The sequence below is a fragment of the Halopseudomonas pachastrellae genome, assembly GCF_900114765.1.
Taxonomy (GTDB): Bacteria; Pseudomonadota; Gammaproteobacteria; order Pseudomonadales; family Pseudomonadaceae; genus Halopseudomonas; species Halopseudomonas pachastrellae.
The window spans coordinates 1-57,671 of sequence record NZ_FOUD01000014.1 but is presented as its reverse complement, the minus strand read 5'-3'; the positions used below and the strand labels follow the sequence as shown (position 1 = coordinate 57,671).

Here is a 57,671-nt window from a genome sequence, read left to right as displayed (position 1 = left end):
CCTGCAAAAAGCCGGCGTAGTTGAGCGCTTCCACCACAAGAGCGGCGTCTTTACCCTCAGCCGCCTGGCCAACAACGACTGCCTCTATCTGGATACCCGCAGCCGCCGCTGTACGGTCTATCAGAAACGGCCTGCCACCTGCCGCAACCACCCCCAAATTGGCCCGCGTCCAGGTTACTGCGCCTATCAGGGGCAGCCGGCCTGAAATGCAAAACGCCGCCCCAAGGGCGGCGCTTGCGATGCAGCTTTTACCTCAGCTGATTAGTACGGGCAGTTACCGCGATAGTCGGAAATCTGCGAGTCGGACGTGTGGTTCGGACCGCACAGGAACTGCTTGTAACGCGCATCTTCATCCAGGTGCAGCTTCATCCACGACACCCCGAAGCGGCTCAGCACGTCGTTGTAGATGCTGCCGCCGTTACCGCAATAGTGGCTGCCGTTGTTGATCTCGACAAAGGCCTTGTCGATGCTGGACGGCAGCGCGTTATAGAAGGGGGATGCGTGCTGATAGACCGGCGCGATCACATCCGACTCACAAGCAAAGATCAGTGTCGGCGCCTGCGAGCGGCCTGCGTAGTAGCTGGTGGTATCCCACGGCGCCAGCGGAATGGCTGCCTTGATGCGACCCTCGCGGGCGACGCGCAGCGTACCGCCACCACCCATGGACCAGCCGATTACACCCAGACGATCGGTGTCGATCATGCCGCGTACCGGGCTAGAGCTGCTGGTGTTCTGGCCAACCAGATAATCCAGAGCATTGTTGATCTGGCGTCCACGGCTGGCCGGCTGGTCAAAACCGGTGTTGGTGTCGATGGTCATCACCACAAAACCGTAGGACGCCAGTTTGGGACCCCACCAGTCGATCGACGACTCGGCAGAAACAAAGCCCGGGATCACGACAATCGCCGCCATGGTGCCGGTGGTGCCTGCCGGATAGTGAATGGTGCCGCCGCCAAAGCCGCTGACCAGGCTGGATACGCGACTGGTACGCACGCTGTACTGGCCGCGGTCGGCTTCTAGGAAGCTGACGGACGGATCCGGACCGCGCTGATAGGCGGAACCACCGCCAGAATCACCCGGATCGGTCGGTGCCGGGTTGTTGGCCAGGGCAGACATCGAGAACAGCAGCGCGCCAGCGCCCCAGAGGGCAAGAACGCTTTTCTTGTTAAATGGCATGAGGTGTTGCCTCCATGAATCGTGCGTGGTTTTTGTTGTTGGTACATCACGATCCGGCCTGCGCCGTCTCGGACCTCGGGTTGCCTGAGCGCTACTCTAGCGCCACTCCCGCCCAACACCAGCACCCATTCAGGTGACTCTCGGGCAAATCCACCCTTTCGGGCGATGGCCACTCCGGCGGCGGCCAACTAGCATTCTGTCTGCAGAAAACGAATCCCGTTGCCCGCCGCCGGACCTCAGGTTGCCACCCCCGTCCCGCTGCCGACCTCAAGCCCCGTCAGGGGTCGCGCAACGAATCCCTGATGCGCTCAATTTCATCAAACAGCCCGGCCATGATCTCCACCCCCTTGGGGTCAAAGTGCTTGCCGGACTGTTCAAGAATGAATGCCTGCGTTTTTTCTGCGCTCCAGCCCTGCTTGTAGGGGCGAGAACTGCGCAGGGCGTCATAGACGTCACACAGGGCGACAATACGCGCAGAGATGGGAATTTCCTCCCCCTTGAGTCCGGCAGGATATCCGCTGCCATCCCACTTTTCGTGGTGATTGAGAGCGATCTCTGCCGCCAGCTTCAGCAGCGAGGAATGTCCACGGTCAGCCAAAATGGCGTGTCCGATACGCGCATGCTGCGTCATGATGTCGAATTCTTCTGGCGTCAACTTGCCCGGTTTGAGCAGAATGTGGTCCGGGATCCCGATCTTGCCGACATCGTGCATGGGTGCCGCCAGCCGTAGCAGCTCGACCCAGGTTTCCGGCGCACCAATTTGCCGGGCCATCAGCGCTGCGGTCTCGCCGATGCGCATGATGTGATTGCCGGTCTCGTTATCCTTATAGACAGCTGCCCGCGCCAGCGCCCGGATCACCGCCTGATAGCTGTCGCGTAGCCGAGCGGTACGCTCCTGCACTCGCTCCTCCAGCGCCGCCCGCTCCTGCTCAAGCTGGCGGTGGGCATAACTCAGTTGCAGGCAATTGCGCACCCGCAACAGCACCTCCGGCAGATCAACCGGCTTGGTCAGATGGTCGTTCCCGCCCAGTTCAAGACCGCGGCGGCGACTGGCGGCGTCGCCAAGCGCGGTGACCAGAATCACTTGCTGAGCCGTACGATCGCGCGCACTCAGCGCCTGCAGAATCGCGAAACCGTCCGGCGCTGGCATGTCCAGATCCAGCAACAACAGATCCCAGGGGTTTTGCTGCAGCCACTCGAGGCCGAGCGCCGACTCACTGAAGCTATGCACCTGCCCCAGCCCCATAGTCCGCAGACTTGATTCAAGCAGTCTCAGATTGGCCTGCACATCATCGATCACCACCACCCTGGCCTGCCGAAAAACCTCATTGGGCATCGCCCGTCTCCCCCTTCGTCAACAGCGCACTCACCAGCGCGTCGAGCTCATCGCTGTCCACCGGCTTGCGCACCAGGCCCTGACACTCGCTCATCAACTGGGTTACCAGTTCCGAGCCGAGCGCATCGGCCAACAGCAGCACCGGTGGTACAGGGGCCGGCAGCTGCTGCCGCAGGCGCCTGAGCATCGGCAATGTCGAGGCATCCAGTGCCGCGCTGTCAATCAGCAGCAGCGCGGGAACAGGCTGCCCACCAGCATGATCAAGCAGGGTCACCGCATTGCCGACCTGCAGCTGCGCTCGCTCCGACAGCGCCTGACGTATCTGCTCAATCAACTGCGAATCCGAACTGAGGCAATAAATGAGCGGCCTGTGGCTTGAGGGCAGCGGTTGCACCGAACTGAGCGGCAGCTCCACCCAGAATCGACTGCCCCTGCCCGGCTCACTGTCCACGCCAATCTCTCCGCCCATGGCACGGGTATATTCCCGACAGATAGACAACCCGATTCCGGTACCCTGAATGGCCGTATTCTCTCGACCCAGGCGCTGGAACGGCTCAAACAGCAGCGCCTGATCCTCGGGCTTGATGCCCATGCCGGTGTCTTCGACTACCAGCCGGAGGCGGCTACCGAGCACCTCACAGTAGAGCCGCACCGCCCCGCCGGTACTGTTGTACTTCTTGGCATTCGATAGCAGATTGATCATCACCTGCCGCAGCCGCCGCGGATCAGCCATCACGGTCAACCCTTCAGGTGCAGGCGTTACCTCGAAGGACAGCCCCTGCTCACTGATCGCAAGCCGGACCATCTCGGCGCTTTCACTCATGATCTGCCCCACATCGGTGGGCACCAGCTCGACTCTTCGCGCGTCCACCTGGATCGTCGACCAATCGAGAATGTCGCTGAGCAAGGTGTTGAGGTGCCGGCTGGCGAGCAGGATTTCTTCGACATGCTCCGAGGGCTGGCCCTTCTCCTGACTATCCAGTTCCATCAGCTGGGCAAAACCGAGAATCGCATTCAATGGCGTGCGCAGCTCGTGGCTCATGCTGGAGATAAAGCGGGCCTTTGCCAGGTTGGCTGCTTCTGCTTCGTGGGTAGCCGAGCGCAAGTCACTTTCGATGTGCTTGAGGTCGTCAATATCAACGTGGGTGCCGGCAACCAGCACGATCTGGCCGGTATCCGGATCACGCTCCAGTATCCGTCCGCGGCTCAGCAGCCAGTGATACAGCCCCTGCTCGTCGGCAAAGCGTAACTCGGCGGCGTAGTGGCCACCGCTGCGCAAGGCTAGCTGCTCGGCGTCCCGCACGCGGGCACGATCATCCGGATGGATACGCAGCTGGAACTGCTCGAATGGGATCAACCCCCGGGGCAAGCCGAAACGCTCGCAGAAGCGTCCGCGCAACTCGATCAGGTTTTCATTAACATGCCACTCCCAGATGCTCTCGGTGGTGCTGTCGAGTACCAGCTCAATACGCTGCTGGGCGTTACGATAGTGCTGTTGGCCCTGCTCCAGTTGCAGGCCTATCTCATGGGTATGCTGCGCCATGCCGTCCAGCTCGGCGATCTCCGAACGCACTGGAGCAGGCCGCCAGCGTTCGGCGCCAATATCGGTCATCATCCGCGAGATACCGTCGATCGGCGCCAGCAGCCGGGCTGTCAAGCCCCGAGCCCGCACCCACAGAAAGGCAAAGAAGACAATGTAGAAGGCCACCAGCCCCGCGATCAGCCACATACCGACTCGGCGATACTCTTCGGCCAACGAGTTGGTCTGGGCGAACAGAGTCTCCTCGTCAACCACCGTCAGCAGCCGCCAGCCAGTCTGCTCAACCCGTTCCCAGCCGACCAGCAGTGCCCGGTCGTTCAGCTTTAACTGCTCAACACCCTGATCACGGGCTTGCAGCACCTCGGCCAGCCCGGCAGTTTCCGCGCGTTGCGCCAGGTTGAAGTCAGCCGGCTTGAAAATCTCGCGGCGAATTGCCTCCTGGTAGGTGTGACTGGTCAGCTCCTGGAGGCCAAAATCCTGCTCTGCCTTCGGTGGCATGGCCATGATATTCATGTCCGAACTGATCAGCATGGCATAGCCATCCCAAGGCACCGGCAGACTATTGATCTCACTCAGGATACCGTCGACGGTTACGTCAATACCCACCACACCCTCGAGAAAATCCTCACGATAGACCGGTGCAATGGCCGACATCATCCAGCCCTGCCCGGCCGGATCGAGATAAACGTCGGTCCATACCACGCCGCGACTGGGATTATGTTCGGCATCGGCCAGATAGTAGAAATTGTAATCCGGGATGACCATATCATGCGGATACTGCTCCGCCGTATGGAACCAGGGGTAGATATGATTGAGGCTGTCCCAGCTGTTGAAGTAGACGCTGGCAATCAGCGGGTTGCTGCGCTGCAGTTCGCGCATGACCGGGTCCAGCGCCGTTAGCCGGCGAACCTTGTCCAGGTCCTGCCGCTCTGGCGCTGTTGCGCCCGAGTAGAAAACCGCAGCGCCGCCGGCATCCCGCGGACTGAACATCACGCCGCTGTCGGTGCGGTCGATCTCGACATCAGGTAACGTCATGGGATTTGCCAGCGCCTCGGCTACCAGATTGCGATAACCATCGGTCAGCGCAGCCAACTGCTCAAGACGACCGTGGATGACACGCGTCTCAAGCTGCGCGGCGCTGCGCAACTCGGTCAGCGCCGCCTGGCGCAGGTAGGAAGTCTGCTCGTCACGAATGGCCGCGTTGCTGAACAGATAGATGGCAATCAGGGCCGCTTCAACCAGCACCAGCGGAATCAGCGCACTGCGAACAAACGCGCGCCAGATCCAGCGCTGCAGCCCAACCCGATTAGTTTCAGCCATCATCCGCCCCCACGGCAGTACGTTACGCACAACTTGACATCAATATGATATCACTCTGATTTTTTTATTTTGCCTTTATAAGCTGGCCATTGGTCGGGCATTGCGCCAACCCCGACCTTTGGACGCAAAAAAACCCGCGCCGGAATCCGGAGCGGGTTTCTTGACCAGCGGCTGCCTTAGTTCTTGCTGGCGCGCTTGCGGTCGGTCTCGCTCAGCAGCTTTTTGCGCAGACGAATTGACTTGGGCGTTACTTCAACCAGCTCATCGTCATCGATGAACTCCAGCGCCTGCTCCAGGGTGAACTTGACCGGCGGTACCAGCTGGATGGTTTCATCCTTGCCGGAAGCACGCATGTTGTCGAGCTTCTTGCCCTTGGTCGGGTTGATGACCAGATCGTTGTCACGGCTGTGGATACCGGCCAGCTGGCCTTCGTAGATATCCTGACCCGGCTCCAGGAACAGCTTGCCGCGATCCTGCAGGGTTTCCAGCGAGTAGGTCAGTGCCTTACCCGTCGCCATGGAGACCAGTACGCCATTCTGACGATGCGCAACATCACCCTGCTTGACCGGGCCGTAGTGGCTGAAAGTACTGGTGATGATGCCGGTACCAGAGGTCATGGTCAGGAAGCTGTTACGGAAGCCGATCAGGCCACGGGCCGGTACAACGTACTCCAGACGCAGACGACCCTTGCCATCCGGAACCATGTTGCCCAGGTCACCCTTACGCAGCCCCATTTGCTCCATGATCGGACCCTGGTGCTGCTCTTCGATGTCGATGGTGACGTTCTCGTACGGCTCCTGCTTCTCGCCGTCGATTTCCTTGATCACTACCTCAGGACGGGAAATACCCAGCTCGAAGCCTTCGCGACGCATGGTTTCGATCAGTACCGACAGGTGCAGCTCACCACGACCGGAGACCTTGAACTTGTCAGCGCTGTCGCCTTCTTCAACGCGCAGGGCTACGTTGTGCAGCAGTTCCTTCTCCAGACGCTCTTTGATGTTGCGACTGGTGACGAACTTGCCTTCTTTACCGGCGAACGGCGAATCGTTGACCTGGAAGGTCATGCTTACGGTCGGCTCGTCGACGGTCAGCGCCGGCATGGCTTCAACGTTCTGCTGGTCGCACAGGGTGTCGGAGATGAACAGCGGATCAAAACCGCTGATGCAGACGATGTCGCCGGCTTGTGCTTCTTCCACTTCAACGCGCTGCAGACCGTGGTGACCCATGATCTTCAGAATACGGCCATTGCGCTTCTTGCCGCTGGCATCGATGGAGGTGACCGGGGTATTGGTCTTGACCTTGCCGCGACGGATGCGGCCGATGCCGATGACACCCAGGAAGCTGTTGTAGTCCAGCGCAGAGATTTGCATCTGGAACGGGCCGTCGAGGTCAACGTCCGGGGACGGAACGCGGTCAACGATAGTCTGGAACAGCGGGGTCAGATCGTCCTGCATGTCTTCCGGGTCCATACCGGCGATGCCGTTGATCGCGGAGGCGTAAACGAACGGGAAGTCCAGCTGCTCGTCAGTCGCACCCAGGCTGTCGAACAGGTCGAATACCTGATCGATAACCCAATCAGGGCGCGCGCCCGGACGGTCAATCTTGTTCACCACAACGATCGGACGCAGACCGGCCTGGAAGGCCTTCTGGGTTACGAAGCGGGTTTGCGGCATCGGGCCGTCTACCGCGTCGACCAGCAGCAGTACCGAGTCAACCATGGACATAACGCGCTCAACCTCGCCACCGAAGTCGGCGTGGCCGGGGGTGTCTACGATGTTGATGTTGTAGCCGTTCCATTTGATGGCGGTGTTCTTCGCCAGAATGGTAATGCCGCGCTCCTTCTCCTGGTCGTTGGAATCCATGATCCGCTCGGAATCCAGCTCCTTGCGATCCAGGGTACCGGACTGACGCAGCAGGGCATCAACCAGCGTGGTCTTACCGTGGTCAACGTGGGCGATGATGGCGATATTGCGGAGATTCTCGATCACTGTGAGTGTCCTGAGTGGCGCGGCGCAAGCCGGCATACTGAAAAAAAGAGGGGGGCATTATACAGAGACGGGGGTTACAGTGTGTGTTTTTTGTTCAAGCGCGCAAGCGAGCTTCAAGCCGCAAGCCTCCAGCTGCAAGTAAAACCCGCTCTTTCCCGACCGTGCGGGCTTCTTGCAGCGGCGCCGCCAGCACGAACCTGAAAGTCCTTTACAGCCCCGCCGCGCAGCACACCCTGTTTTGCTTGTAGCGTGAGGCTTGTAGTTCAAGCGCCCGCGCGGGGCGCTAGCGCTTCACCCTCAACACCCGCACATTCCCATACCCCTCATCGAGCAGATACTGCGCGTGCAGCTGGCTCATCACGCCTTTCTCGCAGTACAGCAGGTAGGCGCGGGAGGGGTCCAGGTCGGGGAAGCGGCTGTTGAGGGTGTAGAAGGGCACCGGTTGCACCTCGATGCCGTCAAGCTGCAGCGGGCGCGCCTCCTGTTCGTCGGGGTGGCGGATGTCCAGCACGATCTGGCCGGTCAGCGCCTGCTCGACGATCTCTACCGGCGAGCCTTCCTCCATCATTTCGCCCAGCTCGCTGCATTCGGAGTAAGCAGCGTTCTCCACCGCCTGCGACAAGACCTCAAAGTTGAAACTGCCCTCGGCAGCTTCAACCCGCGGCACCGTGGTACGGATGGCCGGCCCGACAGAGATTACTCCGCAGTATTCCGGCATGCTGCTGGAAAACTCCAACGTGCCGATACGGCGCGCAATGTCGATGATATCCAGCTTGCTGGTGGTGATCAGCGGGCGCACCACAAAGCGCTCGGCGACCTGATCAATCACACTGAGGTTGGGCAGGGTCTGGCTGGCCACCTGGGCAATCGCCTCACCGGTGACCAGCGCATCGATGCCTAGACGGTAGGCCACCCGGTCCGCCGCGCGCAGCATCATGCGCTTGAGCACCACCCCCATCTGGCTGTTCTCGACGTTCTGCAGGATCTCGGCCACCACCCCCTCAAAGGGCACGCTGACGAAGCGCAGACGGTGGCTGGTGGCATAACGCTCCCACAGATAATGCGCAACCTGACGCACACCCAGCTCATGTGCACGGCCACCGAGGTTGAAGAACACAAAGTGCGGCAGCAAGCCGCGCTGCAGCATCTGATAGCTGGCCACGGTGGAGTCAAAGCCGCCCGAGAGCAGGCTGAGTACCGGCTCCATGGTCCCCAACGGGAAACCACCCATGCCCTCGTGACGGGCCTGAATCAGATAGATTTTCTGGTCACGAATTTCAACGTGAACCTCAACCTCCGGCTGCTTCAGCGAAACGCCAGCGGCGCCGCAGCGGCGGTTCAGCGCACTGCCTACCTTGATCGCCACGTCCTGCGAGGAGAACGGGTGCGTGCCCACACGCTTGCAGCGCACGGCGAAGGTCTTGCCCTGCACCTGATCCCCCAGGTTGGCTACGCACAGCTCGACCAACTCGTCTACCGTACCCAGCGGGTACTCCTGCACGGCGAAAAAGTGCGCGATGCCGGGCGTGTTGCGCAGGCGCTCGATACACTGCTGTTGCAGCGCCGGATCGCTCCCGAGATTGACTTCCAGGCTGTCCCAGTTGCCATTGACCCGCGCCTGCGGGTCAATGGCGGCAAGCACCTTCTTCAGGTTGCCCTTGAGTTGGGCAACAAAGCGCTTACGAACCTGACGGCTCTTGATGGTGATTTCGGGGAAGAATTTGATGATCAGTTTCATGGGGGGTGGCATATCGTGCGCAAAGCGCTGCATTATACCCGCAGCCGGCGCACGGCGCTTGGGTAACTAAATCGGGCACAACGGCACCAATTTAGTGCAGTAGCGGCACGCGCCGCACCAACACAGTGCTCTTAATTGGTGCGCAGCCGCAGAATCCGAAGCAAAAGGCCCTGATTGCGGGGGCTACAGGCCATGCTCCGAAATGGCACACCTTTTGCTCACTTGTAATGCAACCGAGCAGCGGCCCGCCCGCTGGACGTTATATAAGGCGCCAGACCGGCTGTCTGGCAAACGATTCCTTTTGGAGGAAACCATGTCGAAAGCGATGCAACTGATCAACGAGCATGACGTGAAGTGGGTAGACCTGCGCTTCACCGACACCAAGGGCAAACAACAGCACGTCACCATGCCGGCCCGCGACGTTAACGAAGACTTCTTCGAAGACGGCAAGATGTTCGACGGCTCCTCGATTGCCGGCTGGAAAGGCATCGAAGCGTCCGACATGATCCTCATGCCCGATGACAGCACTGCCGTTCTGGACCCCTTCACTGAAGAGCCGACCCTGATCATCGTGTGCGACATCATCGAGCCTTCCACCATGCAGGGCTACGAGCGCGACCCGCGCGGCATCGCCAAGCGCGCTGAAGAGTACCTGAAGTCCACCGGTATCGGTGACACCGTATTCGTTGGCCCGGAGCCGGAATTCTTCGTATTCGACGAAGTGAAATTCAAGTCCGACATCTCCGGCTCCATGTTCAAGATCTTCTCCGAGCAGGCTTCCTGGAACACTGACGGCGACTTCGAGACTGGCAACAAAGGCCACCGTCCGGGCGTCAAAGGCGGTTACTTCCCGGTTCCGCCGGTCGATCACGACCACGAAATCCGTACTGCCATGTGTAACGCCATGGAAGAAATGGGCCTGACCATCGAAGTTCACCACCACGAAGTGGCAACTGCTGGCCAGAACGAAATCGGCGTGCTGTTCAACACCCTGGTGAAGAAAGCCGACGAAGTGCAAACCCTGAAGTACTGCGTACACAACGTTGCTGACGCGTTCGGCAAGACCGCTACCTTCATGCCGAAGCCGCTGTACGGCGACAACGGTTCCGGTATGCACGTTCACATGTCCATCGCCAAAGACGGCAACAACACCTTTGCTGGCGAAGGCTACTCCGGCCTGTCCGACACCGCTCTGTACTTCATCGGCGGTATCATCAAGCACGGTAAGGCACTGAACGCGTTCACCAACCCGTCTACCAACTCTTACAAGCGTCTGGTTCCGGGCTTCGAAGCACCGGTCATGCTGGCCTACTCCGCCCGCAACCGCTCTGCCTCGATCCGTATCCCGTACGTTTCCAGCCCGAAAGCACGCCGCATCGAAGCTCGCTTCCCTGACCCGGCTGCCAACCCCTACCTGTGCTTCGCAGCACTGCTGATGGCGGGCCTGGACGGTATCCAGAACAAGATCCACCCTGGCGATGCAGCCGACAAGAACCTGTACGATCTGCCGCCGGAAGAGTCCGCACAGATCCCGCAGGTGTGCGGCAGCCTGAAGGAAGCACTGGAGTCTCTGGACGCCGGTCGTGAGTTCCTGACCAAGGGCGACGTGTTCACCAACGAATTCATCGACGCTTACATCGAGCTCAAGAGCGCCGAAGAAATCAAGGTTCGCACCTTCGTTCACCCGCTGGAATACGACCTGTACTACAGCGTCTGATCCTGCTGCGGTTGCAACACGCAAAAAGGGCGCCCACTCGGGCGCCCTTTTTTTACGCCTGTCGCCAGCCATTCACCGACAGTTGCCAGTATCGGCATACGGTGCCAGCATGAGAGTTCGTCTCAAGGAGAGCACCATCATGTCGCGCACCCTACTCACCGCCCTGTGCAGCGCTCTGCTCTGCGCCAGCCCCGCCTGGGCCGATGTGTACACCTGGACCGATGCCAACGGCAACACCGTCTACTCGGACAAGCCCAACCCCAACGCCAAACGCATCGAGGTCAGCGCGCCCAACAGCATGGAAGCGCCCAAGCCGATTCCCGCCTACGAAAACAGCAGCTCCAGCTCCAGCAGCAACAGCAGCTCCGCAGTCAGCGGCAGCTATCGGCGCCTTGAGATCACCAGCCCGGCCAACGACACCCCCGTGCGCGCAAACGATGGCAACGTGACCCTGACCGTGGCGCTGGACCCACCGCTCCGCGCCGGCCACCTGCTGCGTGCACGCGTCGATGGAGAGCTGACTGAGCAGGCCCTGCCCGGCGCGGGTCAGGGCCAAGCGGAACTGACCGTCACCAATCTGGACCGCGGCTCCCACCTGGTTGAGGCCGTGGTCACCAACAGCCAAGGTAATGAGATCAGCGCCAGCACCGGCATCACCCTGCATGTGCAACGCACCTCGCTGAACCAGCCGGGGCGCATCGGCGGCGCCAACCAGGCTCCGACTGCACCCGCCGCACCGGCCGCGCCAAACGTACCTCGCCCACCCGCCACCGGCGGCTGACCAGCACAGCCCAGATACCAGGCTGACGCAGCGCACCAATACAGTGCATACTCCCACCTGAACGCACCGCCTTGCGCACCATACTCAGGCGCGCGAGGCGACACAGCGGGCGCCCCGCTACCTTATCAGACGTTGTTGTGCTGCATTGCAGCGCAGCCTCCGCGCCAGACAATACGGGCGCTGCACCCGTTGCGTCAGCCATAAACGGCAGGCCGTCACAGAAACGGGCAGAACCAGGCGCAGTTACGCCACGGCGCGCCCCGAATTGGATCGCTTCTTGCATTTCTCTGTGCAAACCACGGATACCGCCATGCTGCCTGATCGATTTTTACGCCAGATTCTCGATAACCTGACCACCGCCGTACTGCTGCTCGATGGCGAGCTGCGCCTGAGCTTTATGAACCCGGCCGCGGAAATGCTGCTGGCGGTCAGTGGCCAGCGGGTGCATCAGCAACCGGTCGCCGACCTCTTTAGCGATACGGCTGCAGCACTGGAATCGCTGCATAACGCCGTCGAACACGGCCACCCCTTTACCAAACGTGAGGCTCAGCTGACGCTGAACAACGGCCAGAGCCTGATGGTGGATTACTCGGTCACGCCGATCATTGCCGCCAAACGCAACTGGCTGCTGATTGAGCTTTACCCGCGTGATCGCCTGCTGCGCATCACCAAGGAAGAAGCCCAGCTGTCCAAGCAGGAAGTCACCAAGGTACTGGTGCGCGGCCTGGCCCATGAGATCAAGAACCCGCTGGGCGGGATTCGCGGTGCGGCTCAGTTGCTGGCCCGCGAGCTGCCGGATGAGGCGCTGAAAGACTACACCGACGTCATCATCGAAGAAGCCGACCGCCTGCGTAATCTGGTCGACAGCATGCTCGGCCCCTACCGCCCGCCAGCCCTGCGTCCGATCAACGTGCACGAAATTACCGAACGCGTATGCAGCCTGATCGAGGCCGAAACCCAGGGCGCGCTGCGCATCAAGCGTGACTACGACCCCAGCATCCCCGATGTGCAGGCAGACCGCGAACAACTGATTCAGGCGCTGCTCAATATTGTGCGTAACGCCATGCAGGCGCTGGCCTCGGCCGGCCCGCTGGAGAAGGGCGAAATTACGCTGCGCACCCGCACCCTGCGCCAGTTCACCATCGGCCAGACCCGCTACCGCCTGGTCTGCCGCGTTGAAGTTATCGACAACGGGCCCGGCATTCCGTCGGACATAGTGGAAAGCATCTTTTACCCCATGGTCAGTGGCCGCGCCGACGGCACCGGCCTCGGCCTGTCCATCACCCAGAACATCATCAGCCAGCACCACGGCCTGATCGAGTGCGACAGCGAACCCGGACAGACCGTCTTCACCCTGTTTCTGCCATTGGAACTGGACGGGGCCGACTGACCATGCTGTGCAACCAGACACACTATCTGGACCCTATCGCGCCCGTGCAACGGCGCCTTCATGACAATCTGCCTACAACTTCAGGCGCGCGCGCCTGCCGGTAGCACCGGAACTGGAGACCCGATTTATGACCCGCTCACAGAATCGTGCCGAAAACGTCTGGATCGTCGACGACGACCGCTCCATCCGCTGGGTACTGGAGAAAGCCCTGCAACAGGAAGGCATGGAGCCCGTCGCCTTTGACAGCGCAGACGCTGCCCTGGCGCGTCTGCAGCGCCAGCATCCGGACGTTCTCATCAGCGACATCCGCATGCCCGGCACCAGCGGCCTGGATCTGCTGGCCACCGTGCGCGAGCGTTATCCGCAGCTGCCGGTGATCATCATGACCGCCCACTCGGATCTCGACAGCGCCGTTGCCTCCTACCAGGGCGGCGCCTTCGAGTACCTGCCCAAACCGTTCGACGTGGACGAGGCCGTTGCCCTGGTCCGCCGTGCGCTGGCGCATACCCACGAGCAGGAAGCGCAGAACGAAGAAACCCTGCAGACCCGCACCCCCGAGATCATCGGTGAAGCGCCGGCCATGCAGGAGGTCTTTCGTGCCATCGGCCGCCTGTCGCACTCCAACATCACTGTGCTGATCAACGGCGAGTCCGGTACCGGTAAAGAGCTGGTCGCCCACGCCCTGCACCGCCACAGCCCGCGCGCGCGCAACCCCTTCATCGCCCTGAACATGGCGGCGATTCCGAAAGACCTGATGGAATCCGAGCTGTTCGGTCACGAGAAAGGCGCCTTCACCGGCGCCGCCGTGCAACGCCGCGGTCGCTTTGAGCAAGCCGATGGCGGCACCCTGTTTCTGGATGAGATCGGCGACATGCCGGCAGAGACGCAAACCCGCCTGCTGCGCGTACTGGCTGACGGCGAGTTCTACCGGGTTGGCGGCCACACACCAATCAAGGTCGACGTGCGCATCATCGCCGCGACCCACCAGAACCTCGAAGGCCTGGTGCAGGCCGGCAAGTTTCGGGAAGACCTGTTCCACCGCCTGAATGTAATCCGCATTCATATCCCCAAGCTGTCGGAGCGTCGCGAAGACATCCCCGCACTGGCTCAGCACTTCCTCGCCCGCGCCGCCCAGGAGCTGGCCGTCGAACCCAAGGTGCTCAAGGCACAAACCCAGGATTACCTGCGCAACCTGCCCTGGCCGGGTAACGTGCGTCAGCTGGAAAACACCTGCCGCTGGATCACCGTCATGGCCTCCAGCCGTGAAGTGCTGATTGAAGACCTGCCCCCGGAAATGCTCAGTCAGCACCAGGACAGTGCGCCGGACGGGCACTGGGAGCACGGATTGCGCACGTGGGCCGATCAGGAGCTGGCCCGCGGGGTGACCAACCTGCTCGATATCGCAGTACCTGCATTCGAGCGCATCATGATCGAAACAGCCCTCAAGCACACCGCCGGCAGACGCCGCGATGCCGCGCAGTTACTGGGCTGGGGCCGTAACACGCTAACCCGCAAGATCAAGGAACTGGACATGAATGTGGACGGTTCTGACGATGACGAAAGCGAATAAAGTACACCCGGCGCAAAGCTGGCACGCTTGATGCTAAATGACTAATGGGTGTATTTGGGGTGACCTCGGTTCAGGCAGGCTGGGGTCGCCTTTTTTTATGCCTGCGATAAAAGCAGCGGCAAGCTTTAAGCCGCAAGCTACCAGCCAAGCCAAGCCAAGCCAAGCCGGCTGGAAGCTGGAAGCTGGAAGCTGGAAGCTGGAAGCAAACCCAGGCTCGGGCTTAACTCCTGAAACTGAAAGCCGTTATCTTTGGCCAACCGCCCAACACCAACACCCTCCCCTACTCGGACCGCTTCTAGCTTGCGGCTTGCGGCTTGCGGCGAGTAGCCTACCGCCTACTCCCGCCACGTAGCCGCCCACCATGTTCCATATCGCCCTGCTAGAACCCGAAATTCCGCCCAACACCGGCAATATCATTCGCCTGTGCGCCAATACCGGCTGCCAGTTGCATCTGATTGAGCCGCTTGGCTTTGAGCTGGACGACAAGCGCCTGCGCCGGGCGGGGCTGGATTATCACGAGTTTGCCGCAGTCAAAACGTATCCCAACCTCGATGCCTGTCTGCAAGCGGTAAACCCGGGTCGGGTGTTTGCGCTAAGCACCAAAGGAAAACAGGGATTCAGTGAAGTGCAGTTCGCCCCTGGCGACCTGTTTTTGTTCGGTCCGGAAAGCCGCGGCATCCCAGCTGACATCCGCGAGTCGTTGCCGACGGATCAAGTGCTGCGCATCCCCATGTTGCCGAACAGCCGCAGCCTTAATCTCTCCAACAGTGCCGCCATCTTGATCTATGAAGCCTGGCGCCAGCTGGGGTACGACGGGGCGCTGTAAGCGCCCCGGCTGGAAGCTGGAAGCTGGAAGCTGGAAGCTGGAAGCTGGAAGCTTAATCAGAGTGACTTTGAGATCAAAGGTGTCAAACCAATATCGACTCCGGTACCGCTCCGCGCAACGGCTCGAGCTGCTTCAAGCTTCAGGCCTTCAGCTTCCAGCCAAAGACCCGCATCAGCGGGTCTTTACGACCACCTTACCGACCGCTTTGCGCGAGCTGAGGATGTCCAGCGCGGCTTCGTACTCGTTCAGCTCGAAGGTCTGGGAGACCAGCGGCTTGAGTTTGCCTTCGCTGTGCCAGGCAAACAGCTGCTGGAAGTTCTCCAGGTTGGCCTGCGGCTCGCGGGCGGCAAAGGCACCCCAGAACACGCCGACGATAGAGGAGCCTTTGAGCAGCGCTAGGTTGATCGGGAACTCCGGAATACGGCCGCTGGCAAAGCCAACCACCAGCAGACGGCCTTTCCAGTTGATGCTGCGCACCGCCTGGTCAAACAGGTCGCCACCGACCGGATCGTAGATCACGTCAGCGCCCTGGCCGTTGGTCAGCTCCTTGACCGCATCCTTCAGGCTGACTTCGCTGTAATTGATCAGCTCGTCGGCGCCGGCGGCCTTGGCTACTTCCAGTTTCTCTGCGCTGGAGGCGGCGGCGATGACGCGCGCGCCCATGGCCTTGCCAATTTCAACCGCAGCCAGACCAACGCCACCAGAGGCGCCCAGCACCAGCAGGGTTTCGCCCGGCTTGAGTTCGCCACGCTGCTTGAGGGCGTGCATGGAGGTACCGTAGGTCATGCTGAAGCCGGCGGCGGTGACATAGTCCATGTCATCGGGCATCGGCAGCACGCGCATGGCGTCGGTGGCGACCTTTTCAGCAAAGCTGCCGAAACCGGTCAGGCCCATGACGCGATCGCCCACTTTCAGATGCTTGACGCTTTCGCCCACGCTGGCGACCACACCAGCGGCTTCACCACCCGGCGAGAACGGGAACGGCGGTTTGACCTGGTACTTGCCCTCGATGATCAGGGTATCGGGGAAGTTGACGCCAGCGGCGTGAATATCGATGACGACTTCGTTTTTCTTGGCGACCGGATCGGTCGTTTCTTCCAGCACCAGACTGCTGGCCGGACCGTAGGCCTTGCACAGAACCGCTTTCATTTTTATCTCCCAGGTTTGCGTGCATGAGTGACGCCAGTCTAGTCGCTTCACCGGGCTGCGGGTCAACGAATATGGTTTGAGCTGATAGCTACGCATAACATGGGCGTCGCCCCCGATGCCCCTCACGGTCGGTTATCGGGCTGCGCGGGCATTTGGCGCAGGGCGGCGGCTCGGCTATGCTGTGCCCGTATCCAAGGAGCCCTTCTGCCATGCACCTCAAAGCCCTTTTAGCCGCTCTGCTGCTGAGCGCACTGTTGCCCGCTGCCCATGCCGAAGAAGAGGAAGCCCCGCCGCCACAGGCTCAGTACGTCGAGCTCAAGCCGTCCTTTGTCGGCACCCTTGGCAGCGGACCGCGCATTCAGTATCTCAAGGCCGATGTGGCCCTGCGCACCAACGACCCGGCAGCGGTCGACAAACTGCACTACCACGACGCCCTGATTCGCAACGCCCTGGTGTTTCTGTTCAGTGCACAGCTGCCGGAAAACCTGAGCACACTGGAAGGCAAGGAGACCCTGCGTGCCGACGCGCTGGCCGCCGTGCAGCAGGTATTGGAAGAGGAAGCGGGTGATCCGCTGGTTGACGACCTGCTGTTTACCAACCTGATCGTGCAATAGGAGACGGCAGGCGCCGAGAGCGCCTGCCGTGCAGCCTAGGCAGACTGCGTCATATAGTCGGCCACAAAACGGTCAAAGCTGATCGTATCCGCCCCCTCCAGCGCAGCCTGCTCTGCCAGCGAGCTGGCCGCCTCATCGGCCATGGCCGCCTGCACAGCAGGGTCGAGCGGGCGCTCACGGAAGTAGCGGTTATGCGCCTCGGACTGGGCCAGGGCAAAGCGGAAGAAGCTGTTATCGTGCTCGGCAATCGCCGCCAGCACCCGCGCCGACGGCGTCAGGCTGGCGTCGCGCAGCTTGGCACGCTGCTGCTCCAGGCTGCTGACACAGGCGCTGCCGCCCTTGACCTGGTCCAGCAGTGCGGCGCAGCCGGCAATCTCGTCCAGCAGCGCCTCGCCCCAGCTCACCAACGTGCGTTCGTTACCACCATCGTTAAGCAGCAGGCCCGGCTCGCGGCCGCGCTTGACCGTCAGGTTGAAGTTGCTGGCCGCGTGCTCGCACTCGCTGTCGCTCAAGTCCGGGCTGTCGTTCAGTGCACAGAACAGCAGGAAGGCATCCAGGAAGTAGGCGGTCGCCGGCTCAATACCCATCGGTACGAAGGGGTCGATGTCCAGGCAGCGGACCTCGATGTATTCCACTCCGCGCTCACGCAGTGCATGCACCGGCTTCTCGCCGCTGTTGGCCACGCGCTTGGGTCGGATCGGGCTGTAGAACTCGTTCTCGATCTGCAGCAGATTGGTGTTGAGCTGCTGCCACTCGCCATTCGCGTCGTGCGTGCCCAGCTGCGCGTAGGGCTCGTAGGGCAGGCTGATTGCGTTGAGCATGCTGGCAATGTAGTTATCCAGGCTGTTGTAGCAGATGTTCAGCCCCGACTGGGCGTTGTTGTTGTAGCCCAGGTCGCTCATGCGCAGGCTGGTTGCCCAGGGCAGGTAGAGGCTGCGCTCACCCAGTGGCTCCAGGCGATGATCACGCCCCTGCAGAAAGCTCGCGCAGACCGCCGGCGAGGCGCCAAACAGGTACATCAGCAACCAGGCATAGCGGCGGAAGTTGCGAATCAGCGCAAAGTAGCGCGCCGACTGGTTGTCCTGCGCGCTCTCCTGCCCGCCCTCTTGTTCTTGCAGCAACTGCCACAGCCCCGGCGGCAGGGAAAAGTTGTAATGAATACCGGCAATGCACTGCATGGCCTTGCCGTAGCGCACCGCCAGACCGCGCCGGTAGACGTTCTTCAGGGTGCCGATATTGGAGGTGCCATACCAGGCAATCGGAATGTCCTGATCGCTGGCCGGCAGGCGGCTGGGCATGGACTCGGTCCACAACAGCTCATCGCCCAGCTGGCTGTAGGTAAAGCGGTGAATTTCGTCGAGCTGCGCGAACAGACCGTCGACACGCTGGCTCACCGGGGTAATCAGCTCCAGCAGCGCCTCGGAGTAATCCGTGGTAATACGCGGGTGGGTCAGCGCCGAGCCAAGGCCGGCAGGATGAGGCGTATGAGCCAGGCTGCCGTCAGCGGTAATGCGCAGGCTTTCCTTTTCAATACCGTGCAGACAGTCGGTCAGCAGGGGGTGCGAGGCCGGCTGCGCCAGCAGATCAAGGCGATTTCGCAGCAGTGGTGACAAGGTGTCACTCCTTAGGCAGAGTCGCTGCCGGCAAGGCAGCGATGCAGTTCAGTATAGAAAGGCCGTTAAACCCTGCCCGTCAGATGCGGGCAAAGGTACCCAGACACTTGGCAACCAGCGCGCCATCCTGCCACACCTCACCGTCTACCACTATGGTGCGGGTGCCCGCGTGCATGACCTTGCCGGTGCACTCCAGCTCACCGCCGGTGACCGCGCGGGTGTAGTTGATCTTGCACTCAATAGTGGCCGTCACTTCATGCGGCTCCAGCACGCTGAACGCGGCTGCGCCCATGGCCGAGTCCAGCAGGGTAAAGACCACCCCGCCGTGCGCCCGCCCGGTGGAGTTGAAGTGCTTGTCCTCAATCGCCAGGCGCAGGGTGCACTGACCACGCTCAATCGCCGTGAACTCGATGCCGACCAGGGCGGTGAAGGCACTGCTGCGCTGCGCGGAAAAGGCCGCCAGCGCTGGATGCAAGTCGCTCATGCTGTCACTTCTTCTTCAGGTTCTTGGCGTTGGCAAACAGGTTGGCAAAGGTGCCAGTGCTGCTGGCCTGACCGGGTTTGCCGTTACCGCTACCGTTGCCACGGGGGGCGTTGTTGCGACCGCGCGACCGCTCACCGGCAGTGCGCTCACTGGCGGGTTGAGGCTTGTCATCCATGCGCATGGTCAGGCTGATACGCTGACGGGGAATATCCACCTCCAGCACCTTCACCTTGACGATATCACCGGCCTTGACCACGTCGCGCGGGTCCTTGACGAACTGCTGCGAGAGCATGGAGATGTGCACCAGACCATCCTGATGCACGCCGATGTCAACAAAGGCGCCAAAGTTGGCGACGTTGGTGACCACGCCCTCCAGCGTCATGCCAGGCTTGAGATCCTTGAGGCTTTCCACGCCCTCCTGAAACTCCGCCGCCTTGAACTCGGGGCGCGGGTCGCGGCCCGGCTTGTCCAGTTCACGCAGCACGTCGGTGATGGTCGGGATACCAAAACGCTCGTCGGTATAGCGCGCCGGCTCCAGCTTACGCAGAAAGGTCGAATCACCAATCAGGCCGCGCACATCGCGCCCGGTGTCACCGGCGATGCGCTCAACCAGCGGATAGGCTTCCGGGTGCACGGCCGAGGCATCCAGCGGGTTGTCGCCGTTCATTACCCGCAGGAAGCCGGCGGCCTGCTCAAAGGTTTTTTCGCCCAGACGGCTGACCTTGAGCAACTCCCGGCGATTGCGGAACGCGCCATTGCTGTCGCGATAATCGACGATGTTCTGGGCAATGCTCGGGTTGAGGCCGGAGACGCGGGTCAGCAGGGCGGCAGAAGCGGTGTTCAGATCCACGCCAACAGCGTTTACGCAATCTTCCACCACGGCGTCCAGACCACGGGCCAGCTTCACCTGGGAGACGTCGTGCTGGTACTGCCCCACGCCGATGGCCTTGGGTTCAATTTTTACCAGCTCGGCCAGCGGGTCCTGCAGGCGGCGGGCAATGGAGACCGCGCCACGATAGGTAACATCCAGGTCCGGGAATTCGCGGGCCGCCAGTTCGGAGGCGGAGTACACCGAGGCGCCCGCCTCGGAGACCATGACCTTCTGCATGGTTTGGCCGCTACACAGCTTGATCAGGTCTGCCGCCAGCTTGTCGGTCTCACGCGAGGCCGTGCCGTTGCCCACGGCAATCAGGCTGACCTGGTGCTTGCTGCACAGGGCGGCCAGAGTTGCGAGGGATCGATCCCAGTCATTGCGCGGCGCATGCGGGAAGATGGTCGCGGTATCCAGCAGCTTGCCGGTGGCATTCACCACGACCACCTTGACGCCGGTACGCAGCCCCGGGTCCAGCCCCAGGGTGACGCGCTGGCCGGCCGGGGCCGACAGCAGCAGATCTTTCAGGTTGCTGGCAAACACGCGAATGGCTTCGTCTTCGGCGGCCTCGCGCAGCTCGCCCAGCAGTTCGGTTTCCAGATGGCCCAGCAGCTTCACCCGCCAGGTCCAACGCACCACTTCATTCAGCCAGCGGTCGGCGGCACGGCCCTGATTGCTGATGCCCACGGTCTCGGCAACCAGGCCTTCGCAGGGATGCAGGCTGCCCGGCGCCGGCTCGGCGTCACCCAGCTCCAGGGCAATGCTCAACACGCCCTCGTTGCGGCCACGCAAAATCGCCAGCGCGCGGTGCGAGGGCACCTTCTTCAGCGGCTCATCGTATTCGAAATAGTCGGCAAACTTGGCGCCTTCCTGCTCCTTGCCGGCAACCAAACGCGAAGCCACGCGGCCATCTTCACGCAGTGCGCTACGCAGACGCTCCAGCAGGCTGGCGTTCTCGGCAAAGCGTTCCATAAGGATGTACTTGGCGCCGTCCAGCGCCGCCTTGACGTCAGCCACACCCTTGTCGGCGTCGACAAAGGCCGCGGCCTGCTGCTCGGGATCAAGGGTCGGATCATCAAACAGAGCGTCGGCGAGCGGCTCCAGACCGGCCTCAATGGCAATCTGGCCCTTGGTGCGGCGCTTGGGCTTGTAGGGCAGGTACAGGTCTTCAAGGCGGGTTTTGGTGTCGGCCTCGCGGATATCGCGCTCCAGCTCTGGGCTGAGCTTGCCCTGCTCGGCGATGCTCGACAGCACCGCACTGCGGCGGTCTTCCAGCTCACGCAGATAACGCAGGCGCTCTTCCAGATAACGCAACTGGGTGTCGTCCAGACTGCCGGTTACCTCCTTGCGATAACGGGCAATAAACGGAACGCTGGCCCCCTCGTCCAGCAGGGCGACCGTTGCGGCGACCTGCTCGGGACGGACCGTCAGCTCGCTGGCGATGCGCGCGGCAATACTCTGCATGGTGAGACACTTCCACTGATAGCTAAAACTGGCCGGGCAGTATAACCGAGACAAGGCATTCTGGTCGGCCCCCATCAAGCGGCTGGATGATGCCTGCATAACAGGGTAAAAAGAAACCTCTTGTAACAATGGCCAGCCCGCAAGTCACGGGGCCTGGTTCACAATGCCAGCTCATCAATCCAGGTAGGTATCCATGACAGGCGAAGGCGAAAAAATCCTGATTGTCGATGACGACGTACGACTGCGGCGGCTGCTTGAGCGCTTTCTCGGCGAGCAGGGGTACCGCGTCAGGGCGGTTGAAGATGTTGCCCAGATGGACCGTCTGCTGGCCCGCGAGATCTATTCGCTGATCGTGCTCGACCTGATGCTGCCCGGCGAAGACGGCATGAGCGCATGCGCTCGCCTACGCGCCGAGGGCAACACCACACCCATCATCATGCTGACCGCCAAGGGCGACGAGACCAGCCGCATTCAGGGGCTGGAAATCGGCGCCGACGACTATCTGCCCAAACCCTTCAACCCGCGTGAACTGGTCGCGCGCATGAAGGCCGTGTTGCGCCGCCAGGCGCCGCAGGTACCGGGTGCGCCCAGCGCCGACGATGACCAGGTCAGCTTTGGTGAATTCAGGCTCAATCTGGCCACCCGCGAGCTGACCCGCGGCGACGAGGTCAACATGCTGACCACCGGCGAGTTTGCCGTGCTCAAGGCGCTGGTGCGCCACCCGCGTGAACCGCTGACCCGGGACAAGCTGATGCAACTGGCCCGTGGCCGCGAGTGGGATGCCCTGGAGCGCTCGATTGACGTGCAGATTTCTCGCCTGCGCCGCATGCTGGAGCCCGACCCGTCCAAGCCACGCTATATCCAGACCGTATGGGGCGTGGGTTACGTCTTTGTTCCGGACGGCCAGGGTACGTGAAGGGCGGTCCCGGCTGGCACCCACTGCTGCCACGCAGTTTCTTCGGTCGAACCATCTTGCTGGTACTCATGGTCACCCTGTTCTCACAGGTGCTGACCCTGTTATACCTGCTGAGCAACGAAGACCTGCTGGTGGACCGTCAGTACAGTCACGGCACTGCGATGCTGGTCCGTGCCTATTGGGCCAGCGGCCCGGCCGCGCGCCATGACATCGAGGAAATGACCGGTATCCGCGTGATGGTGCCCGAGCAGGTCCCCCAGGGTGAGGTGCACTGGCCCTACTCCGGCATCTTCACCCACCAACTGCGCGACGAACTGGGCGACCAGACCGAGGTGCGGGTGCAAACTCAAAATCAGCCGGCGGTCTGGATTCATCAGCCGATCTACGGCAACTACTGGCTAAAAGTGCCGCTCTACGCCCACCCGCTGCGCGGCCAGCGCGTCTGGCTGGTGGTGACCTGGCTGGTGCTGATCGGCATGCTGTCCACCGCCGCCGCCTGGCTGCTGGTGCGCCAGCTCAACCACCCACTGAAAATGCTTGAACGCGCCGCCCAGCGTATCGGTCGCGGCCAGACCGTGCGCCTGCTGGACACCAGCGGGCCGTCGGAGATCTCCGAGGTGTATCGGGCCTTCAACCAGATGTCGCAGGATGTCGAACAGGCCAACCGCGATCGCACCATGCTGTTGGCCGGGGTCTCCCACGACCTGCGCACCCCGCTGACTCGCATGCGCCTGTCGAGTGAACTGCTGTCCGATGCCGAGCCGGAACTGACCGACGGCATGATCCGCGATATCGAGGACATGGACGCGATTCTTGAGCAGTTCATGAGTTATATCCGCGACGGCAGCGCCGAACCCACAGAAGACGCCGACATCAACGAGCTGATTCGTGAGGTGGTTGCGCCACTGAACAGCAACGGCGAGGTGGTACGCCTGTGCCTGGCCGAGGTGCCGCACCTGACCCTGCGCCGGCTATCGATGAAACGGGTGCTGATCAATCTGATCGACAATGCCCTGGTGCACGGCGGCAGCGGTGTGGAGGTGTGTACCTATCTGCACAATCAGGACGGCCAACGACTGCTGACGGTCAGCGTGCTGGATCGCGGGCCTGGGGTTGAAGCGCTGGAAAACGATGCCCTGTTCAGCCCCTTCATCCGTGGCGATCAGGCCCGCTCGACCAAGGGAACCGGCCTGGGCCTGGCCATCGTCAAGCGCATTGCCGACAGCCATGGCGCCCGCGTGCAGTTGCTGAACCGGGTAGACGGCGGCACCGAGGCGCGCCTGAGCTTTGTGCTGCCGGCCTGATCAGGACGCGCGGCGCAGCAGGCCCGCCTGCTCCAGCGCGCGCTCAACCGCGAGCAAGTCAGGAATCAGCAGCGGCTGCGGCTCGTCACTGACGGTGACCCGCTGCAGCTGGTAGCTGGCAGGGCCATCAAGCGTCTGCAGCTCATCGCGCAGCAATTTGCGCGAGCGTGGAATACCCCAAACCCGCAGTCCGATGAAGTGTATTCCGCTGTCGCCCAAGGCATTGAGGATCAGGGTACGCGGCTGGGCCCCTTCTGCCGGCTCGCCACCGAAGGCGCGCAGGGCATCCAGATCGACCATGGGCACCGGCTGATCACGCCATTGGGTCCAGCCCAAAAACCACTCCGGCCCCTGATTGGCTGCCTGGCTCAAGCGATAGCCTACCAGCTCGGCCACCGCCACGTTCGGCAGCAGCAGCGGATCGTTCAGCAATGGCACGATCAGACCGTTGATACTCTCCAGCGCCTCAGACATTGCGCCCTTCTCCCTTACTGCCTTGATTGGTTGCTCTAGCCGGCCAGTGCCGACCACTCCTGCCGCAGCCAGTGCTGCAGCGCCTGCGCCAGTTGTTGCGGAGTACCCTGACGCTGACTGAACCCGGCAGCCTGCACGGCGCCCGGCATGGTCGCACAGGCGGCACTGGCGGTGTCCTGGGTCCAGACTTCGATGCCCTGGCGACGCATGCGACCGCAGGCTTCAACACCATCTTCACCCATACCACTGAAGATGATTGCACCGCAGGCCGGACCGAAACCATCACACACGGCATCCAGTACGGTGGCAATAGAGGGCCGGTAAGGCCCGGGCCAAGGGGCATCGCTCAGCAACACCTCGCCGTCAGAGCCAAAGCCCAGGCTGCGCGCAATAGGCGCAACCAGCACTTCACCGGCCTGCAGCTGCGCACCCGGCTGACAGTTAAGGATGCGCCAGTCATTTTGGCGCCCCAGTATCTGCGGCAGCTGCTGCTCAAATCCGGCGTCGATATGCTGTGCGTAGATAAAGGCCACCGGCAGGTCGGCCGGCAGGCAATCCAGGAACTGCTTGACCGCAGCAGGCCCACCCAGCGACGCCCCCAGCACCCAGACGCACGGGCGCTGCGGTGCGTTTACCGAGGGCAGCAGCGGCGCGGGCAGCACCGGTGCCTGGCCACCGGCCGGCTCGCCCAGCAGCGGCAGCAGCTTGCCGTACAGGCGGCGCTGCCAGCGGGGATACTCTTCGCTGCCCAGCTCGGGGATTTCTCCCGCCCCCAGCAGCACCGGCGCACTGCTGTGCTCCAGCAACCAGTCGGCCAGCGGCGATTCCTCGGCCAACTCCAGCAACCAGGCGTCGGTACTCACCTGTGCCAGCTCGCCCGCCGTCAGCCCGGCCGGGTCATCGGCGAACACCACCGCGTAGCCGAACTCGCCCAACACGCGGGCCAACTGCTGACGCTTGCCGGGGTTACCGGCCAGCAGCGCTATTGCCGCGGCGCGGTCAGTCACCCGTTGCTACCAGCCCGGCAATGACCTCCAGCAACTGCGCTTCCTGATACGGCTTGCCAAGGTACTCGTTGACCCCGATCGACAGCGCTCGCTCACGGTGCTTCTCGCCGGTACGCGAGGTAATCATGATGATCGGCAACTGCGACAGACGCTCGTCATGGCGTACCAGCGTGGCGACCTCAAAGCCGTCCATGCGCGGCATTTCGATGTCCAGCAGCATTATGTCCGGGGTGATGTCCTGCAGCTTGGCAATGGCATCCACCCCGTCCTTGGCTGTTACCACCTCCATGCCGTTACGCTCCAGCAGGCGCGTGGTGACCTTGCGCACGGTAATGGAATCGTCCACCACCATGACCAGGGTCGGCCGCTCCTCGGCGTAGTCGGCTTCGCTGGCACGGTCTACGGCCAGCTGCTGCTGCGCGTGCAGCGCCTGCTGGGCACGAATCACCGCCAGCAGATCAAGAATCACCACTACGCGGCCATCCCCGAGGATGGTCGCACCGGAAATACCCGGCACCACGGCAAACTGCTTGCCGAGGTTTTTCACTACAATCTCCCGCGAACCAGCCAGGGCATCGACCTGCACCGCAACGCTGTGCTCTGCGCCGCGCACCAGAATGACAGGCAACGGCAGGCTGTGGCCGGTGAGCTTGGGCTGCTGGCCGGTGACCAGCAGGTCGCCCAGATAACGCAGGTCATAGGTCTTGCCGGCGTACTCAAAGGGCGGCGCATCCGGCGCGTAATAGGCTTCCAGCTCATAGCCGGAGACCCGCACGATACCCTCGATGGTATTCAGCGGAATGGCATACAGATCTTCGCCGGAGTAGACCATCAACGCACGGTTGACAGACACGGTAAACGGCAGACGAATCACAAAGGTGGTGCCCACGCCCTGCTCGGTGCTCAGGGTCATGTTGCCGCCCAGCTGCTTGACCTCGGCGTTGACCACATCCATGCCCACGCCACGCCCGGAGATCTGAGTGACCGTCTCGGCGGTGGAGAAGCCAGCCTCCAGGATGTATTGCAGAACCTGCTGATCGGTCAGCTCGGCATCGGCGTCCAGCAGCCCGCGCTCAATCGCCTTGTTGCGCACGGCATCCATACGGATACCCGCACCGTCATCCTGCAGCGTCAGCACAATCTCGCCGCCTTCGCGCGCCAGATCCAGCCAGATACGACCCTCGGCCTGCTTACCGGCCTGTGCACGATTGGCCGGCATCTCGATACCGTGGTCCACCGAGTTACGCAGCATGTGCTCCAGCGGCCCGATCATACGCTCGAGTACGCTACGGTCCATTTCGCCTTCGGCGTTGCCGACGACCAGTTCGACCTGCTTGCCGAGCTCACCGGCCACCTGCCGAACAACGCGACGCAGGCGCGGCAGCAAACGCTCGAAGGGCACCATGCGCGTGCGCATCAGACCTTCCTGCAGCTCGGTGTTGACGCGCGCCTGCTGCAACAGCAGGGTTTCGGCGTCGCGGCTCTTGGTGGCCAGGGTCTCTTTCAGGTCCAGCAAGTCAGAGGCGGACTCGAACAGCGAGCGCGACAGCTGCTGCAGCTGCGAGTACTGGTCCATTTCCAGCGGGTCGAAATCCTCATAGCCCGCGCCCACTTCATCTTGGTGGCGCGACAGAATCTGCGCCTGGGTTTCCATGTCGAGCCGGCGCAACTGGTCACGCACACGCTCAATGGTGCTTTCAACGTCTTCGAGCAGATGACCAACATCGCTCACCTGCTGCTCGATACGGCCACGGAAAATGGAGGTTTCGCCAGCCAGGTTGACCAGCTCCTCCAGCAGGTTGGCCGATACCTTGACGCTTTCCTGGCTGCTGCTGCGTTTGCCGCTGCTATCGCCAGCGCCCTGACTGCTGGCCTCCATGGCCTCGCGCAGCATGCCATTGACCTCGGCCAGCGATGGCCCCTCGGCGACCACAGCCGTTGCTGCCGGCGCGGGCATGGGCTGCGGGGCCGCCACCGGCGCAGTCACCGGCGACCAGTCGGCACCCGCCGCCAGCGCATCGACCGCCTGCTCCAGTGCGGACAACTGAGCACTGTCTGCGCGTTCCTCGTGCAGCGCGGCTTCCAGCTGCCTGGCCTGATCGGCCAGCGCCTGCTGACCGGCGAGACGGGCACTGCCCTTGAGGGTTTCGATACGGTGCAGCAGATTCGCTGCCGCAGCAGGGTCATCGCCAAGCTCGAGCAACAATGTTTGACACGGCGCCAGCAGCTCGCGGGCCTCTTCGACAAACATGGCCAGCATGCCCGGCAGCGCAGGGCTGGCCGGCGCTGCGGCCTCAGCTGACACAGGCTCGGGCGCCGCTGGCGCTGGCTCGGTACCCGCGCCCGGCAGCACGGGTTCCTGATCGGGGTGTTTACGGAAGCCATTGATCACGGCGATAAGGGCCGCGCCGTCACTGATGGGACGACCAGCCACCACACCCTCAACCATATCGGCGAGGGCATCGTGACAGGCGTGCAACAGAGCAATCAGCGCCTGACTGGGCTGATAGCGCTGGTCGCACAGGCCTTCGTAGACAAATTCCATTTCATGGGCCAAGTCGCCCACCGGGCGGATTTCGGCCATGCGCGCGCCACCCTTGAGGGTGTGCAGATCACGCTGCAATGCCTCGACCGCGATGGTATTGCCGGTGTCGGCAATCCACTGCTGCAGGCTGGCCGCAGCGCTGTCGATAATCTCCTGGGCTTCTTCCAGGAAGATGTCGACCAGCTCGGCATCGGTGCCGGCCTGGGCCGGATTCCAGGTGCCGCTGGCAGGCAGGCTTGCAGCAGCGCTGGCCGGCGCCGATTCCGGGGCAGCATCAACCGCGCCGGGAATCAGCGCCTGCAGCGCCTGCAGCTCACGGGTGGCAGGCAGCAGGTGCTGATGCGCTGCAACCTGATCCATCATGCCGATCAGGCGTTCGTGTCCATCCGCCAGTGCCTGCAATACCGGCTCGTCAAGCAACAATAGCTCGCTGTGCAGGCGTTCATGTACCTGCTGCAGGGTATCGGCCAATTGCTCCAACGGGCCGAGTTCAACCTCGCCGGCAACCTCCGCCAATGCGCCCAGGCTGTGGGCCAGGGCGTCGCTGTCGAGTTCGATCGGCGTCTCCGGCTGGCGCATCGTCAGGTCATCACTGACGTCCAACAGCAAATCGATACCTTCGGTCAGGAAGATAGACATCAGGTCGGCGCTGTCCGGAGCGTCCAGCTCGCCACGCGCAGTCTCGCGTGCCATCAGGCCTTGCTGATGCAGTTGCTGCAGGCGCTGCAGCAAGTCGTCGGTGCCAGCAATCGGTGCATGCGGGTCGTACGCCAGTTGCTGCAGGCCCTGTTCGAACAGGGTCACCGCATCGGTCAGCAACTCGACCAGTGCGGCGTCGGCTGACACCAGATTGGCCTTGAACTCCTTGCACAGTTTTTCCAGCGGGCTGGCCAGCACGGCGATCGGCTGGACGCCGGCCATGTGCGCGCTGCCCTTGAGCGTGTGCAGGGCACGCTGCAACGCGTCGCTAAGCGCGCGCGGCAGGCCATAGTCGCGGCACTCGCCCAGATACGCGTTGATCTGGTCGATATGCGTACGGGTTTCGTTGCGGAAGATTTCCAGCAGCACCGGGTCCATGCCACCGGCAGCAGCGGGCTCTGGCTCTGGCTCTGGCTCTGGCTCTGGCTCTGGCTCTGGCTCTGGCTCTGGCTCTGGCTCTGGCGACAGGGTGTCCTCGGCGGGAGCAAAGTCAAGCGGGGCGCCTTCCTCGGCAGCGGGCAGATCCTCGCTCCAGTCCTGCGCCTGCGGCGTCTGCTCGAGGGGCTCGTCGGCGTCGGTGCTGTCGGCCTCGGCCGGCAGCACATCCTCCAGCGCCTTAACGTCCAGCGGCTGAAGCTCCATCCAGTCTTCGCCGGCTTCGGCTTCGGCTTCGGCTTCGGCTTCGGTAATCAGTGTGTCCTCAGCAGGCGCCGCGTCAAGCATTTCCGGCTCACCGGCCTCGACCGGCAGGGCATCCAGCGTCGGCGTTTCACCACGTGCCAACGCATCGGCGGCGGCGGCCAGGCGCTCGACGTCCGGCAGCGGACGCTGCTGGCCAGCGGCGAAATGTTCGACCAGCTGCGGCATCAAGGCGCGCACTTCGTTGACTGCCCTGAACAGCTCTGAGCTGGTGGAAATGCTGCGGTCTATTACCCGGTTGAGCATATTCTCGACCGACCACGCCAGCTCGGCCAGCACACCAGCCTGCACCATGCGGCCACTGCCCTTGAGGGTGTGGAAGGCACGGCGTACTTCACCCAGCGCCTTGGCATCGTCTACATCGGCTTGCCATTGCGGAGTGAACTCGCTGAGGGTCTCCAGCACTTCGCCAGCTTCTTCAACAAAGATCTCTACCAGTTCGGGGTCAAGTTCGTCTTCGTCGTCGCTGCCTTCGGTCAGCGCATCAGCGCGGCTGATCTCGGCGGGCGCCTGGACTGGCTCAACCTGGGGCTGCGGTGCGGCCTCCGGCTGCACGTCCTGCTCTGGCTCTGGCTCTGGCTCTGGCTCTGGCTCTGGCTCTGGCTCTGGCTCTGGCTCTGGCTCTGGCTCTGGCTCTGGCTCTGGCGCGACAGTGTCATCCTGCAGAGGCTCCAAGGCCAGCGGCTCGTCAGCCTCAGGCTCGTCCTGCTCAACCTGTTCGGGCTCAGCGGCCACTTCGTCGGGCAGTTGTTCGGGGTGGTAACCGAGCAAGCGCAAACGCCCTTCGGCGACATCCAGAATGCTGTCGCCGCGATCGGCGTCGTCTTCCGCCAGGCGCTCAAGGTAATAATCGATACTGGTAATGACGTCGGCCAACGCATCCAGCGCCGTCCAGTCCGGCACCTGCTTGCGGGCAATCAGTTGTTCGCGGATATAGCGGCGGCAAGCGGCGACATCCTCGGCGGCGCGGGCCAGCGGTACCATAGACAGGCCGCCGCGCACGCTGGTGAGCAGCTCATCAATGGGCTCAAGCTGACGATGGTCCCACTGGTTGGCAATAAAGGCGTTGATGGCTTCGCGGGTTTCTTCCAGCGCGTTACGCGCCTCCTGCACCACCAGTTGGTGCACCTGTGCGATGTCCTGCGCAGCGGCCAGGCGCTGCATGTCGCCATCCAGGCCATCACCCTGCTCGTTACGCTCCAGACCGAGAATGCCCTGCAGGCTGGCTTCGACGTACAACATGCCGCCAGCCACATCCATCAGCGCGGCATCAGTCATGGCCGACTCGCCGCTGACCAGACGCCCGACCTGCTCGATCTGCTCCAGCAGCACCCGGCGCGGTTGCCCCAGGCCAAGCATGGCCAGTGTATCGGCAATACGCTTCATGACCGGCTGCAGCGTCTCCAGGCCGTCAAGCTGTGAGCGATCGCCACGTACAAACAGGTCAAGCTGATCCTTGACCTGCAACAGCTCTTCACCCAGCGCCAGGGCCACCGACTGCATGGCCTCGCGATCCGGTCCGACCAGGCGGTCGCCGGCGGCGCGCTGCTCGTCGGTCCAGGCTCCCTTGAGCTGATAACGTTCTTTCAGTGCATCCAGACGCGGGCTGCCGTCGGCACTTTTGGCCACGTAAAACAGCAGGTTACGCAGCAACTCACGCGGCGGGTTGCTTTGCAGTGCACGGGCACCGCCGGCCTTGAGTTGACGCAGCTCCTGGTCAGCCTGGCGAAGCAACTGGCGCACTGCCGCACCGTTTTCAATGCTGCCCAGCTCAAGCCCCTCGGCCACACCGGCAAAAATCGACCAAAGCCGTGCGTAGGGGGCGCCCTTGCACAGGGTTTCAAGACGGGCAAAGACATTGCGCAGGTGGCGGCTGTTGAGCGCCACGTCCTGGCCGCGAATCACACCCGCCTGTGCCATCTGCAGGGCCTGACGCAGCTTGCGCAGCTGCAGCACGTTCTGCTCGCTGCTCAGATCCGCCAGCTCGGCTTCGGCGGCCGGCGCGTCGGTGTTTTCCAGTTCCGGACTGAACAGCGCATTTTCCGACAGTAGCTTGTCACCGCGGGCGGTGCGCATGTCGTTGAGCAGGGGCAGCAGGACCATGGGCAGGTCACGCCGGCCCGTCTGCACCCGGTCCAGATAGGCTGGCATCTGCAGGATGGCCTGCATGAGGATTTCCAGCGCTTCGCCCTCACGGCTGACGCTGCCATTCATCAGGGCCTGGGCCAGTTGTTCCATTTCCTCGGCGAGCAGCGCTGCGCCGTAAAACTCGACCATCTGCAGCGTGCCGTGCACCTGATGGATATAGGTCAGGCAAAAGCGCAGACGGGTCGAGTCCTCAGGGTTATCGACAAAGGCTTCCAGCGCCTGTCGCGCCTGATTTAGCGTTTCGGATATCTCGCCCTTGACCCAGTCAAGCGCGACATAATCATGCCGATCACCCATAGTCACTCCAGACGTTCAATGCTATCCCGGCGCACATAGGCCTGTACCTGATCATCAGGCAAACGCTCGAGCAGGGGATTGTTCCAGTCCATGATTTCACCCAATCCGATTACCAGCATGCCACCCGGAGCCAGGCGTCTGGCCAGCAGGTTCAGCAGGTCGCGACGACGCCAGCGACGGAAGTAGATGAGCAGGTTCTGGCAGAAGATGATATCCAGGTCCTGAATCGGAGCCTGGGCCAGTTCAAGAATGTTCAGGCGAGAAAAGCAGACCCGGTCACGCAGACCGTAGGCTACTTCGTGTTTGTCATTGGCCAGCGGCTGCAACCACTCGCGCCGCTCGCGCTCGTTCAGACCGCCCAGCCGGTGCCCGGAATAGATAGCAGTACGCCCCTGCTCCAGCGCCTTGAGGCTGATGTCGGTTGCCCAGATGCCGTAGCTGGTCTGGGCCTTGGCTTTGCGCAGACTATGCTCGGCCATCACTGCCAGCGAATAGGCCTCTTCGCCGCTGGCGCACCCCACGCTCCACAACTGCAGCGGACGATCGGCCGGGCGATTTTCCAGCAGCAGGTCGAGGTGGCGACCCACTGCGTCAAAGGACGGGCGATGCCGCATGAAGCTGGTTTCGCGCACGGTCAGGTGCTCGATCAGCGAGGACCATTCCACCGCGCCTGACGCGCCCTGAGTGACGTTCTCGTAGTAGGCCTGATAGTCGTTCAGATTGAGCGCACGCATGCGGGCGCAGAGGCTGGTCTGCAGGAAGGTCTTGCGCTGATCGCTGACGCACACGCCCGTGCGCGCTTCAAGCAGCGTCTGCCACTGCCGAAACTGCTGCGTGTCCATGTCTGGCAGCTGCTGCAGCGACCAGTTTTGCGTTGTCTGCACGTGTGACCCTCGCACTCGGCGTTTCCGGGTGGCAGTTACCTGCCACCCGATTCAGCTTAGTCGTCCTGCTGCGGCAGCGTGAAGCCGTCAACCGACTGGCGCATCGCCTCGGCCAGTTTCGCCAGCTCACCAATGCTGCGCGCCGTAGTAGTGGTACCGGCGGAGGTCTGCGAGGTGATTTCCTGAATCACGTTCATGGTGTTGGAAATGTGACCGGCTGAAGACGCCTGCTGACGCGCTGCGTTGGAGATGTTCTGAATCAACGCTGCAAGGCTGGTCGATACCTTCTCGATCTCCTCCAGTGCCACACCGGCGTCCTGCGCCAGACGAGCACCACGGACTACCTCGGAGGTCGTCTGCTCCATCGAGATAACCGCTTCGTTGGTATCGGTCTGAATGGTCTTAACCAGCGCTTCGATCTGCTTGGTTGCACCAGAGGAACGTTCTGCGAGGCGCTGTACCTCGTCCGCAACCACCGCAAAGCCTCGACCCGCATCACCGGCCATGGAGGCCTGGATCGCCGCGTTAAGTGCCAGAATGTTGGTCTGGTCGGCGATGTCGTTAATCAGGCTAACGATGTCACCGATCTCTTGGGACGATTCACCCAGACGCTTGATCCGCTTGGAGGTGTCCTGGATCTGCTCACGAATGGTGTCCATGCCAACAATGGTGTTCTGTACAACCTCGTTACCCTTGTTGGCGATGGCTACCGAGCGCTCCGCTACCGCAGCCGATTCGGAGGCGTTGGCCGATACCTGGTCAATGGAGACCGCCATTTCATTTACCGCCGCCGAGGCGCCGGCAATTTCCTGCGCCTGGTGCTCGGAGGCCTCGGCCAGATGCATCGCGGTACCCTGGGTATCCTGGGCCGCCTGTTCTACTTCCTGGGCGGTGGCGTTGATCGTCTCTACCAGCGCGCGCAGTTGGTCGATGGACTCGTTGATGGAGTCGGCGATGGCACCGGTAAAGTCCTCGGTTACCGTCGCCTGGGCGGTGAGGTCACCGTCGGCCAGGTCTCCGATCTCATCAAGCAGACGCAGAATCGCCGCCTGGTTACGCTCGTTCTTTTCACGGGTTTCGGCCAGACGCTCACGGGTATCGCGAGTCAGCTGAATACCGATCAGCAGCAGACACAGGAAAGCAACCGCCGCCAGCACATAACCCAGCAAGCTGTTGGCAACGCGCGAATCTGCGCGGCTTTCAAAGCCCTGCGCCAGCTCAGACAGGTTGTCGAGCATCAGCTGCGAGCCGGAGAAGATTTCGTTGGCTGCGGTACGTACCTGATACAGCTCGGGAGAGGTCAGCAGAATCTGATCAACCGAGTCCGATACATAACGGAACAGCGACTGAATTTCCTGCAGTCGGCTGGCCGCGTCCGGGTCGGTTACGGCGGCGATGCCAATGCTGGGGTTACCTTCCAGCATGCCCTGCAGTACGCGACCGAACAGGCTGGCGTCACGGCCGAAGCTGTCCGCTGCCATGACCGCATCCTCGTCACCTTCAAGTACCCGGTTAACCGAGCCGAGAATCCGCTCTGCCAGCAGCGACTGGCGCTGGGCAATGGCAACCTGGTCAGCGGGCGCGCCGCTGGCAATCAGCACGTCTACCACGTCCTCGTACTCGACCTGCAATTGCGGCACGGTATCGGACAGGGTGGTTGCTACCTCATGCAGCGACAGTACCGTGGTCTGGCTGGCCAGAATCGCGTCAGCATTGCCGCGCATGCGATCCCAGTCGGCCTGCACCTTAGCCTGCTGCGCCTGCAGGCTGTCAGGCATCGGTGGCAGGTTGGCAGACGGGTCACCATGGACCAGATAGTCCCAGCGTTGCTGGAAGTCGTTACGCGCTGCCAGCAGCAGGCCAAAGGCCTCCGGCGTACCGGTTGCCGCCTCGGTGGCCGACTTGGAAATCTCCTGCGACAGTACGCGCAGCTCACCGGCGTGACCGATGTACTCGGTGTCACGCGAGCTTTGGGTGTTCAGGTAAAAGAAGTTGGCGATCAGCAGTACCAGCGAAACTACCAGTACGGCACCCAGACCCAGGACCGTGCGGTTGCTTCGCAAGGAAGACAGCGTCTGTGTATCAATTATCTTCATAAGACTGGCCCCTACCTGGCCTACGGCTGTTATTACTGGCTACATGCTCCTGTCGCGGTAGCGGTCAGGCCGCCCCGCGCCCAAGTCCATCAGATGGCAACGTCCAAAAACTGCTGGTCGTGTGCCAGGGCGCGAAAGTTGAAAACCAGCGCCTCACGTTCTCCCCGATACGCCCCTACAACGTAGGGCCGCACTTGCGCATCCAGCGCCGGTAACTCGGTGCTGAAGGTGTTCACCGGCAGATGCTGCATCCCCAGCACCTCATCTACCAGCAGCCCAACAAACAGATCGTCGCGGTCCAGCACCAGCACCCGACGCTGCTTGCGGGCAGCGGTGGAGCTAACGCCGAAAAACCGGCTCAGATCAACGATGGGCAACAGACGACCACGCACGTTAGCCACACCCCGTACCCAGGCCTTGACCCGGGGCAGCGCGGTGTAGCGCGGCTCGTGCAGGATTTCAGTGATTTCGCCCATGGCCGCCAGCATGGTACAGCCGGCGAGGCGAAAGCCAACGCCGCTCCAGGTCTCGCTGACCACGTCTTGCGACGGCAGGCCCGCGGCCTGCTGGCGGCATTGGCTGGCAAGCTGCTGCAGCAGCTCGAAGGGATGTTGAATATCTGACATGCCGTCCCTGTTCTCGTTCTTATCCGGCATCAACTAACGCGGCCTCGGCCCTAGCTGCCGAGTACGGTTTTCAGGGTCTTGATCAGGGTGGACTCGTCGACCGGCTTGGTCAGATAGTCCTTGGCGCCCTGGCGAGTACCCCAAACCTTGTCGGTTTCCTGGTCCTTGGTGGTTACGATGATGACGGGAATGTGTCCGGTTTCCGGATCTTTGGTCAGTTGCCGCGTTGCCTGAAAGCCGTTCAGGCCAGGCATCACGATATCCATCAGAACGGCGTCGGGTTTCTCCTGGCGGGCAAGAGCCACACCGTCGGCGCCGTTTTCGGCCTTGAGTACCTCGTAGCCGTGTTTTTCCAGCATGCCGGTCAGCTTGTACAGCTCAGTCGGCGAATCATCTACTACCAAAATGCGGGCCATCAGACTCCCCCGGGTTGTGCTCTGTGTTGCGTTCGCGCTCAGGCGCCGGCGGCGCCGGCCACGTTGCCGGACTGCGGAACATGCGCGCGGATGGCACCCAACAGCTCTTCCTTGCTGAAGGGTTTGGTCAGGTATTGGTCTGACCCGACGATACGGCCCTTGGCCTTGTCGAACAGACCGTCCTTGCTTGACAGCATGATGACCGGCGTCGCCCGGAAGGCGCTGTTGTTCTTGATCAGCGCGCAGGTCTGATACCCGTCAAGACGGGGCATCATGATGTCGACAAAGATGATATCCGGGTGGTTGTCGGCAATCTTGGCCAGCGCGTCAAAGCCGTCGACCGCGGTGATGACGGTGCATCCGACCTTCTTCAGCAGGGTCTCTGCCGTGCGTCGAATAGTCTTGCTGTCGTCAATCACCATGACTTTCAGGCTCTCGAAATTTTCTTCCATAAGACCAGCCTTTATTTTTGATGGAGGGTCGTACCTGTTGGCTGCGCCGACGCAGCCGCAGACCAGCCAATTCCCTGTCGGCGTACTTTTAGCATAGATTCGACGACCAATCTATAAACCCATCCCAGCGACGATACAGCTTGCGCAAAAGCACCATGCACTGGCTGCGCGCCGCCGGCGGCGCTACACTCGAAGCCCCCTGCAACAGCCTGGAATACACACCGCCCATGCGAACCCGCCTCGGTATCGTGATGGATCCGATCAACGCGATCCATTACAAGAAAGACAGTTCACTGGCCATGCTGCTGGCCGCCGCCCAACGCGACTGGGAGCTCTTCTACCTGGAGCCGCAGGACCTCTACCTGGTCGACGGCAAAGCCCACGGCTGCATGCGCCCACTCAAGGTGTTTGCCGACCCCGCCCACTGGTACGAGCTGGGCGAGGAACAAAAAGCCCCGCTGGACAGCCTGGACGTTGTCCTGATGCGCAAGGACCCGCCCTTTGATAACGAATTTCTCTACGCTACCCACATTCTCGAAGCAGCCGAGCGTGACGGCGTCCTTATCGTAAACCGCCCTGCAAGTCTGCGTGATTGCAACGAGAAATTGTTCGCCACCCAGTTCCCGCAATGCGCACCGGATCACGTCGTTACCCGGCGCGCCGACATTCTGCGTGAATTTGCTGCAAAGCACCGTGACGTTATTCTCAAACCGCTAGACGGCATGGGCGGGTCCATGATTTTCCGCATAAGGGAAAACGACCCCAACCTGAGCGTCATCATCGAGACCCTGACCCAGCACGGCACCGAGCAGATCATGGCCCAGCGCTACCTGCCGGAAATCAAGGACGGCGACAAACGCATCCTGATGATCCAGGGCGAGCCGGTACCTTATTGCCTGGCGCGCATTCCCCAGCAGGGCGAGACCCGCGGCAACCTGGCCGCCGGCGGCCGTGGCGAGGCGCGCCCGCTGACCGAACGCGATCGCTGGATCGCGGCCCAGGTCGGCCCGACCCTGCGCGAGCGCGGCCTGCTGTTTGTCGGCCTGGACGTGATTGGCGACTACCTGACCGAAATCAACGTAACCAGCCCCACCTGCATCCGCGAAATCGATGCCGCCTACGACACCGACATTGGCGGTCGTCTGATGGATGCCATCGAGGCCCTGCTGCAGGCCCGCTAGGGCACAACGGCCTGCGGCTGCACGAGCGCAATCGTGCAGCCACAAGCTTCAGCGCCGCGCGCCGTCGACACCGACGGCGTGACCTGCCCCACAGAACAGCACATGGACTTTTGTGCCGTCGGCGGGCAGACTTCCACGGATACCGAGTTCGCCTATGGACAGCATGAATACCGCCGTGACCCCTCCTGCGCCCAGCCAAGCCCGCAACGTCACCTCCCGTGACCGTCTGGGCTTCACCCTGTTTATCGCTGCGGTGCTGCACGCCCTGCTGATTCTGGGTATTACCTTTGATCTGCCGACACCGAGCGAGCTGACCAAGAGCCTGGAAATCACCCTGGCCACGCAACGGGCCGACGAGGCGCCGGAAGAGGCCGACTACCTGGCCCAGATCAACCAGCAGGGCAGTGGCACACTAGAAGAAAAGGCCGCGCCCAGCACTACCGAAGAAGCAGACTTTCAGGACAGCGAAATCCACGAAGTCACCCCGCAGCAGCAGGTCACCGCGCCGCCGCCCGAGCAGGAGCAGCAAAAGGTCATCACCACCAGTGCGCCCAAGGTCGACCAGGTCACCGCCGCGCCGCCAACAGCAGAGCCGGAGCCGGCACCCACCGCCGAGCTGAGCTTCAACATGAGCGACCTCTCGCGTGAAATCGCCAGCCTCGAGGCCCAACTGGCCGAAGAGCGCCAGGCTTACGCACGCCGTCCGCGCATCCTGCGACTGAACGCGGCCTCGACCATGGCCGACAAAGGTGCCTTCTACAAGGATGCCTGGCGCCGCAAGGTAGAACAGGTGGGCAACCTCAACTACCCCGTCGAAGCCCGCGCCAACCGCATTTATGGCAGCCTGCGCCTGATGGTCCAGATCAACCGTGACGGCAGCCTGCGCGATGTGCGCATTCTCGAATCCTCGGGCGAGAAGATTCTCGACGACGCGGCCATCCGCATCGTTCGTCTGGCCGCGCCCTTCATGCCCTTTACCGGCGAGCTGATGGATGTCGACGTGCTGGAAATCATCCGCACCTGGCGCTTTGAGCCGGGTGACCGAGTATCCAGCTTCTGACCCGCGAAGCGCCACCGCAACAACCGGCGTCAGTGCACGCCGACCAAGCGCATTCTGGCACGCAACCGCCTTGCCCTGTCTGGCCTTCGGCCCGATACTGTGGGCATGCAGACCTCGCCGAACTACCTCACGCACCATTTTTTGATCGCCATGCCCCACATGGCCGACGACCGTTTTGATCACAGCCTGATCTACCTTTGTGACCACAGCGCCGAAGGCGCCATGGGCCTGGTGATCAATCAGCCCAGCGACCTCAGCCTGGATGACCTGCTGGAGCAGCTGGCGCCCGAGCTGAGCGGCCGCACCCGACAAACCGTCTTCAACGGCGGCCCGGTTGAGCCAGAACGCGGCTTTGTACTGCACGATGGCGAGCGCCGCTGGGAGTCGAGCGCCGAGCTGGGGCCGCTGACACTGACCACCTCACAGGACATCCTGCGCGCCATGGCATGCGGCGAAGGCCCCCAGCAGGCGCTAATCACCCTCGGTTACGCCGGCTGGGGCGCCGGTCAGCTGGAGCAGGAGCTGGCCAACAATGTCTGGCTCAGTTGCCCGGCCGAACACCACATTCTGTTCCAGCTGCCCAGCGGCGAGCGCCTGAACGCCGCCGCGCGCACGCTGGGTATCGATTGGACCCTGCTGACCAGCCAGGCGGGCCACGCCTGATGCCGAACGCACATCGCCGCGCCATGGCCTTCGACTACGGCACCCGCCAAATCGGCGTCGCCGTAGGCCAAACCCTGACTGGCAACGCCGAGCCGCTGACCAACCTGCGCGCCCGTGACGGCGTGCCCGACTGGGATCAGCTCGCCAGACTGATACGCGAATGGGAGCCGAACGTGCTGGTCGTCGGTCTGCCGCTGAACATGGACGGCAGCGCCAGCGACATGAGCGAACGCGCCGCCCGCTTTGCCCGCCGCCTCAACGGCCGGTTCCAGCTGCCGGTCGAGACCGTCGACGAACGCCTGAGCACCTTCGAGGCAAAACAGCATTTAAAGGATCAGGGACGCACGCCGAGCAGCTACCGGGACGACCCGGTCGACAGTCTCGCCGCCGCCCTGCTGTTGCAAACCTGGCTGAGCAGCCAGAGCAAGGAGACATGATGAGTACACTTCCTGCGGTCGACGGCCTGCTGGCCGACATGGCCGAGCAGCTGCGCGCCCACCTCAGCGCGCGGCAGATCAGCGACCCGGCCTTTGTCGGCATTCATACCGGCGGCGTCTGGGTCGCCGAGGCGCTGCACAGCAAGGTTGCCCCCGAGGCGCCGATGGGCACCCTAGACATCGCTTTTTACCGCGACGATTTTGAACAGCACGGACTGCCGCAGCGGGTACGCCCCTCGGAACTGCCGTTCACCGTCGACGACCGTCACATCATCCTGGTCGACGACGTACTGATGACCGGTCGCACCATTCGCGCCGCCCTCAACGAGCTTTTCGACTATGGCCGCCCGGCCTCGGTGACGTTCGCCACGCTGATCGACGTCGACGCCCGTCAGCTGCCGATCCGCGCCGACATCCTTGGCGCCAGTCTGGCCCTGCCTGCGGGCCAGCGGGTAAAATTGTCCGGCCCAAGCCCCCTGCAACTGACTCTGACCGCCGCCACCAATTGAGATCGCCATGAGCCTGACGCCGCACCACCTGCAACTCAACCAACAGGGCCAGCTGCGCCACTTCCTGACCATTGAAGGGCTGTCGCGCGAACTGCTGACCGAACTGCTCGACACCGCCGACTCCTTCCTCGAAGTGGGCGAGCGCGCCGTCAAGAAGGTTCCGCTGCTGCGCGGTAAGACGGTCTGCAACGTGTTCTTCGAGAACTCCACGCGCACCCGCACCACCTTTGAGCTGGCCGCCAAGCGGCTCTCGGCGGACGTGCTCAACCTGAACATTTCCACCTCCTCGACCAGCAAGGGCGAAACCCTGTTCGACACCCTGCAGAATCTGGAGGCCATGGCGGCCGACATGTTCGTGGTGCGCCACGGCGACTCCGGGGCCGCGCACTTTATCGCCGAGCGCGTCTGCCCGGACGTGGCCATCATCAATGCGGGCGACGGCAACCACGCGCACCCGACCCAGGCGATGCTCGACATGCTGACCATCCGCCGCCACCGCGGCGACTTCGAGAACCTGTCGGTAGCCATCGTCGGCGATATCCTGCATTCGCGGGTAGCACGCTCCAACATGCTGGCGCTGAAGACGCTCGGCTGCCCCGACATCCGCGTGATAGCCCCGCGCACCCTGCTACCCGAGGGGATTGATCAATACGGCGTCAGGGTCTTCAACGACCTGCGCGTCGGCCTGCGCGACGTCGATGTGGTCATCATGCTGCGCCTGCAGAAAGAGCGCATGCAAAGCGGCCTGCTGCCGAGTGAAAGCGAGTTCTACAAGCTCTACGGCTTGACCCGCGCAACCCTGGCATTAGCCAAGCCCGATGCGCTGGTCATGCATCCGGGGCCAATCAACCGGGGCGTCGAAATCGAGTCTGACGTCGCCGACGGCCCGCAATCGGTGATCCTCAAGCAGGTGACCTACGGCATTGCCGTACGCATGGCCGTGATGTCGATGGCCATGACCGGACAGACCACCCAGCGCCAGCTCACCCAGGAAGCGAACTGAACCATGCGACTGACGATTGAAGGCGCCCGGGTTATCGACCCCGCCAGCCAGTTTGACGAGATCACCGACCTGCACATCGCCGCCGGCCATATCCAAGCCATCGGCGCTGCCCCAGAGGGTTTCACACCCAACCAGCGTATCGACGCCCGCGGGCTGATCGCCTGCCCTGGCCTGGTCGACCTCAATGTCGCCCTGCGCGAGCCCGGCTACAGCCGCAAGGGCAATATTGCCAGCGAAACCCGCGCCGCGGCCGCCGGCGGCGTGACCACCCTGTGCTGCCCTCCAGACACCCGCCCGGTGCTGGACACCCCAGCGGTGGCCGAGCTGATCCTCGACCGCAGTCAGGCCGCCGGCAATGCCCGAGTACTGCCCATCGGTGCGCTGACCAAGGGCCTGGAAGGCGAGCAACTGAGCGAGCTGGTAGCCCTGCGCGACGCCGGCTGCGTCGCCTTTACCCAAGGCCTGACACCCATGGGCGGCAACCGCATTCTGCGCCGTGCACTGGAGTACGCCGCCACCTTCGACCTGACCATCATCTTCACCCCGCAGGATGCTGATCTGGCCGAGGGCGGCATGGCCCACGAAGGGCCGACCGCCTCGCGCCTTGGCCTGGTGGGGATTCCGGAAAGCGCTGAAACCGTCGCCCTGGCCCGAGATTTGCTGCTGATTGAGCAAACCGGCGTGCGCGCGCACTTCAGCGGCCTGACCAGCGCCAGAGCGATGGACATGCTGGCCGACGCCCAGGCCCGTGGCCTGCCGGTGACCGCCGACGTTGCGGCCTACCAGTTGCTGCTGTGCGACGAAGATCTGGTTGGTTTTTCCAGCCAGCTGCACGTCATGCCGCCGCTGCGCTCCGCCGCCGACCGCCGCGCCCTGCGCGAGGCAGTGCAAAGCGGCGTGGTGCAGGCCATTGCGTCGCATCACCGGCCACACGAAGCCGAAGCCAAGCGCGTGCCCTTTGCCGCCTCGGCGCCCGGTATCAGCAGTGTCGAGATTCTGCTGCCGCTGGCGCTCACGCTGGTGGCCGACGGCCTGCTGGAGTTGCCGGCAGCGCTGTCGCGGGTCACCAGCGGGCCGGCCAACGCACTGGGCCTGCCAGCGGGTATTGGCCAGCTGCAGCTTGGCGGTGCGGCGGACATCACCCTTTTTGACCCGGCACAGGCCTGCGAGATCGGCCGAAACTGGCTATCTCGGGGCAGTAACTGCCCCTTTATAGGGCAAGGCGCGCCAGCAGCGGTTACCCATACCCTGCACGGCGGAAAGCTGGTATATCAACTGACCTGACGCTGCTGTCAGCGCGGCGCCGGGCAGCCGGCCAACACTGAGCGACTGGAAGGACACAGGCATGGCCGCATTCGGCTTACGTGGTAAATCCCTGCTGGCACTATTGCTGGCCTGCTTACTGGCATTGGTGCCGGCCGGCCTGATCGGCTGGTCGGTGCTTAACAATATCCACCAGCACTTCGGCGAAGGCTACGCACGCAACGCCACCCTGCTGAGCCGCGAACGCATCAGCGCCCCGATCAGCCGCGAGCTGGCCCTGTCGCTGCGCTTTGCCAATTCCGAAGTCACCCGCCAGTGGCTGCGCGATCCGGGCGACCCGGCCAAGGCCGACCTGTTCTTCCGCGAAGCCGAGCTGTACCGCGCAGACTTCCGTGACCACGCCTACTTCATTGGTCGCCTGGACAACCTGGGCTACTACTTCAACGGCGGAGACCAGCCGCACAGCCGCGAACCGCGTTATATCCTGAACCCTGACTCGGACGCTGACCGCTGGTTTTTCAGCACCCTACGCAACACCCAGGGCTTCAACCTCAACGTTGACGTAAACCCCGAGCTGGATACCACCAAGGTTTGGCTCAACATGGTGGTTGAAGACGACGACGGCAGCGTGCTGGCACTGGCCGGCTCCGGGCTGGACCTGTCCGATTTCATCCGCGACTTCATTACCAGCGAGACCGCCGGCGTCACGCCGATGATCGTGGACGCCGACGGCGCCATTCAGGCGCACCAGGACCGCAGCCTGATCGTGATGAACTCCGGCGCCGGCGCCAGCAGCGCCAGCGGCAGCAACCTGCTTAACCTGGTAGACGAACAGGAACGCGACGCCGTTCGCGCGGCACTTGAACAGGTCAGCCAGCAGCCGGGTAGCGTCGTCACGCTGCCAGTCAAGCTGCAGGGAGCCAATCAACTGCTGGCCGTAACCTACCTCCCGGAGCTGGACTGGTACGTCGCCAACGCCGTCGACCTGAGCACCGCCGAGGTCATCGACAGCGCCTGGGTCACGCCCCTGCTGATTGGTCTGGGCGCGCTGCTGATCCTGCTGGTGCTGATCTTTGCCTTTGCCATCGAGCGCCTGCTGCTCGGCCCGCTGCGCCAACTCAAGCGCGGCGCACAGGCCATGGCTGCCGGTCAGTATGACGTTGCCATGCCCGCCGGGCGTAACGACGAGATCGGCGAGCTGAGCGATGCCTTTGGGGTTATGGCGAAGAAAGTCCGCAGCCACACTCAGGAGCTGGAGCAGCGCGTGCAGGAGCGCACCCGCGATCTGGAAGAGGTTAACCAGCAGATGCGCACCGCCCAGCGCAAGATTGCCGACTCCATCGATTACGCCAGCCTGATCCAGCGCTCCATTCTGCCCAACCGTGAGCTGGTCAATGCCCTCGGCGAGCACCACGCCGTGCTCTGGCGCCCGCGCGACGTGGTCGGCGGTGACTTTTACATCTTCCACAGCGATCAGGACCACTGCCTGTTCGGCGTGGTCGACTGCGCCGGCCACGGCGTGCCTGGCGCGTTGATGACCATGCTGGCGCACGCCGCCCTCGACCAGGCGATCAGCGATTGCGGCATGCATGATCCGGCAGCCGTACTGCAACGTACCGACCGTATCCTGCGCCACATGCTCAGCGACGCCAACGAAGCCAAGTCGGTCGCCACCAATATGGACGTAGGCCTGGCCTACGTTGACCTGAAGCAGGGCAACGTTACCTTCTCCGGTGCCAAGATAGCCCTGTACTACAGCGACGGCGACACGGTCGACCACCTGCCGGGCGCGCGCCGGGCACTTGGTGACAAGCGTCAGGGCGAGTACCACAACAGCCAGATCGAGCTGCGCGCAGGCCGTACCTTCTACCTGTGTACCGACGGCTTCCTCGACCAGGCAGGCGGCGAACGCGGCTTCGGCTTCGGCAACAGCCGCTTTGCCGACATGCTGCGCGCCCACGCCAGCCTGCCACTGAACGAGCAAAGTGCGGCATTCAGCGATACACTGGCCGCCTATCAGGGTGACTATCCGCAGCGCGACGATATCACCATGCTGTGTTTCCGTTTTGACTGAGCCCGCAACAGGAGCCGTAATGGACAACATCGACCTATTCGCCATGCGCGAACGTTTCAATAGCCAGCAGATCATGCTGTGCTTTAACGGGCCGATTTCGCGCAGCCTGATCGAAGAGATCGGCAATGCGCTGCGTAACTACCTGGCTGCCGACCACGCCCATCCCAGCGCGGCCATGGATGTGTTTGCGGTCTACATCGAGATGACGCAGAACATCAGCCACTACACCCGTTCCAAGGGCTGGAACGAGCAGGAAGCCGGCGCCACCGTGGTGGTCTCGCGCAACGAGGACAACCGCTACGTGGTTTCGGCCGGCAACCTGATCGAAAGCGGTGATGGCCAAAGCCTGGTCGTCGCCATTGACCAGCTCGCCCAGCTGGACAAAGCCGGCCTGAAAGCCGCCTACAAGGAACAACTGCGCCGACCACGTGATGCCGAGCGCGCCTCCGGCGCCGGTCTCGGGCTGATCGACATCGCCCGTAAATCCAGTGCGCCGCTGCAGGCTTCACTGCAGCCTGCCGCCGACGGTCGCAGCTTTTTCAGCCTGCGCGCCGTGATCTGATCGAATCGAGAGCACCAGATAATGAACGACTTCAGTATTCCCAGCTCCCAGTCCACACCGGAAGTCCGCAGTGACTGGGCAGCCGGCCAACTGTTCATGGCCGGCGACTCCTACCCGGAGAACTCCTTCGACATGTTCCAGCAGGTCTTCGACTGGATCGAGGGCTACCTTGCCGAGGGCGGCAAGCCGCTCAGCCTGGAACTGCGCCTGCTGTATTTGAACACCAGCAGCGTCAAGGCCATGATGGATGTATTCGACCTGCTCGAAGCTGCGCACCAGGATGGCGCGCAGGTCCAAGTCAACTGGTACTACGACCCGCAGAACGAACGCGTGGCCGAGCTGGCGGAAGAGTTCAAGGAAGACTGCACCTTCACCTTCAACATCATCAACCACAGCTGAGGCGCCCATGAAAGCGTCGAAAGAGGGTCTGGAAGTTCAGATCCAAACGCTGCTGGACAGTGGCGAGCACGAGGACAGTCCGCTGTCGGCGCCGCTGCGCGAGCTGTGGACGGCGCACCAGGACCTGGCCCGGCGTATCGATCGCATCAGTCACATTTCCGACGGCTTTCAAAGCCTGGCCAAGCAACGTGAGCAGTCGCTGACCGAGCGTCTGAACAAGCAGCTGCGCCAGTTGGAAAAGGTCGCGCGCATCTCCGACCGCTACCAGAACATGATGCGCGACCTCAACGAGGCCCTGCGCGAGGCCTCGACCCACGACGCCCTCACCGGCCTGGCCAACCGCCGCCTGCTGGTCGAGAAGCTGAAGAAAGAAGTCGAGCGCTACGCCCGTTATCAGCGCCCGTTCAGCATTGCCATGCTGGATGTCGACCACTTCAAGGGCATCAACGACCGCTACGGCCACGAAGTGGGCGACGGCGCGCTGATCGAGATAGCACGGGTGCTGGATGCAGAAATCCGCGAAAACGACCTGTGCGGCCGCTGGGGCGGGGAAGAGTTTCTGATTCTGCTGCCAGAGACCGGCGACCAGGCTGCCGGGCTGGTGATGGAGCGGGTACGCAACGCGGTAGAAAGGCTGACCATTCGCGTGCAGGACGAATCGGTCTACATGACCGTCAGCATCGGCGTAGCGGAGCACCGCAAGGAGTCGAGCTACTCCGACACCATCAGCCGTGCCGACCACGCCCTGCTGGTCGCCAAGCGTGGCGGCCGCAACCAGCTGAGCACCGCCACAGACTAAGCGGGCAAGCCTGCACTGCGCTTGCCCGGCCTGCCAGCCTCAGCGGCGATTGCGCAGAGCCACGTCCTCTTCTTCTTCCAGCGAGAAGCCACCTGCCTGCTGATCCTGCATCAGATGCTTGCCATCGGTCTCCGAGCCCAGCTTGATCATCAGACGCAGGTCGTTGGCCGAGTCGGCATGGGCCAGCGCATCTTCATAGGTGATTTCACCGCTGCTGTAGAGCTTGTACAGCGCCTGGTCAAAGGTCTGCATCCCCACTTCATTGGAGCGCGCCATCAGCGGTTTGAGCTCGTGCACCTCACCCTTGCGGATCATGTCAGCCGCCAGCGGGGTGTTAAGCAGCACTTCAATCGCCGCACGCCGACCCTTGCCGTCCGGCGTCGGAATCAGCTGCTGGGCGACGATGGCCTTGAGGTTCAGCGACAGGTCCATCCAAACCTGTTGATGCATCTCGTTGGGGAAGAAGTGAATGATGCGGTCCAGCGCCTGGTTGGCGTTGTTGGCGTGCAGGGTGGCCAGACACAAGTGACCGGTTTCGGCAAACGCCACCGCGTGGTCCATGGTCTCCTTGGTCCGCACCTCACCAATCAGGATCACGTCCGGCGCCTGGCGCAGGGTGTTCTTCAGCGCCACTTCGAACGAGTCGGTATCAATGCCCACTTCACGCTGGGTCACGATGCAATTCTGGTGCTGGTGAATGAACTCGATCGGGTCTTCGATGGAGATGATATGGCCGCTGGAATGCTTGTTGCGGTAACCGATCATGGAGGCCAGCGAGGTCGACTTACCGGTACCCGTCGCACCGACAAAGATCACCAGCCCGCGCTTGGTCATCGCCAGCTGCTTGAGGATGTCGGGCAGGCGCAGCTCTTCCATGGTCGGGATGTTGATCTCGATCCGCCGCAGCACCATGCCCACCAGGTTGCGCTGGTAGAAGGCACTGACCCGGAAGCGGCCAATACCGCGCGCGCTGATCGCAAAGTTGCACTCACGGTTCTCGGCAAACTCGCGGCGCTGGGCCTCGGTCATCACCCCGAGGACGGTCTCGCGGGTCTGTTCCGGTGAAAGGGGGGTTTTGGTAACCGGCAGAATCTTGCCGTGAACCTTCATGCTCGGCGGGACACCGGCGGTAATGAACAGGTCGGAGGCGCCCTTCTCGACCATCAACCGCAACAGCTTTTCAAACTCCATGCTCTGCCTCTTTTTTCCTTTGCGGCAGGCAGCTCAGTGCCTGCCATAACTACCGGCCGGGTTAGAAGCCGTCGACTGCCTTGGCTTTCTCGCGGGCGCTTTCCTTGGTAACCAGACCTTTGGCGACCAGGCCTTTCAGGCACATGTCGAGGGTCTGCATGCCAATGTTGCCGCCGGTCTGAATGGCCGAATACATCTGCGCAATCTTGTCTTCACGGATCAGGTTACGGATGGCCGGTGTGCCGATCATGATCTCGTGGGCCGCGACCCGACCGCCGCCGATCTTCTTCAGCAGGGTCTGGGAAATAACCGCCTGCAGCGACTCCGACAGCATGGAACGCACCATGGCCTTTTCTTCGCCGGGGAACACGTCAACGATACGGTCGATGGTCTTGGCGGCAGAGGTGGTGTGCAGGGTGCCGAACACCAGGTGACCGGTTTCTGCGGCGGTCAGCGCCAGGCGAATGGTTTCAAGGTCACGCATCTCACCCACCAGGATGATGTCCGGGTCTTCCCGCAGGGCCGAGCGCAGGGCTTCGGCAAAGCCGAGGGTGTCGCGGTGCACTTCACGCTGGTTGACCAGACACTTCTTGGACTCGTGCACGAATTCGATCGGGTCTTCGATGGTCAGGATGTGCTGGTACTTGGTGCTGTTGAGGTAGTCCACCATCGCCGCCAGGCTGGTCGACTTGCCCGAACCGGTCGGGCCGGTTACCAGCACCAGACCACGCGGGTTGTCGGAAATCTTCTTGAACACATCGCCCATGCCCAGATCTTCCATGGTCAGTACCTTGGAAGGAATGGTCCGGAACACGGCGCCAGCACCGCGGTTCTGGTTGAAGGCGTTGACCCGGAAGCGTGCGACGCCGGGCACTTCGAAGGAAAAGTCAGTTTCCAGGAATTCTTCGAAATCCTTGCGCTGCTTGTCATTCATGATGTCGTAGATCAGCGCATGAACCTGCTTGTGATCCATGGCCGGCACGTTGATGCGACGCACGTCGCCATCGACGCGAATCATGGGCGGCAATCCTGCCGACAGGTGCAAGTCCGACGCGCCCTGTTTGGCGCTGAAGGCTAACAGCTCGGTAATATCCATAGGGTTCCCCATAACGTCCGGCAAGCATGTAGAATGCCGACAGTGTCTTATTCCATTGGCAAGGTATTAACGTCCGTAATGTCCACGATAGCAGAGAATATTGCAAACGTTCGTGAACGTATTAAGAGGGCGGCCGAGGTCGCCGGACGCGATCCGGCCGCCATTACCCTGCTGGCTGTCAGCAAGACCAGACCGGCCGGTGACATCCGTGAAGCCTGGGCAGCCGGCCAGCGCGATGTTGGCGAGAACTACCTGCAGGAGGCCCTCGACAAGATGGCCGAGCTGCAGGACCTGCCACTGCACTGGCACTTCATCGGGCCAATCCAGTCCAACAAGACCCGCGCCATCGCTGAGCACTTTGACTGGGTGCACAGCGTAGACCGGCTGAAGATCGCCCAGCGCCTGTCTGATCAACGCCCCGAGAGTCTGCCGGCACTCAACATCTGTCTGCAGGTCAATATCAGCGGCGAGGACAGCAAGTCCGGCGTGACGCTGGCCAAGCTGCCGGCGCTGGCCGAGGCCGTTGCCGCGCTGCCGCGCCTGCAGCTGCGCGGATTGATGGCGATTCCGGCACCGGCCGACAGCAGCGAGCAGCGGCGCGTACCGCTGGCCGCCCTGCGCGAGGCCGCCACACAGCTGTCACTGCCACTGGACACACTGTCGATGGGCATGAGCGATGACCTGACCGAAGCGGTACAGGAAGGCGCCACCATCGTGCGTATCGGCACCGCCCTGTTCGGGCAGCGCCAGTACCCCCAACCCTAATTTGCACGCGCAGCGAGGTTTTCATGACTGCACCCGTAATCGGATTCATCGGCGCCGGTAACATGGCCACCAGCCTGATCGGCGGCATGCTGCAGAAGAACGTCAAACCGGCCAACCTGATCGCCAGCGACAGCAAGCCCGAACAGTGCGCCGCTTTGGAGCGTCAGTTCCAGATTCGCACCAGCACCGACAACGCGGTACTGGCCGCCGAGTGCGACGTGCTGCTGCTGGCAGTCAAGCCGCAGGTCATGCAGGACGTCTGCCGCGCCCTGCCGCGCGAGCGCAAGCCGGGCCAGCTGATCATCTCGATTGCCGCCGGTATCAGCTGCGTCAGCCTGGAAAACTGGCTGGGCGCCGGTACTGCCATCGTGCGCTGCATGCCCAACACGCCGTCGCTGCGCGGCCAGGGCGTCAGCGGCCTGTACGCCACCCCGGCGGTCAGCGAGGCCCAGCGCGAGCAGGCCGAGTCCATCCTCAACGCCGTGGGCATCAGCGTGTGGCTGGATGAGGAAAAGCTGATCGACGCGGTCACTGCTGTGTCCGGTAGCGGCCCAGCCTACTTCTTCTATCTGATCGAAGCCATGATCGATGCCGGCGAAAAACTCGGCCTGCCGCGCGACACCGCCGAGCGCCTGGCGCTGTTTACTGGCCTGGGTGCGGCCGACATGGCGGTGCACAGCGACGTGGACGTAGCCGAGCTGCGCCGCCGCGTCTGCTCGCCCAACGGCACCACCGAGCGCGCAATCGAAACCTTCCGTAGCCAGGGCTTGCCCAAGATGGTCGACGACGCCATGCAGGCCTGTGCCGACCGCGCCGCCGAAATGTCCCGCGAGCTTGCCTGAGGAAACCCCATGAACAGCCTGAACACGGCCGCTATCTACCTGATCCAGACCCTCGGCAGCCTTTACCTGCTGATCGTGCTGCTGCGCTTTTTGCTGCAGCTGGTCCGTGCCGACTTCTATAACCCCCTGTCGCAGTTCATCGTGCGCGCCACCAAGCCGCTGCTGATGCCGCTGCGTCGCCTGATTCCAGGCTACGGCGGGCTGGACTTTGCCTCGCTGGTGCTGGGCATTGCCATCCAGCTGGTGATGCTGATCCTGATCATCCTGCTGATGGGCTACGCGCTGCCCAACATCCTGCTGCTGGTCAGCTGGGCGGCGATTGGTGTGCTGGCGCTGTTCGTGAAGATCTTCTTCTTTGCGCTGATCATCAGCGTGATCCTGTCCTGGGTCGCGCAGGGCAGCTACAACCCGGCAGTGATTCTGATCAACCAGCTGTGTGAACCCATTCTGGCGCCGATCCGCAAGATCCTGCCGGCGCTGGGCGGCCTGGACCTCTCGCCGATCTTTGCCTTTATTGCCATCCGCCTGTTCGACATGCTGGTGATCGCCAACCTGGCGGCCGCTGCCGGCATGCCCGGTGGCCTGACCCTGGCGCTCTAACCGCGCCAGCGCGTCCTCCGCAGCGGCTGACCGCTGCGGGCCGCCGAATATTGCGCCACAACCAAGCGCTATTTAGACTGGCGCATTCATTATTGGCCCTTCGCCTGCCTGCTGTACCCGGGAGCGACCCTCCCCGCGAAGCCCGGCCAAGCGACACAGGAACAGGTTACCGATGTCCGAACTACCTGCCGATTCCGTCGGCCTGGTCACCCCCCAGCGCCACACCTTTACCGAGCCGCTATCACTGGCCTGCGGCAAGCAGCTGCCGAGCTACGATCTGGTGTATGAGACCTACGGCGAGCTGAACACTAGCGCCAGCAACGCGGTGCTGATCTGCCACGCGCTGTCTGGCCACCATCACGCTGCCGGGTATCACAGCCTGGATGAGCGCAAGCCCGGCTGGTGGGACAACTGCATCGGCCCTGGCAAGGCCATCGACACCAACCGCTTCTTTGTTGTCAGCCTCAACAACCTCGGCGGCTGCCACGGTTCCACCGGCCCATCCAGCATCAACCCGGAAACCGGCAACAGTTACGGCGCCAGCTTCCCGGTGCTGACCGTCGAGGACTGGGTACACAGCCAGGCGCGCCTGGCGGATGTGCTGGGCATCACCCAGTGGGCAGCGGTCGTGGGCGGCAGCCTGGGCGGCATGCAGGCGCTGCAGTGGGCGATCAGCTACCCCGAGCGTATCCGTCACTGCGTGGCGATTGCCACCGCGCCCAAGCTGTCGGCGCAAAACATCGCCTTCAACGAGGTGGCCCGCCAGGCCATCATCACCGATCCGGACTTTCACAACGGCGACTACGCCACCTTTGGCGTGATCCCCAAGCGCGGCCTGATGCTGGCGCGCATGGTTGGCCACATTACCTACCTGTCGGATGACTCGATGGGGGCCAAGTTTGGCCGCGAGCTGCGCGCCGACCGCCTCAACTACGACTTCACCAGTGTCGAGTTTGAGGTAGAAAGCTACTTGCGCTATCAGGGCCAGGAGTTTTCCGGCCGCTTTGACGCCAACACCTACCTGCTGATGACCAAGGCGCTGGACTACTTTGACCCGGCCGGCGCCCACGGCGGCGACCTGGCGCGCACCCTGGCCGATATCAAGGCGCGCTGCCTGGTGATGTCCTTTACCACCGACTGGCGCTTCTCGCCGGCCCGCTCACGTGAGCTGGTCGACGCCCTGCTGGCCGCCCGCAAAGAAGTCAGCTACTTGGAGATTGAAGCAGCGCAGGGGCACGACGCCTTCCTGCTGCCCATTCCCCGCTATATCGAGGCCCTGAGTGGCTACATGAATCGTATCGAGGTGAGCCAATGAGCCTGCGCGCCGACCTTGAGATCATCCAGCAGTGGATTCGCCCCGGCAGCCGCGTACTCGACCTGGGCTGCGGCGAAGGCCAGCTGCTGCGTCACCTGCGCGACCACAAAGAGGTGCAGGGCTACGGCTTGGAGATCGACCCGGACAAGATCAGCAGCTGCATCCGCCACGGCGTCAACGTGATGGAGCAGAACCTCGACGAGAGCCTGGACAACTTCGAAGACAACAGCTTCGATACCGTGGTCATGACCCAGTCGCTGCAGGCCATGCACTACCCCGACCGGGTACTGGAAGACATGCTGCGCATCGGTCACGAAGGCATTCTGACCTTCCCCAACTTCGCTCACTGGCGCTGCCGCTGGTACCTGGGGACCAAGGGCCGCATGCCGGTGTCCGAGTTCATGCCCTATACCTGGTACAACACCCCAAATATCCACTTCTGCACCTTCAAGGATTTTGAACAGCTGTGCCGTGAGCGCGGCATCAAGGTGCTGGACCGTCTGGTGGTCGATCAGACCCACCAGAGCAGCTGGTTAAGCGGCCTGTGGCCCAACCTGCTGGGTGAAGTGGCGATCTATCGAATCAGCCGCTGATAAGGAGCACTGCCATGTTTCGTCGTTTCTGCCTGCTGGGCCTGATGCTGCTCAGCCTCAACGCCATCGCCGGCCCGGAGCCCACCCGCTTTGGCGACCTGGTGGTCTATCACAACGTCTTCAACAGCAGCATGTTGCAGCCCGACATCGCCGCCAACGCCGGCCTCATGCGCGGCCCGACCCACGGCGTACTCAACGTGGCGGTGCAGCGCCCGGACGGCAGCGCGGTGGATGCGGTGCTCAAGGGCGAGGTGCGCAGCCTGATCGGCCAGCCGGTCGCGCTCGACTTCAAACGCATTCAGGAAGGCGACGCCATCTACTTTGTCGCCAATTACAGCGCCACCCAACGCGGCGTGCTGCTGTTCAAAGTGGACATTCAGGCCGAAGAAGGCGCCATGGTGCACAGCCTGAGCTTCCAGCAAGAGTTTTTCCCCGATGACCAGTAACGCCACCCTGCCCTTCAACGAACTTGTACTGGCGAGCAACAACAAGGGCAAACTCGCGGAGCTCCAGGCCATGCTGGGAGACAGCATCACCGTGCGCCCGCAAAGCGACTTCACCGATATCGAAGCCGAAGAAACCGGCCTGACCTTCGTTGAGAACGCGCTGATCAAGGCCCGCCACGCCGCCAGCGTATCGGGCCTGCCCGCCCTGGCCGACGACTCCGGCCTGGCGGTCGACGCCCTTGGCGGCGCCCCCGGCATCTACTCCGCCCGCTACGCCGGCGGCGCCGGTGACGCGGCCAACAACGCCAAGCTGCTCGACGCGCTGAAAGACGTGCCCGATGCCGAGCGCGGCGCCCAGTTTATCTGCGCCCTCGCCCTGCTGCGCCACGCCGAAGACCCGATTCCGCTGATCTGCGAAGGCGCCTGGGAAGGCCGCATCCTGCACGCCGCCAGCGGCGAGCACGGCTTTGGCTACGATCCGCTGTTCTGGGTACCGGAACGCGACTGCTCCAGCGCCGAACTCAGTCCGCAAGAGAAGAACCAACTGAGTCACCGGGCGCGGGCAATGGCGCAGCTGCGTCAGCGACTGGGGTTGCTTTGAAGCAGCCAGAAGCTGAAAGCCGGAAGCTGGAAGCAGAAGCCCACTCGGACCGCGTCAAGCTTCAAGCTTCAAGCTTCAAGCCGCCGCCCTTGGCGGCGTACGTGCATATCCCCTGGTGCGTAAAGAAGTGCCCCTACTGCGACTTCAACTCGCACACCAGTCACGATACCCTGCCCGAAGCCGAGTACGTTGACGCGCTGATCGAGGATCTGGAGCAGGACCTGCAAGCACTCGATGGCCTGCCCGCTCGGCCGCTGACGTCGATTTTCTTCGGTGGCGGTACGCCGAGTCTGTTTTCGGCCGCCGCCCTCGACCGCTTTCTACAGGCGCTGAACCAGCGCGTACCCTTCGCAGACGACATCGAAATCACCCTTGAGGCCAACCCCGGCACCTTCGAGCAGGCCAAGTTTCGCGACTATCGGCTTGCGGGCATCAATCGCCTGTCGATCGGCATCCAGAGTTTCAACGCCGAGCATCTGAAGGCGCTGGGCCGCATTCATGACGACCGCGAAGCCCTCGGCGCCGTCGAGATGGCGCGCCGGGCCGGCTTCGACAACCTGAATCTGGACCTGATGCACGGCCTGCCGAATCAGGACAACGCCCAGGCGATGGCCGATCTGGATCAGGCGATGGCCCTCGCGCCCGAGCACCTGTCCTGGTATCAGCTGACGCTCGAGCCCAACACCGTGTTCTACTCGCGCCCGCCCACGCTACCCGAAGAAGACATCCTCTGGTCGATTCAGGAGGCCGGGCTGCAACGGCTGGCTGCCGGTGGCTACGCCCAATACGAAATCTCGGCCTACGCCAAGGGCGGTCGCCGCGCCCGCCATAACCTCAACTACTGGCAGTACGGCGACTTTCTGGGGCTGGGCGCCGGCGCCCACGGCAAGCTGACCGACGCCAACGGCGCCGTGCAGCGCTACTGGAAGACCCGCCTGCCCAAGGACTATCTCAACCCGGACAAAGCCTATCTGGCAGGCAGCAAGACCCTGGATAGCGACGAGTTGCCCTTTGACTTTCTGATGAACGCCCTGCGCCTGGTCGATGGTGTGCCCAGCGCCTGGTACGCCGAGCGCACCGGTCAGTCGCTGGCGCAGATTGCCGACACACTGAAGCAGGCCGAGACCAAAGGCCTGCTGGAGCCCTGGCAACAGCAACTGCGCCCGACCGAGCGCGGCAGGCTGTTCCTCAACGACCTGCTGGAAATGTTCCTCTAGGCACGTCGCAAGGCCGAGTTCCAACTCGGCCAAAAGCGCATTCCAGACTCGCTCTGCCACCTTTAACGGACGTTTGATTACCATCCGTTACATCAATAGCCCTTGCCGCATGAACGTACAGTCAGCAGAATTGGTTCAGTCTGGATAAACCTCGCCACGTGCCGGCTCTTATGCACGGCAACGCCACTACAGCAACAGGTGCCCCCTCGCCGCCCTTGGCAGGCCGAGCAGACACCCCACCCGGAGGCCCGATGAATCCCTTCAGCTTTGCTACCACCGCGCAGATCCTTTGCGAATCCGGCTCCGCCGCCCAGCTGGGCGAGCTGTGCAAGCTGCGCGATGCCCACCGCGTGCTTATCGTTACCGACCCCGGCATCACCAAGATCGGCCTGCTCAATGACGTACTGCCGACCCTGGCCAAGGCGCAAGTTGCCGCCGAAGTATTCGATAAGGTAGAAGCAGACCCGCCGGAGTCCGTGGTGCTGGCCGCCGTTGAGCAGGCCAAAGCCATGCAGGCGGAGCTGATCATCGGTTTTGGTGGCGGCAGCTCGATGGACGTGGCCAAACTGGTAGCCCTGCTCGCACACCCCAACTGCACGCAAAGCCTGCAAGACATCTACGGCGTGGGCAACGCCCGCGGCCAACGCCTGCCGCTGATTCAGGTGCCAACCACGGCCGGCACCGGCTCGGAAGTGACCCAGATCGCCATCATCACCACCGGCGCCACCACCAAGATGGGCGTGGTCTCCCCCATTCTGCTGCCCGACCTGGCGCTGCTCGATGCCGACCTGACCCTAGGGCTGCCGTCCCACGTCACCGCCGCCACCGGCATCGACGCCATGGTGCACGCCATTGAGGCCTACACCAGCAAACTGAAGAAGAACCCGTTGTCTGACATGCTCGCCCGCGAGGCCCTGCGCCTGCTGGCCGGCAACCTGGACGCCGTGGTGCAGGACGGCCAGAACCGTGAAGCCCGTCAGGCCATGCTGCTCGGCGCCCTGCTAGCCGGTCAGGCCTTTGCCAATGCGCCGGTTGCCGCCGTCCACGCGCTAGCCTACCCGCTGGGCGGCCACTATCACATCCCGCACGGGCTCTCGAACGCGCTGGTGCTGCCGACCGTGATCGAGTTCAACGCACCGGCTGCCGCGCCCCTGTACGCCGAACTGGCGCCGCTGATCGTCGGCCGCGCTCTGGTGCCGGGCGATGCCGAGAGCCTGACCGAACAGCTGGTACGCGCCCTGGGCGAGCTCAGCCCGCGCTGCGGCCTGCCCAGCCGCCTGCGCGATGCCGGCGTGCCCAAGGACGCACTGGAAATGCTGGCCAAGGACGCCATGCTGCAGCAGCGTCTGCTGGTCAACAACCCGCGCGAAGTCACCGAAGCCGACGCGCTGGCCATCTACAACCTGGCCTACTGAGCCGCAAGCGGAGTATTCATGAGTACAAGCAAGCCCACGCGCAGCGATTACCACTACCTGCACGCCATCACCACCCGCTGGCACGACAACGACATCTATGGCCACGTCAACAACGTGACCTACTACAGCTACTTCGACAGCGCGGTAAACAGCTGGCTGATCGCCGAGGGCGGGCTGGACATCCACGACGGCGATCAGGTCGCCTTTGTGGTCAGCTCCAATTGCGACTACTTCGCCCCCATTGCCTTCCCCGATGCCATCGAGATCGGCGTCAAGGTCGCGCGCCTGGGCAGCAGCTCGGTGCATTACGAGCTGGCGGTATTCAAGCAGGGACGTGATGAAGCCTGCGCCGCCGGGCGCTTTGTCCACGTATTTGTGGACCGCGCCAGCAACACTGCCTTTCCGATTCCCAACCGCTGCCGCGCCGCCCTTGAGCGCCTGATGGACCCAATCTGATGCGCCGCCGGTTGCTGTTGCCGCTGCTGTTCGGCCCGCTGCTGGCCGCAGGCCAAGTCCAGGCCGAGCCTCGGCTGCAGAATCGGGTGGAAAGCTTTGATATAAGCGGCGCCACCGTGGATACCATTCGCGCCAACCTCAACCGCAACCGGCAGCACAGCGCCAACCGGGTTGAATGGCACTTCAACTGGGAGTCCACACCGGGCCAGTGCCGTATCACCGAAGTACGCACCGAAGTCAGCGTGACCCTGCACCAGCCGCGCCTGCTACCCGACCCGCAGCGCGCGGCCAGCGTGCAGCAGCAATGGGACGCCTACCTGCTGGCATTGCAGGCACATCAGGAAGGGCACGTAGAGCTGGCACTGAACAGTGCCAGAGAGATAGAAAGGGCCATTATGGCCCTGCCGCCAGCCAGCTCCTGCGACCAGTTGCAGACCAGCGCCAACGCCACCGGCCGCCGCCTGCTGGAACAACTTGCAGCAGACGACCGCCAGTACGACAAACGCACCCAGCAGGGCACGCTGGACGGCGCGCACTTCCCGTAAAAAAGCAGCACCGCACCGCCTGTAGGGTAGAGAACGCCAACGTCTTCTCCACCGGCCGCCCTCGCTCGGCACAGCGGGTCGTACCGCCGATTGGTGGGCAACGCTGCGCGCTTGCCCACCCTTGTATCTCGACTACTGCCTCTCCACGGAGGCATAGTTCCCGACTGATCCTCGGGGGAGGCTGGTAAGCCGTGTCCACCCTTAAGCCGCTGAGCTTGCAGCGTAGATTGGGCTGCCACCTCCATTTCATCCCTTAAGTCCGAACGGTATCTAGAGCCGCAAGAGCTCGCATTGCACAAGGTTGGACGGGATGACGTGATCATCAAAACGACTGCATGGAGGACATCTCATGACACTGGTAGTGGGCATCGATATCGCCAAGCGCACTTTTGATCTGGCCACACTGCAGCCCAACGGCAAGCACCGAACCAAGAGCAAATTAAGCAACGATCAGGCAGGCTTCGCCGTCTTTGAAGACTGGCTCCAGCGCCATGCTGAG

The 57,671-nt window shown here is 62.7% G+C and carries 50 protein-coding genes (1 of these 50 running past the window's edge); 31 read left to right on the top strand and 19 right to left on the bottom strand.

Translation table 11 applies throughout. The features are described 5' to 3' along the window. Positions 1-205, top strand: partial view of a YkgJ family cysteine cluster protein gene (locus tag BM116_RS11950; RefSeq protein WP_083724988.1) — the 3' portion only. It extends 194 nt beyond the left edge of the window; the window shows 205 of its 399 coding nt (coding positions 195-399); the start codon falls outside the window, past its left edge; the stop codon is at positions 203-205. 56 nt (positions 206-261) lie between these two features. On the opposite strand, the gene BM116_RS11945 is transcribed toward BM116_RS11950, so the two are convergent. The 5 genes from BM116_RS11945 to thiI form a co-directional block, all read right to left on the bottom strand. Next, the gene (locus BM116_RS11945; protein WP_083724990.1) at positions 262-1,176 is read right to left on the bottom strand and encodes an alpha/beta hydrolase family protein; all 915 of its coding nucleotides are present in this window, start codon (positions 1,174-1,176) and stop codon (positions 262-264) included. Between the two features lie 277 nt (positions 1,177-1,453). After that, complete coding sequence (locus BM116_RS11940; RefSeq protein ID WP_083724992.1) at positions 1,454-2,512, bottom strand: HD domain-containing phosphohydrolase; 1,059 nt, start codon at positions 2,510-2,512, stop codon at positions 1,454-1,456. Continuing rightward, positions 2,502-5,372: a sensor histidine kinase gene (locus tag BM116_RS11935; RefSeq protein WP_083725074.1), complete on the bottom strand. Its 2,871-nt coding sequence runs from the start codon at positions 5,370-5,372 to the stop codon at positions 2,502-2,504. Before BM116_RS11935 ends, BM116_RS11940 begins: the two co-directional genes overlap by 11 nt. A gap of 176 nt (positions 5,373-5,548) precedes the next feature. Beyond that, a complete protein-coding gene (typA, locus tag BM116_RS11930; RefSeq protein WP_083724994.1) occupies positions 5,549-7,360 on the bottom strand; it encodes a translational GTPase TypA in 1,812 nt (603 codons plus the stop codon). 283 nt (positions 7,361-7,643) lie between these two features. After that, positions 7,644-9,098 carry a tRNA uracil 4-sulfurtransferase ThiI gene (gene thiI, locus BM116_RS11925; protein ID WP_083725076.1) on the bottom strand — a complete coding sequence of 485 codons (1,455 nt, stop codon included), beginning with the start codon at positions 9,096-9,098 and terminating at the stop codon, positions 7,644-7,646. Positions 9,099-9,411: 313 nt separating this feature from the next. On the opposite strand from thiI, the gene glnA reads away from it, so the two are divergent. The 5 genes from glnA to trmL all read left to right on the top strand — a co-directional run bounded on the left by glnA (position 9,412) and on the right by trmL (position 15,382). Beyond that, the gene (gene glnA / locus BM116_RS11920; RefSeq protein WP_083724996.1) at positions 9,412-10,815 is read left to right on the top strand and encodes a glutamate--ammonia ligase; all 1,404 of its coding nucleotides are present in this window, start codon (positions 9,412-9,414) and stop codon (positions 10,813-10,815) included. Between the two features lie 139 nt (positions 10,816-10,954). Next, the gene (locus tag BM116_RS11915; RefSeq protein ID WP_169847233.1) at positions 10,955-11,596 is read left to right on the top strand and encodes a DUF4124 domain-containing protein; all 642 of its coding nucleotides are present in this window, start codon (positions 10,955-10,957) and stop codon (positions 11,594-11,596) included. Positions 11,597-11,906: 310 nt separating this feature from the next. Continuing rightward, the gene (gene glnL / locus BM116_RS11910; protein ID WP_083725000.1) at positions 11,907-12,986 is read left to right on the top strand and encodes a nitrogen regulation protein NR(II); all 1,080 of its coding nucleotides are present in this window, start codon (positions 11,907-11,909) and stop codon (positions 12,984-12,986) included. Between the two features lie 127 nt (positions 12,987-13,113). Then, positions 13,114-14,556 (top strand): nitrogen regulation protein NR(I), encoded by a 1,443-nt coding sequence (gene ntrC, locus BM116_RS11905; protein WP_083725002.1) that lies wholly within the window; start codon positions 13,114-13,116, stop codon positions 14,554-14,556. A gap of 361 nt (positions 14,557-14,917) precedes the next feature. After that, the gene (gene trmL / locus BM116_RS11900) at positions 14,918-15,382 is read left to right on the top strand and encodes a tRNA (uridine(34)/cytosine(34)/5-carboxymethylaminomethyluridine(34)-2'-O)-methyltransferase TrmL (RefSeq protein ID WP_083725004.1); all 465 of its coding nucleotides are present in this window, start codon (positions 14,918-14,920) and stop codon (positions 15,380-15,382) included. A 171-nt stretch (positions 15,383-15,553) separates the two neighbouring features. Here trmL and BM116_RS11895 read toward each other — a convergent pair whose 3' ends face one another. After that, positions 15,554-16,531: an NADPH:quinone oxidoreductase family protein gene (locus tag BM116_RS11895; RefSeq protein WP_083725006.1), complete on the bottom strand. Its 978-nt coding sequence runs from the start codon at positions 16,529-16,531 to the stop codon at positions 15,554-15,556. A gap of 209 nt (positions 16,532-16,740) precedes the next feature. On the opposite strand from BM116_RS11895, the gene BM116_RS11890 reads away from it, so the two are divergent. After that, the gene (locus BM116_RS11890) at positions 16,741-17,145 is read left to right on the top strand and encodes a flagellar basal body-associated FliL family protein (protein ID WP_090475177.1); all 405 of its coding nucleotides are present in this window, start codon (positions 16,741-16,743) and stop codon (positions 17,143-17,145) included. 35 nt (positions 17,146-17,180) lie between these two features. Here BM116_RS11890 and gshA read toward each other — a convergent pair whose 3' ends face one another. The 3 genes from gshA to BM116_RS11875 form a co-directional block, all read right to left on the bottom strand. Continuing rightward, on the bottom strand, positions 17,181-18,758 hold the full coding sequence (gene gshA, locus BM116_RS11885; RefSeq protein ID WP_083725010.1) for a glutamate--cysteine ligase: 1,578 nt from the start codon (positions 18,756-18,758) through the stop codon (positions 17,181-17,183). Between the two features lie 79 nt (positions 18,759-18,837). Beyond that, complete coding sequence (locus tag BM116_RS11880) at positions 18,838-19,242, bottom strand: PaaI family thioesterase (RefSeq protein WP_083725012.1); 405 nt, start codon at positions 19,240-19,242, stop codon at positions 18,838-18,840. A gap of 4 nt (positions 19,243-19,246) precedes the next feature. Then, positions 19,247-21,577, bottom strand: a complete 2,331-nt coding sequence (locus BM116_RS11875) for a Tex family protein (protein WP_083725014.1) — start codon at positions 21,575-21,577, stop codon at positions 19,247-19,249. 193 nt (positions 21,578-21,770) lie between these two features. On the opposite strand from BM116_RS11875, the gene ompR reads away from it, so the two are divergent. Together ompR and BM116_RS11865 are read left to right on the top strand one after the other, a co-directional pair. After that, positions 21,771-22,493 (top strand): osmolarity response regulator transcription factor OmpR, encoded by a 723-nt coding sequence (gene ompR, locus BM116_RS11870; protein WP_083725016.1) that lies wholly within the window; start codon positions 21,771-21,773, stop codon positions 22,491-22,493. 68 nt (positions 22,494-22,561) lie between these two features. After that, positions 22,562-23,797: an ATP-binding protein gene (locus BM116_RS11865; protein ID WP_235846748.1), complete on the top strand. Its 1,236-nt coding sequence runs from the start codon at positions 22,562-22,564 to the stop codon at positions 23,795-23,797. On the opposite strand, the gene BM116_RS11860 is transcribed toward BM116_RS11865, so the two are convergent. From BM116_RS11860 to BM116_RS11825, 8 genes are all read right to left on the bottom strand, one after another. After that, complete coding sequence (locus BM116_RS11860; protein ID WP_083725020.1) at positions 23,798-24,271, bottom strand: chemotaxis protein CheW; 474 nt, start codon at positions 24,269-24,271, stop codon at positions 23,798-23,800. 35 nt (positions 24,272-24,306) lie between these two features. Continuing rightward, positions 24,307-25,278: a chemotaxis protein CheB gene (locus tag BM116_RS11855; protein ID WP_083725022.1), complete on the bottom strand. Its 972-nt coding sequence runs from the start codon at positions 25,276-25,278 to the stop codon at positions 24,307-24,309. Then, a complete protein-coding gene (locus BM116_RS11850) occupies positions 25,271-31,666 on the bottom strand; it encodes a hybrid sensor histidine kinase/response regulator (protein WP_090475175.1) in 6,396 nt (2,131 codons plus the stop codon). The genes BM116_RS11855 and BM116_RS11850 overlap by 8 nt, the downstream gene beginning before the upstream one ends. Before the next feature lie 2 nt (positions 31,667-31,668). Further along, entirely contained in the window at positions 31,669-32,550 is an 882-nt protein-coding gene (locus BM116_RS11845) for a CheR family methyltransferase (RefSeq protein ID WP_083725026.1), read from the bottom strand. A 56-nt stretch (positions 32,551-32,606) separates the two neighbouring features. Beyond that, complete coding sequence (locus BM116_RS11840; RefSeq protein WP_083725028.1) at positions 32,607-34,646, bottom strand: methyl-accepting chemotaxis protein; 2,040 nt, start codon at positions 34,644-34,646, stop codon at positions 32,607-32,609. Positions 34,647-34,735: 89 nt separating this feature from the next. Further along, complete coding sequence (locus tag BM116_RS11835; RefSeq protein WP_083725078.1) at positions 34,736-35,272, bottom strand: chemotaxis protein CheW; 537 nt, start codon at positions 35,270-35,272, stop codon at positions 34,736-34,738. Between the two features lie 50 nt (positions 35,273-35,322). Next, the gene (gene pilH, locus BM116_RS11830; RefSeq protein ID WP_083725030.1) at positions 35,323-35,688 is read right to left on the bottom strand and encodes a twitching motility response regulator PilH; all 366 of its coding nucleotides are present in this window, start codon (positions 35,686-35,688) and stop codon (positions 35,323-35,325) included. 38 nt (positions 35,689-35,726) lie between these two features. Further along, complete coding sequence (locus BM116_RS11825; protein WP_083725032.1) at positions 35,727-36,140, bottom strand: response regulator; 414 nt, start codon at positions 36,138-36,140, stop codon at positions 35,727-35,729. 227 nt (positions 36,141-36,367) lie between these two features. Between BM116_RS11825 and gshB the strand changes: the two genes are divergently transcribed. The 11 genes from gshB (at position 36,368) to siaD (ending at position 46,090) form a co-directional block, all read left to right on the top strand. Continuing rightward, entirely contained in the window at positions 36,368-37,321 is a 954-nt protein-coding gene (gshB, locus tag BM116_RS11820; RefSeq protein ID WP_083725080.1) for a glutathione synthase, read from the top strand. A gap of 163 nt (positions 37,322-37,484) precedes the next feature. Then, on the top strand, positions 37,485-38,381 hold the full coding sequence (locus BM116_RS11815) for an energy transducer TonB (RefSeq protein WP_083725082.1): 897 nt from the start codon (positions 37,485-37,487) through the stop codon (positions 38,379-38,381). 105 nt (positions 38,382-38,486) lie between these two features. Beyond that, positions 38,487-39,044 (top strand): YqgE/AlgH family protein, encoded by a 558-nt coding sequence (locus tag BM116_RS11810; protein WP_083725084.1) that lies wholly within the window; start codon positions 38,487-38,489, stop codon positions 39,042-39,044. Beyond that, positions 39,044-39,481 carry a Holliday junction resolvase RuvX gene (gene ruvX / locus BM116_RS11805; RefSeq protein ID WP_083725034.1) on the top strand — a complete coding sequence of 146 codons (438 nt, stop codon included), beginning with the start codon at positions 39,044-39,046 and terminating at the stop codon, positions 39,479-39,481. The genes BM116_RS11810 and ruvX overlap by 1 nt, the downstream gene beginning before the upstream one ends. Next, entirely contained in the window at positions 39,481-39,990 is a 510-nt protein-coding gene (gene pyrR / locus BM116_RS11800) for a bifunctional pyr operon transcriptional regulator/uracil phosphoribosyltransferase PyrR (RefSeq protein ID WP_083725036.1), read from the top strand. The genes ruvX and pyrR overlap by 1 nt, the downstream gene beginning before the upstream one ends. A 7-nt stretch (positions 39,991-39,997) precedes the next feature. Beyond that, the gene (locus BM116_RS11795) at positions 39,998-40,993 is read left to right on the top strand and encodes an aspartate carbamoyltransferase catalytic subunit (RefSeq protein WP_083725038.1); all 996 of its coding nucleotides are present in this window, start codon (positions 39,998-40,000) and stop codon (positions 40,991-40,993) included. A gap of 3 nt (positions 40,994-40,996) precedes the next feature. After that, positions 40,997-42,277: a dihydroorotase gene (locus BM116_RS11790; protein WP_083725040.1), complete on the top strand. Its 1,281-nt coding sequence runs from the start codon at positions 40,997-40,999 to the stop codon at positions 42,275-42,277. Between the two features lie 61 nt (positions 42,278-42,338). Continuing rightward, positions 42,339-44,330, top strand: coding sequence for a biofilm regulation protein phosphatase SiaA (siaA, locus tag BM116_RS11785; protein ID WP_083725042.1), 1,992 nt, complete (start codon positions 42,339-42,341; stop codon positions 44,328-44,330). Positions 44,331-44,349: 19 nt separating this feature from the next. Further along, positions 44,350-44,892: a biofilm regulation protein kinase SiaB gene (gene siaB / locus BM116_RS11780; RefSeq protein ID WP_083725044.1), complete on the top strand. Its 543-nt coding sequence runs from the start codon at positions 44,350-44,352 to the stop codon at positions 44,890-44,892. A gap of 21 nt (positions 44,893-44,913) precedes the next feature. Continuing rightward, complete coding sequence (gene siaC, locus BM116_RS11775; protein WP_083725046.1) at positions 44,914-45,291, top strand: biofilm regulation phosphoprotein SiaC; 378 nt, start codon at positions 44,914-44,916, stop codon at positions 45,289-45,291. Between the two features lie 7 nt (positions 45,292-45,298). Further along, positions 45,299-46,090, top strand: coding sequence for a biofilm regulation diguanylate cyclase SiaD (siaD, locus tag BM116_RS11770; protein ID WP_083725048.1), 792 nt, complete (start codon positions 45,299-45,301; stop codon positions 46,088-46,090). 39 nt (positions 46,091-46,129) lie between these two features. On the opposite strand, the gene BM116_RS11765 is transcribed toward siaD, so the two are convergent. Together BM116_RS11765 and BM116_RS11760 are read right to left on the bottom strand one after the other, a co-directional pair. Continuing rightward, positions 46,130-47,281, bottom strand: coding sequence for a PilT/PilU family type 4a pilus ATPase (locus tag BM116_RS11765; RefSeq protein ID WP_083725050.1), 1,152 nt, complete (start codon positions 47,279-47,281; stop codon positions 46,130-46,132). A 61-nt stretch (positions 47,282-47,342) separates the two neighbouring features. Further along, a complete protein-coding gene (locus BM116_RS11760; protein WP_083725052.1) occupies positions 47,343-48,377 on the bottom strand; it encodes a type IV pilus twitching motility protein PilT in 1,035 nt (344 codons plus the stop codon). Positions 48,378-48,455: 78 nt separating this feature from the next. Between BM116_RS11760 and BM116_RS11755 the strand changes: the two genes are divergently transcribed. The 11 genes from BM116_RS11755 to BM116_RS11705 all read left to right on the top strand — a co-directional run bounded on the left by BM116_RS11755 (position 48,456) and on the right by BM116_RS11705 (position 57,172). After that, the gene (locus tag BM116_RS11755) at positions 48,456-49,142 is read left to right on the top strand and encodes a YggS family pyridoxal phosphate-dependent enzyme (RefSeq protein ID WP_083725054.1); all 687 of its coding nucleotides are present in this window, start codon (positions 48,456-48,458) and stop codon (positions 49,140-49,142) included. Positions 49,143-49,165: 23 nt separating this feature from the next. Then, positions 49,166-49,984, top strand: a complete 819-nt coding sequence (gene proC, locus BM116_RS11750) for a pyrroline-5-carboxylate reductase (RefSeq protein WP_083725056.1) — start codon at positions 49,166-49,168, stop codon at positions 49,982-49,984. Between the two features lie 9 nt (positions 49,985-49,993). After that, a complete protein-coding gene (locus BM116_RS11745; protein WP_083725058.1) occupies positions 49,994-50,584 on the top strand; it encodes a YggT family protein in 591 nt (196 codons plus the stop codon). A 172-nt stretch (positions 50,585-50,756) separates the two neighbouring features. Further along, complete coding sequence (gene metX / locus BM116_RS11740; RefSeq protein ID WP_083725060.1) at positions 50,757-51,899, top strand: homoserine O-succinyltransferase MetX; 1,143 nt, start codon at positions 50,757-50,759, stop codon at positions 51,897-51,899. Positions 51,900-51,901: 2 nt separating this feature from the next. After that, positions 51,902-52,492 carry a methionine biosynthesis protein MetW gene (gene metW, locus BM116_RS11735; RefSeq protein WP_083725086.1) on the top strand — a complete coding sequence of 197 codons (591 nt, stop codon included), beginning with the start codon at positions 51,902-51,904 and terminating at the stop codon, positions 52,490-52,492. Positions 52,493-52,506: 14 nt separating this feature from the next. Beyond that, the gene (locus BM116_RS11730) at positions 52,507-52,938 is read left to right on the top strand and encodes a DUF4426 domain-containing protein (protein ID WP_083725062.1); all 432 of its coding nucleotides are present in this window, start codon (positions 52,507-52,509) and stop codon (positions 52,936-52,938) included. Continuing rightward, a complete protein-coding gene (rdgB, locus tag BM116_RS11725; RefSeq protein ID WP_083725064.1) occupies positions 52,928-53,539 on the top strand; it encodes an RdgB/HAM1 family non-canonical purine NTP pyrophosphatase in 612 nt (203 codons plus the stop codon). Before BM116_RS11730 ends, rdgB begins: the two co-directional genes overlap by 11 nt. Positions 53,540-53,565: 26 nt before the next feature. Further along, the gene (hemW, locus tag BM116_RS11720; protein ID WP_083725088.1) at positions 53,566-54,756 is read left to right on the top strand and encodes a radical SAM family heme chaperone HemW; all 1,191 of its coding nucleotides are present in this window, start codon (positions 53,566-53,568) and stop codon (positions 54,754-54,756) included. Between the two features lie 251 nt (positions 54,757-55,007). After that, complete coding sequence (locus BM116_RS11715; protein ID WP_083725066.1) at positions 55,008-56,171, top strand: iron-containing alcohol dehydrogenase; 1,164 nt, start codon at positions 55,008-55,010, stop codon at positions 56,169-56,171. An 18-nt stretch (positions 56,172-56,189) separates the two neighbouring features. Continuing rightward, a complete protein-coding gene (locus tag BM116_RS11710) occupies positions 56,190-56,627 on the top strand; it encodes an acyl-CoA thioesterase (RefSeq protein ID WP_083725068.1) in 438 nt (145 codons plus the stop codon). Beyond that, the gene (locus BM116_RS11705; RefSeq protein ID WP_083725070.1) at positions 56,627-57,172 is read left to right on the top strand and encodes a DUF922 domain-containing protein; all 546 of its coding nucleotides are present in this window, start codon (positions 56,627-56,629) and stop codon (positions 57,170-57,172) included. The genes BM116_RS11710 and BM116_RS11705 overlap by 1 nt, the downstream gene beginning before the upstream one ends. Positions 57,173-57,671 lie beyond the last annotated feature (499 nt).

Coding starts and splice junctions, on each gene's coding strand:
- BM116_RS11945 (WP_083724990.1), bottom strand. CDS start 1,176: ATGCCATTTAACAAGAAAAGCGTTCTTGCCCTCTGGGGCGCTGGCGCG.
- BM116_RS11940 (WP_083724992.1), bottom strand. CDS start 2,512: ATGCCCAATGAGGTTTTTCGGCAGGCCAGGGTGGTGGTGATCGATGAT.
- BM116_RS11935 (WP_083725074.1), bottom strand. CDS start 5,372: ATGGCTGAAACTAATCGGGTTGGGCTGCAGCGCTGGATCTGGCGCGCG.
- thiI (WP_083725076.1), bottom strand. CDS start 9,098: ATGAAACTGATCATCAAATTCTTCCCCGAAATCACCATCAAGAGCCGT.
- glnA (WP_083724996.1), top strand. CDS start 9,412: ATGTCGAAAGCGATGCAACTGATCAACGAGCATGACGTGAAGTGGGTA.
- BM116_RS11915 (WP_169847233.1), top strand. CDS start 10,955: ATGTCGCGCACCCTACTCACCGCCCTGTGCAGCGCTCTGCTCTGCGCC.
- glnL (WP_083725000.1), top strand. CDS start 11,907: ATGCTGCCTGATCGATTTTTACGCCAGATTCTCGATAACCTGACCACC.
- ntrC (WP_083725002.1), top strand. CDS start 13,114: ATGACCCGCTCACAGAATCGTGCCGAAAACGTCTGGATCGTCGACGAC.
- trmL (WP_083725004.1), top strand. CDS start 14,918: ATGTTCCATATCGCCCTGCTAGAACCCGAAATTCCGCCCAACACCGGC.
- BM116_RS11895 (WP_083725006.1), bottom strand. CDS start 16,531: ATGAAAGCGGTTCTGTGCAAGGCCTACGGTCCGGCCAGCAGTCTGGTG.
- BM116_RS11890 (WP_090475177.1), top strand. CDS start 16,741: ATGCACCTCAAAGCCCTTTTAGCCGCTCTGCTGCTGAGCGCACTGTTG.
- BM116_RS11880 (WP_083725012.1), bottom strand. CDS start 19,242: ATGAGCGACTTGCATCCAGCGCTGGCGGCCTTTTCCGCGCAGCGCAGC.
- BM116_RS11875 (WP_083725014.1), bottom strand. CDS start 21,577: ATGCAGAGTATTGCCGCGCGCATCGCCAGCGAGCTGACGGTCCGTCCC.
- ompR (WP_083725016.1), top strand. CDS start 21,771: ATGACAGGCGAAGGCGAAAAAATCCTGATTGTCGATGACGACGTACGA.
- BM116_RS11865 (WP_235846748.1), top strand. CDS start 22,562: ATGGTCACCCTGTTCTCACAGGTGCTGACCCTGTTATACCTGCTGAGC.
- BM116_RS11860 (WP_083725020.1), bottom strand. CDS start 24,271: ATGTCTGAGGCGCTGGAGAGTATCAACGGTCTGATCGTGCCATTGCTG.
- BM116_RS11850 (WP_090475175.1), bottom strand. CDS start 31,666: ATGGGTGATCGGCATGATTATGTCGCGCTTGACTGGGTCAAGGGCGAG.
- BM116_RS11840 (WP_083725028.1), bottom strand. CDS start 34,646: ATGAAGATAATTGATACACAGACGCTGTCTTCCTTGCGAAGCAACCGC.
- BM116_RS11835 (WP_083725078.1), bottom strand. CDS start 35,272: ATGTCAGATATTCAACATCCCTTCGAGCTGCTGCAGCAGCTTGCCAGC.
- pilH (WP_083725030.1), bottom strand. CDS start 35,688: ATGGCCCGCATTTTGGTAGTAGATGATTCGCCGACTGAGCTGTACAAG.
- BM116_RS11825 (WP_083725032.1), bottom strand. CDS start 36,140: ATGGAAGAAAATTTCGAGAGCCTGAAAGTCATGGTGATTGACGACAGC.
- gshB (WP_083725080.1), top strand. CDS start 36,368: ATGCGAACCCGCCTCGGTATCGTGATGGATCCGATCAACGCGATCCAT.
- BM116_RS11815 (WP_083725082.1), top strand. CDS start 37,485: ATGAATACCGCCGTGACCCCTCCTGCGCCCAGCCAAGCCCGCAACGTC.
- BM116_RS11810 (WP_083725084.1), top strand. CDS start 38,487: ATGCAGACCTCGCCGAACTACCTCACGCACCATTTTTTGATCGCCATG.
- ruvX (WP_083725034.1), top strand. CDS start 39,044: ATGCCGAACGCACATCGCCGCGCCATGGCCTTCGACTACGGCACCCGC.
- pyrR (WP_083725036.1), top strand. CDS start 39,481: ATGAGTACACTTCCTGCGGTCGACGGCCTGCTGGCCGACATGGCCGAG.
- BM116_RS11795 (WP_083725038.1), top strand. CDS start 39,998: ATGAGCCTGACGCCGCACCACCTGCAACTCAACCAACAGGGCCAGCTG.
- BM116_RS11790 (WP_083725040.1), top strand. CDS start 40,997: ATGCGACTGACGATTGAAGGCGCCCGGGTTATCGACCCCGCCAGCCAG.
- siaA (WP_083725042.1), top strand. CDS start 42,339: ATGGCCGCATTCGGCTTACGTGGTAAATCCCTGCTGGCACTATTGCTG.
- siaB (WP_083725044.1), top strand. CDS start 44,350: ATGGACAACATCGACCTATTCGCCATGCGCGAACGTTTCAATAGCCAG.
- siaC (WP_083725046.1), top strand. CDS start 44,914: ATGAACGACTTCAGTATTCCCAGCTCCCAGTCCACACCGGAAGTCCGC.
- siaD (WP_083725048.1), top strand. CDS start 45,299: ATGAAAGCGTCGAAAGAGGGTCTGGAAGTTCAGATCCAAACGCTGCTG.
- BM116_RS11765 (WP_083725050.1), bottom strand. CDS start 47,281: ATGGAGTTTGAAAAGCTGTTGCGGTTGATGGTCGAGAAGGGCGCCTCC.
- BM116_RS11760 (WP_083725052.1), bottom strand. CDS start 48,377: ATGGATATTACCGAGCTGTTAGCCTTCAGCGCCAAACAGGGCGCGTCG.
- BM116_RS11755 (WP_083725054.1), top strand. CDS start 48,456: ATGTCCACGATAGCAGAGAATATTGCAAACGTTCGTGAACGTATTAAG.
- proC (WP_083725056.1), top strand. CDS start 49,166: ATGACTGCACCCGTAATCGGATTCATCGGCGCCGGTAACATGGCCACC.
- BM116_RS11745 (WP_083725058.1), top strand. CDS start 49,994: ATGAACAGCCTGAACACGGCCGCTATCTACCTGATCCAGACCCTCGGC.
- metX (WP_083725060.1), top strand. CDS start 50,757: ATGTCCGAACTACCTGCCGATTCCGTCGGCCTGGTCACCCCCCAGCGC.
- BM116_RS11730 (WP_083725062.1), top strand. CDS start 52,507: ATGTTTCGTCGTTTCTGCCTGCTGGGCCTGATGCTGCTCAGCCTCAAC.
- rdgB (WP_083725064.1), top strand. CDS start 52,928: ATGACCAGTAACGCCACCCTGCCCTTCAACGAACTTGTACTGGCGAGC.
- BM116_RS11715 (WP_083725066.1), top strand. CDS start 55,008: ATGAATCCCTTCAGCTTTGCTACCACCGCGCAGATCCTTTGCGAATCC.
- BM116_RS11710 (WP_083725068.1), top strand. CDS start 56,190: ATGAGTACAAGCAAGCCCACGCGCAGCGATTACCACTACCTGCACGCC.
- BM116_RS11705 (WP_083725070.1), top strand. CDS start 56,627: ATGCGCCGCCGGTTGCTGTTGCCGCTGCTGTTCGGCCCGCTGCTGGCC.